The organism is Paraburkholderia sp. SARCC-3016, from assembly GCF_031119615.1.
Taxonomy (GTDB): domain Bacteria; phylum Pseudomonadota; class Gammaproteobacteria; order Burkholderiales; family Burkholderiaceae; genus Paraburkholderia.
In genome coordinates this window covers 1-56046 of record NZ_JAVHZD010000038.1, presented here as the reverse complement: position 1 = coordinate 56046, position 56046 = coordinate 1, and the positions used below count along the sequence as shown (strand labels likewise).

The 56046-nt window shown below is 64.4% G+C and carries 56 protein-coding genes, 1 tRNA gene and 1 pseudogene (1 of these 58 only partly in view); 35 read left to right on the top strand and 23 right to left on the bottom strand.

Annotated elements, in window-relative coordinates; translation table 11 throughout:
- The 4 genes from msbA to QYH69_RS30275 form a co-directional block, all read left to right on the top strand.
- On the top strand, positions 1-499 hold the 3' portion of the coding sequence (gene msbA / locus QYH69_RS30290; protein ID WP_308835354.1) for a lipid A export permease/ATP-binding protein MsbA. It extends 1295 nt beyond the left edge of the window; the window shows 499 of its 1794 coding nt (coding positions 1296-1794); its start codon lies beyond the left edge, outside the window; the stop codon is at positions 497-499.
- Positions 500-501: 2 nt separating this feature from the next.
- The gene (locus tag QYH69_RS30285; RefSeq protein ID WP_308835365.1) at positions 502-1584 is read left to right on the top strand and encodes a glycosyltransferase family 4 protein; all 1083 of its coding nucleotides are present in this window, start codon (positions 502-504) and stop codon (positions 1582-1584) included.
- A 467-nt stretch (positions 1585-2051) separates the two neighbouring features.
- Positions 2052-3182 (top strand): glycosyltransferase family 9 protein, encoded by a 1131-nt coding sequence (locus tag QYH69_RS30280; protein ID WP_308835353.1) that lies wholly within the window; start codon positions 2052-2054, stop codon positions 3180-3182.
- The gene (locus QYH69_RS30275) at positions 3179-4480 is read left to right on the top strand and encodes an O-antigen ligase family protein (protein ID WP_308835352.1); all 1302 of its coding nucleotides are present in this window, start codon (positions 3179-3181) and stop codon (positions 4478-4480) included. The genes QYH69_RS30280 and QYH69_RS30275 overlap by 4 nt, the downstream gene beginning before the upstream one ends.
- Before the next feature lie 138 nt (positions 4481-4618).
- On the opposite strand, the gene QYH69_RS30270 is transcribed toward QYH69_RS30275, so the two are convergent.
- The 3 genes from QYH69_RS30270 to QYH69_RS30260 all read right to left on the bottom strand — a co-directional run bounded on the left by QYH69_RS30270 (position 4619) and on the right by QYH69_RS30260 (position 5568).
- Positions 4619-4972, bottom strand: a complete 354-nt coding sequence (locus QYH69_RS30270) for a hypothetical protein (RefSeq protein WP_308835351.1) — start codon at positions 4970-4972, stop codon at positions 4619-4621.
- Positions 4973-5026: 54 nt separating this feature from the next.
- A complete protein-coding gene (locus tag QYH69_RS30265) occupies positions 5027-5197 on the bottom strand; it encodes a hypothetical protein (protein WP_308835350.1) in 171 nt (56 codons plus the stop codon).
- A 155-nt stretch (positions 5198-5352) separates the two neighbouring features.
- The gene (locus tag QYH69_RS30260) at positions 5353-5568 is read right to left on the bottom strand and encodes a hypothetical protein (protein WP_308835349.1); all 216 of its coding nucleotides are present in this window, start codon (positions 5566-5568) and stop codon (positions 5353-5355) included.
- A gap of 187 nt (positions 5569-5755) precedes the next feature.
- Here QYH69_RS30260 and QYH69_RS30255 point away from each other — a divergent pair, with 187 nt between their 5' ends.
- Both QYH69_RS30255 and QYH69_RS30250 read left to right on the top strand, forming a co-directional pair.
- The gene (locus QYH69_RS30255) at positions 5756-6055 is read left to right on the top strand and encodes a BrnT family toxin (RefSeq protein WP_308835348.1); all 300 of its coding nucleotides are present in this window, start codon (positions 5756-5758) and stop codon (positions 6053-6055) included.
- Positions 6015-6299: a BrnA antitoxin family protein gene (locus tag QYH69_RS30250; protein ID WP_308835347.1), complete on the top strand. Its 285-nt coding sequence runs from the start codon at positions 6015-6017 to the stop codon at positions 6297-6299. Before QYH69_RS30255 ends, QYH69_RS30250 begins: the two co-directional genes overlap by 41 nt.
- A gap of 72 nt (positions 6300-6371) precedes the next feature.
- Here QYH69_RS30250 and rng read toward each other — a convergent pair whose 3' ends face one another.
- The 9 genes from rng to upp form a co-directional block, all read right to left on the bottom strand.
- Positions 6372-7853, bottom strand: a complete 1482-nt coding sequence (rng, locus tag QYH69_RS30245; protein WP_075157645.1) for a ribonuclease G — start codon at positions 7851-7853, stop codon at positions 6372-6374.
- Positions 7854-7862: 9 nt separating this feature from the next.
- The gene (locus QYH69_RS30240; RefSeq protein ID WP_308835346.1) at positions 7863-8492 is read right to left on the bottom strand and encodes a Maf family protein; all 630 of its coding nucleotides are present in this window, start codon (positions 8490-8492) and stop codon (positions 7863-7865) included.
- Between the two features lie 135 nt (positions 8493-8627).
- Entirely contained in the window at positions 8628-9098 is a 471-nt protein-coding gene (rlmH, locus tag QYH69_RS30235) for a 23S rRNA (pseudouridine(1915)-N(3))-methyltransferase RlmH (protein ID WP_308835345.1), read from the bottom strand.
- Positions 9099-9152: 54 nt separating this feature from the next.
- Positions 9153-9602, bottom strand: a complete 450-nt coding sequence (gene rsfS / locus QYH69_RS30230; protein WP_308835344.1) for a ribosome silencing factor — start codon at positions 9600-9602, stop codon at positions 9153-9155.
- A gap of 2 nt (positions 9603-9604) precedes the next feature.
- Positions 9605-10429: a nicotinate-nucleotide adenylyltransferase gene (locus tag QYH69_RS30225; RefSeq protein ID WP_374992522.1), complete on the bottom strand. Its 825-nt coding sequence runs from the start codon at positions 10427-10429 to the stop codon at positions 9605-9607.
- Complete coding sequence (gene hemF / locus QYH69_RS30220; protein WP_308835342.1) at positions 10420-11343, bottom strand: oxygen-dependent coproporphyrinogen oxidase; 924 nt, start codon at positions 11341-11343, stop codon at positions 10420-10422. The genes QYH69_RS30225 and hemF overlap by 10 nt, the downstream gene beginning before the upstream one ends.
- Before the next feature lie 328 nt (positions 11344-11671).
- Positions 11672-12946, bottom strand: a complete 1275-nt coding sequence (gene purD / locus QYH69_RS30215) for a phosphoribosylamine--glycine ligase (RefSeq protein WP_308835341.1) — start codon at positions 12944-12946, stop codon at positions 11672-11674.
- A 193-nt stretch (positions 12947-13139) separates the two neighbouring features.
- Positions 13140-13868 carry a YebC/PmpR family DNA-binding transcriptional regulator gene (locus QYH69_RS30210; RefSeq protein WP_308835340.1) on the bottom strand — a complete coding sequence of 243 codons (729 nt, stop codon included), beginning with the start codon at positions 13866-13868 and terminating at the stop codon, positions 13140-13142.
- A gap of 435 nt (positions 13869-14303) precedes the next feature.
- On the bottom strand, positions 14304-14954 hold the full coding sequence (gene upp / locus QYH69_RS30205; RefSeq protein WP_308835339.1) for a uracil phosphoribosyltransferase: 651 nt from the start codon (positions 14952-14954) through the stop codon (positions 14304-14306).
- A 361-nt stretch (positions 14955-15315) separates the two neighbouring features.
- On the opposite strand from upp, the gene QYH69_RS30200 reads away from it, so the two are divergent.
- The 16 genes from QYH69_RS30200 to QYH69_RS30125 all read left to right on the top strand — a co-directional run bounded on the left by QYH69_RS30200 (position 15316) and on the right by QYH69_RS30125 (position 32522).
- Positions 15316-16107 (top strand): SDR family oxidoreductase, encoded by a 792-nt coding sequence (locus QYH69_RS30200; protein ID WP_308835338.1) that lies wholly within the window; start codon positions 15316-15318, stop codon positions 16105-16107.
- A gap of 106 nt (positions 16108-16213) precedes the next feature.
- Positions 16214-16603 (top strand): methylglyoxal synthase, encoded by a 390-nt coding sequence (locus QYH69_RS30195; RefSeq protein ID WP_308835337.1) that lies wholly within the window; start codon positions 16214-16216, stop codon positions 16601-16603.
- Positions 16604-16633: 30 nt separating this feature from the next.
- The gene (locus QYH69_RS30190; RefSeq protein ID WP_308835336.1) at positions 16634-17608 is read left to right on the top strand and encodes a quinone oxidoreductase; all 975 of its coding nucleotides are present in this window, start codon (positions 16634-16636) and stop codon (positions 17606-17608) included.
- Positions 17609-17892: 284 nt separating this feature from the next.
- The gene (locus QYH69_RS30185) at positions 17893-18006 is read left to right on the top strand and encodes a potassium ABC transporter ATPase (RefSeq protein WP_075157633.1); all 114 of its coding nucleotides are present in this window, start codon (positions 17893-17895) and stop codon (positions 18004-18006) included.
- The gene (gene kdpF / locus QYH69_RS30180) at positions 18003-18095 is read left to right on the top strand and encodes a K(+)-transporting ATPase subunit F (RefSeq protein WP_075157632.1); all 93 of its coding nucleotides are present in this window, start codon (positions 18003-18005) and stop codon (positions 18093-18095) included. The genes QYH69_RS30185 and kdpF overlap by 4 nt, the downstream gene beginning before the upstream one ends.
- The gene (gene kdpA, locus QYH69_RS30175; RefSeq protein WP_308835335.1) at positions 18092-19897 is read left to right on the top strand and encodes a potassium-transporting ATPase subunit KdpA; all 1806 of its coding nucleotides are present in this window, start codon (positions 18092-18094) and stop codon (positions 19895-19897) included. Before kdpF ends, kdpA begins: the two co-directional genes overlap by 4 nt.
- Before the next feature lie 36 nt (positions 19898-19933).
- On the top strand, positions 19934-22018 hold the full coding sequence (gene kdpB / locus QYH69_RS30170; RefSeq protein WP_308835334.1) for a potassium-transporting ATPase subunit KdpB: 2085 nt from the start codon (positions 19934-19936) through the stop codon (positions 22016-22018).
- A gap of 30 nt (positions 22019-22048) precedes the next feature.
- On the top strand, positions 22049-22627 hold the full coding sequence (gene kdpC, locus QYH69_RS30165; RefSeq protein WP_308835333.1) for a potassium-transporting ATPase subunit KdpC: 579 nt from the start codon (positions 22049-22051) through the stop codon (positions 22625-22627).
- Positions 22628-22821: 194 nt separating this feature from the next.
- Positions 22822-25845 carry a DUF4118 domain-containing protein gene (locus QYH69_RS30160; protein WP_308835332.1) on the top strand — a complete coding sequence of 1008 codons (3024 nt, stop codon included), beginning with the start codon at positions 22822-22824 and terminating at the stop codon, positions 25843-25845.
- Positions 25838-26536 carry a two-component system response regulator KdpE gene (gene kdpE / locus QYH69_RS30155; RefSeq protein ID WP_075157628.1) on the top strand — a complete coding sequence of 233 codons (699 nt, stop codon included), beginning with the start codon at positions 25838-25840 and terminating at the stop codon, positions 26534-26536. Before QYH69_RS30160 ends, kdpE begins: the two co-directional genes overlap by 8 nt.
- 145 nt (positions 26537-26681) lie before the next feature.
- A complete protein-coding gene (gene sugE, locus QYH69_RS30150) occupies positions 26682-27002 on the top strand; it encodes a quaternary ammonium compound efflux SMR transporter SugE (protein ID WP_075157627.1) in 321 nt (106 codons plus the stop codon).
- A 366-nt stretch (positions 27003-27368) separates the two neighbouring features.
- Entirely contained in the window at positions 27369-27980 is a 612-nt protein-coding gene (locus tag QYH69_RS30145; RefSeq protein ID WP_308835331.1) for a DUF4126 domain-containing protein, read from the top strand.
- Positions 27981-28081: 101 nt separating this feature from the next.
- The gene (locus QYH69_RS30140) at positions 28082-30571 is read left to right on the top strand and encodes an FtsX-like permease family protein (protein WP_308835364.1); all 2490 of its coding nucleotides are present in this window, start codon (positions 28082-28084) and stop codon (positions 30569-30571) included.
- A gap of 44 nt (positions 30572-30615) precedes the next feature.
- The gene (locus QYH69_RS30135; RefSeq protein WP_308835330.1) at positions 30616-31026 is read left to right on the top strand and encodes a group II truncated hemoglobin; all 411 of its coding nucleotides are present in this window, start codon (positions 30616-30618) and stop codon (positions 31024-31026) included.
- A gap of 129 nt (positions 31027-31155) precedes the next feature.
- Positions 31156-31887, top strand: coding sequence for an alanyl-tRNA editing protein (locus tag QYH69_RS30130; RefSeq protein ID WP_308835329.1), 732 nt, complete (start codon positions 31156-31158; stop codon positions 31885-31887).
- Positions 31884-32522 (top strand): DUF924 family protein, encoded by a 639-nt coding sequence (locus QYH69_RS30125; RefSeq protein WP_308835328.1) that lies wholly within the window; start codon positions 31884-31886, stop codon positions 32520-32522. Before QYH69_RS30130 ends, QYH69_RS30125 begins: the two co-directional genes overlap by 4 nt.
- Positions 32523-32624: 102 nt before the next feature.
- Here the strand turns inward: QYH69_RS30125 and QYH69_RS30120 are convergent, their stop codons facing one another.
- From QYH69_RS30120 to QYH69_RS30075, 10 genes and pseudogenes are all read right to left on the bottom strand, one after another.
- A complete protein-coding gene (locus QYH69_RS30120) occupies positions 32625-33371 on the bottom strand; it encodes an SDR family oxidoreductase (protein ID WP_308835327.1) in 747 nt (248 codons plus the stop codon).
- Positions 33372-33426: 55 nt separating this feature from the next.
- Positions 33427-34011, bottom strand: a complete 585-nt coding sequence (locus tag QYH69_RS30115) for a TIGR00730 family Rossman fold protein (protein WP_308835326.1) — start codon at positions 34009-34011, stop codon at positions 33427-33429.
- A gap of 151 nt (positions 34012-34162) precedes the next feature.
- Positions 34163-34858 (bottom strand): annotated as a pseudogene (locus QYH69_RS30110) (TetR/AcrR family transcriptional regulator); the annotation flags it as partial.
- 279 nt (positions 34859-35137) lie between these two features.
- Positions 35138-35935, bottom strand: a complete 798-nt coding sequence (locus QYH69_RS30105) for a diacylglycerol kinase (RefSeq protein ID WP_308835325.1) — start codon at positions 35933-35935, stop codon at positions 35138-35140.
- A gap of 34 nt (positions 35936-35969) precedes the next feature.
- Positions 35970-37004 (bottom strand): glycosyltransferase family 1 protein, encoded by a 1035-nt coding sequence (locus QYH69_RS30100; protein WP_308835324.1) that lies wholly within the window; start codon positions 37002-37004, stop codon positions 35970-35972.
- 117 nt (positions 37005-37121) lie between these two features.
- A complete protein-coding gene (locus QYH69_RS30095; RefSeq protein WP_308835323.1) occupies positions 37122-38063 on the bottom strand; it encodes a UDP-2,3-diacylglucosamine diphosphatase in 942 nt (313 codons plus the stop codon).
- A gap of 295 nt (positions 38064-38358) precedes the next feature.
- The gene (locus QYH69_RS30090) at positions 38359-38976 is read right to left on the bottom strand and encodes an RDD family protein (RefSeq protein WP_308835322.1); all 618 of its coding nucleotides are present in this window, start codon (positions 38974-38976) and stop codon (positions 38359-38361) included.
- A 189-nt stretch (positions 38977-39165) separates the two neighbouring features.
- On the bottom strand, positions 39166-39987 hold the full coding sequence (locus QYH69_RS30085; protein ID WP_308835321.1) for a DUF3106 domain-containing protein: 822 nt from the start codon (positions 39985-39987) through the stop codon (positions 39166-39168).
- An 18-nt stretch (positions 39988-40005) separates the two neighbouring features.
- The gene (locus tag QYH69_RS30080; RefSeq protein ID WP_308835320.1) at positions 40006-40431 is read right to left on the bottom strand and encodes a DUF3619 family protein; all 426 of its coding nucleotides are present in this window, start codon (positions 40429-40431) and stop codon (positions 40006-40008) included.
- The gene (locus tag QYH69_RS30075) at positions 40428-40991 is read right to left on the bottom strand and encodes an RNA polymerase sigma factor (RefSeq protein WP_308835319.1); all 564 of its coding nucleotides are present in this window, start codon (positions 40989-40991) and stop codon (positions 40428-40430) included. The genes QYH69_RS30080 and QYH69_RS30075 overlap by 4 nt, the downstream gene beginning before the upstream one ends.
- A 474-nt stretch (positions 40992-41465) precedes the next feature.
- Here QYH69_RS30075 and QYH69_RS30070 point away from each other — a divergent pair, with 474 nt between their 5' ends.
- The 6 genes from QYH69_RS30070 to QYH69_RS30045 all read left to right on the top strand — a co-directional run bounded on the left by QYH69_RS30070 (position 41466) and on the right by QYH69_RS30045 (position 48730).
- A complete protein-coding gene (locus tag QYH69_RS30070; protein WP_308835318.1) occupies positions 41466-43229 on the top strand; it encodes an acetolactate synthase 3 catalytic subunit in 1764 nt (587 codons plus the stop codon).
- 124 nt (positions 43230-43353) lie between these two features.
- Positions 43354-43845 (top strand): acetolactate synthase small subunit, encoded by a 492-nt coding sequence (ilvN, locus tag QYH69_RS30065; RefSeq protein ID WP_075157614.1) that lies wholly within the window; start codon positions 43354-43356, stop codon positions 43843-43845.
- 96 nt (positions 43846-43941) lie between these two features.
- Positions 43942-44958 (top strand): ketol-acid reductoisomerase, encoded by a 1017-nt coding sequence (gene ilvC / locus QYH69_RS30060; protein WP_308835317.1) that lies wholly within the window; start codon positions 43942-43944, stop codon positions 44956-44958.
- 169 nt (positions 44959-45127) lie between these two features.
- Positions 45128-45766 (top strand): phosphatidylserine decarboxylase, encoded by a 639-nt coding sequence (locus QYH69_RS30055; protein ID WP_308835316.1) that lies wholly within the window; start codon positions 45128-45130, stop codon positions 45764-45766.
- 20 nt (positions 45767-45786) lie between these two features.
- Positions 45787-46668: a CDP-diacylglycerol--serine O-phosphatidyltransferase gene (gene pssA, locus QYH69_RS30050; RefSeq protein ID WP_308835315.1), complete on the top strand. Its 882-nt coding sequence runs from the start codon at positions 45787-45789 to the stop codon at positions 46666-46668.
- 517 nt (positions 46669-47185) lie between these two features.
- Complete coding sequence (locus QYH69_RS30045; RefSeq protein ID WP_308835314.1) at positions 47186-48730, top strand: 2-isopropylmalate synthase; 1545 nt, start codon at positions 47186-47188, stop codon at positions 48728-48730.
- A 96-nt stretch (positions 48731-48826) separates the two neighbouring features.
- On the opposite strand, the gene QYH69_RS30040 is transcribed toward QYH69_RS30045, so the two are convergent.
- On the bottom strand, positions 48827-49372 hold the full coding sequence (locus QYH69_RS30040; protein WP_308835313.1) for a hypothetical protein: 546 nt from the start codon (positions 49370-49372) through the stop codon (positions 48827-48829).
- A 335-nt stretch (positions 49373-49707) separates the two neighbouring features.
- On the opposite strand from QYH69_RS30040, the gene rpsO reads away from it, so the two are divergent.
- From rpsO to QYH69_RS30005, 7 genes are all read left to right on the top strand, one after another.
- Positions 49708-49977, top strand: coding sequence for a 30S ribosomal protein S15 (gene rpsO / locus QYH69_RS30035; protein WP_075157608.1), 270 nt, complete (start codon positions 49708-49710; stop codon positions 49975-49977).
- A 374-nt stretch (positions 49978-50351) separates the two neighbouring features.
- Positions 50352-52493: a polyribonucleotide nucleotidyltransferase gene (gene pnp / locus QYH69_RS30030; RefSeq protein WP_308835312.1), complete on the top strand. Its 2142-nt coding sequence runs from the start codon at positions 50352-50354 to the stop codon at positions 52491-52493.
- 130 nt (positions 52494-52623) lie between these two features.
- Positions 52624-53640: an NAD(P)H-quinone oxidoreductase gene (locus tag QYH69_RS30025; RefSeq protein WP_308835311.1), complete on the top strand. Its 1017-nt coding sequence runs from the start codon at positions 52624-52626 to the stop codon at positions 53638-53640.
- Positions 53641-53951: 311 nt separating this feature from the next.
- Entirely contained in the window at positions 53952-54731 is a 780-nt protein-coding gene (gene tpiA / locus QYH69_RS30020; protein WP_308835310.1) for a triose-phosphate isomerase, read from the top strand.
- An 81-nt stretch (positions 54732-54812) separates the two neighbouring features.
- On the top strand, positions 54813-55271 hold the full coding sequence (secG, locus tag QYH69_RS30015) for a preprotein translocase subunit SecG (protein WP_308835309.1): 459 nt from the start codon (positions 54813-54815) through the stop codon (positions 55269-55271).
- Between the two features lie 112 nt (positions 55272-55383).
- Positions 55384-55468: transfer RNA gene (locus QYH69_RS30010), tRNA-Leu, on the top strand.
- Between the two features lie 177 nt (positions 55469-55645).
- Positions 55646-55972 (top strand): NADH-quinone oxidoreductase subunit A, encoded by a 327-nt coding sequence (locus tag QYH69_RS30005; protein WP_308835308.1) that lies wholly within the window; start codon positions 55646-55648, stop codon positions 55970-55972.
- Positions 55973-56046: the final 74 nt, after the last annotated feature.

Below are 56046 nucleotides of genomic sequence, written 5' to 3'. Positions count from 1 at the left end.
GATCGCGATGGTGAGCCAGGACGTCGTGCTGTTCAACGACTCGATCGCGAGCAACGTCGCCTATGGGCAGACGCCCGATCGCGACCGCGTCGTATCGGCGCTGCGTGCGGCGAACCTGTGGGATACCGTGGAGGCGATGGCGAACGGCATCGATACGCTGGTCGGCGATAACGGCATGATGCTGTCGGGCGGACAGCGGCAGCGCCTTGCGATCGCGCGCGCGATTTACAAGGATGCGCCGATCCTGATTCTCGACGAAGCGACCTCGGCGCTCGATTCCGAGTCGGAGCGCCATGTGCAGGCGGCGCTCGAAACGCTGATGAAAGGCCGCACGACGCTCGTCATCGCACACCGGCTCTCGACGATCGAGCGCGCCGACCGCATTCTCGTGATGGAAGCGGGGCGCATCGTCGAGCGCGGCACGCACCGCGAACTGCTGATGCATAACGGGCTCTATGCGCATCTGCATCGGATCCAGTTCCAGCAGAACGCCGCGTGACCGTGAAGATCGGCATCTCCAGTAACGCGCTGAAACACAGCGGCGGTCTCGAGCGCTATGCGATGGATCTCGTGCGCGGTTTCGTTGCGGCCGGCGTGACGCCGGAGTTTTTTGCGCGGCGCTTCGACGCGTCGTTGCCGGAAGCCGCGATGGTGCACGCGCATCGGATCAACGTGTCTTTTCTGCCGGGCAAGTGGCGCGACGGCTGGTTTTCGCGTCGTTTGCGCGCGGCGCGGCGCAACGCCGGCGTCGACGTGCTGATCGGCGTCAATCGTGTCGATTCGTCGGAAATCGCGATTTGCGGCGGCACGCACCTGGGCTTTCTGCGCGCGACGGGCCGGCGGCACAAAGGCTCCGACGTCCGGCAGATTGCGCTCGAACGCAGCCAGTACGAGCATGCGAAACTGATCGTCGCGCACTCGCAGCTGATGCGCGACGAACTGCGCGAACTCTACGGCATTGCCGATGCGAAGATCGAAGTGCTGTATCCGCCCGTCGACGACGCGCGCTTTTCTCCGGTCGGCGCCGACGAGCGCGCGGCTCTGCGCAAGCGGTTCGGTTTTGCCGATCACGAGATCGTGCTGCTGTTTCCGTCGAGCAGCCACGACCGCAAGGGCTTGCCGCTGATCGAGGCCGCATTGCGCGAGCTCGATGCGCCTTTCGTGCTGGCCGTTGCCGGACGTCCGCCCGAGCGCGTCGATGCGCGTGTGCGCCATCTCGGCTACGCGAAAAATATCGAAGACTGCTATCGCGCCGCGGACTTCGCGATTCTCGCGTCGAAGTACGAGCCGTTCGGCCTCGTCGGCATCGAATCGGTGATGTGCGGCACGCCGGTGGTTTTTCCGACCACGCTCGGCTGCTGCACGGCGATTGCGCCGCACGCGAAGCATACGTTCGAACCCGGCAACGCGGCCGACTTGCGCGCGACGCTCGAGCGTATTGCGCGGCAACGTGCGGAAGCGGGTGGCGCGACTTCGGCTTCGGCGGCGGACGTCGCGCGCGGCGGCGTGCTTTACGACACGCGCATCGCAAGCCATGTCGAGGCGCTGCTGCGCGCCGCGACGCGCATCGCCGAGCGCCGTTGATTTTTGACGCTCGCGGTCGCTTGCCGTCGCTTGCGGTCGCTTTCCACCGATTTCCGCCGCGTCGTGCTCCGGGCCGGACAGCGCTCGCGCACGTCTGGAGGCCCGCTCAAGTCGTGGCTCGAGCAGGGTGCATGTTATGATCGGGCGTTCGTGTTTTGGCCTTTTTCCGGTCTGTCGTTCGGGCGAATTCCATGTTATTTCCGGTATTTCGCCTGTTTCGTCAGGCACATTTCGTCAGGCGCCATTTCACCTGGCTTGAATCGCTATGTGGTCGCACTGACGGACCGGCCGAACATCGAAGCCTGCTGTAAATGTGTGCCGACTTTTTGGGATATACCCGGTTCGCGTGGCGCGTGAAGCGGCCGTTCAGATTGAAACCGCTGAAGAAGTAAGCAGGGGAATGCGGCTTCTTGCCGGATAACGGCGTACAGCAAGATGACAGGCGGGATGAACTCGCCGATACCCCGATGAGTCGACTAGCTGGACGTATTCGAATTTTTGCACGCGCGCTACCGCGGCTCCTTGCGAAGCCGCTGCGCCGCAAGCCGTTGCATCCGCAACGGATTCTGATCGCACACCATCTGTTGCTCGGCGATACGCTGCTGCTGGCGCCGCTGCTCGCGAAGCTGCGCGCGCAGTATCGCGACGCGCAGATCGTGCTCGCGTGCCCGAAGGCAATCGCACCGCTCTATGCGGGCCGGCCGTTCGGCGTGACCGCGTTGCCGTTCGATCCGCGCGATCTGGCGAGCGTGCTCGGCGTGCTGCGTTCGGGCCCGTACGACCTCGGCATCGTAGCCGGAGACAACCGGCATAGCTGGCTCGCGCTTGCCGCCGGGTGCCGGTGGATCGTCGCGCATGCGCATGACGTGCCCGCGTGGAAAAACTGGCCCGTCGACGAAGCTGTGCCCTATCCGGACGTACCGGCCGCATGGGCGGACCTGACGGCCGACCTCGTGCCCGGCGACGAACCGCGCCCCTATCATCCTGCCGATTGGCCGGCGCCGTCCCATGTCGAACTTCCTGATGCGGATCAGCTCGCGCGGCCTTACGTCGTACTGCATCCGGGCGCGAGCACCGCGGTCAAGCGCTGGCCCGACGCGCGCTGGCTCGAGGTCGCACGGTTCGTCGAAGCGCGCGGCTATATGCCGGTATGGAGCGGCGGCCCCGGCGAAGTCGAATTGATCCGCGCGATCGACCCCGACCCGCATCATCCGAATCTTGCCGGCCGGCTCGGGCTCGGCGAATTGTGGCATCTGTTTGCCGGCGCGAAAGCGATCGTCTGCCCCGATACCGGCGTCGCGCATCTGGGACGCCTCGTCGGCGTGCCGACCATCGCGCTCTTCGGTCCCGGCAATGCGTCGATTCACGGCGCGGGCCGATACTGGCGCAATGTGCCGTTTGTCGCGGTCACGATCGCCGAGATGCCGTGCCGCGACGAGCCTTTTATTTTCCGCCGCAGGGTCGAGTGGGTGCGGCGCTGCGACCGCAATGCGACGACCTGTGTCGCGTGGCGCGGCGACCACGCGGACTGCATGGGCCGGCTGTCCGTCGCCGCGGTGTGCGATGCGCTGCAAAACGTTCTGGTGAAGGTGCAATGAGCCTGATCGCGGCGCGCCTCGAGCGCGCACTCTGGGTCGCGTGCCCGGTGCTCCTGTTCGTTCTGATGTTCGCGCATATGACGGCGATCGTGTACATCGCGCTGGCCTTGCTGGCGATCGGCACGCTTGCCGCCGCATGGTCCGCGTTCCGCGCGCGTGGCGCGCGCGGTTTGAAATGGCCGCTCGCACTGCCGATCGCCGCATGGGCGGCGTGGACGCTTGCGTCGATCGGCTGGTCGTTTGCGCCGTCGGTGAGCCTGCACGCGTGGTTCGACGAAGTGTTCTATCCGCTCGTCGCATTCTGGGCGTTCTGGGTGCTCGGCAAAAAGAGCGCGCACCCCGAGCGGTTCGTGTGCATCGCGTGGCTCGCCTGTGCGGTGCTCGTGCTGACGAGCGTCGTCTACTGGGGCCGTTTACAGCCGCCGACGGCCGACACCTTTCTGTTGCACTACTACGCGCGCGTCGGCCACACGAGCACGCTCGCGATCTTCGCGCTCACGCTGTTCGCCGGCACGCTGCTGACGCGGCCGCGCTGGCGGGCGGTGGGGGCGCTCGGCATCGTGCTGTGCCTGTTCATCGGTCTTGCGACCTTGAACCGTTTCTTCTGGCCGGCGGTTGCGGTGACGCTCGTGATCGCGTTCTATCCGCTCTATCGCCGGCATCTGGTGCTGGCCGCCGTGTCGATCGTGATCGTCGCGGTCGCGGGGCTCGGCACGCTCGAACTCAGTTCGCGCCTGCGAATCGGCGAGGCGATGGTGCAGGCGCCGCGCGGTGCGCTCACGGTCGACGGCCACGCGCTCTATCTGCCGCGCGCGCTATCGGGCATCGACGATACGATGGCCGGCGACACGCGCCCGCGCCTGTGGGCGTTTTATTCGTCGGCGGCAAAGTCGCACGAGTGGCTCGGCATCGGTTTCGGCAAGCCGCTGCCAGGTCTCGCGTATCACAGCGTGATGCCCGCTGCGCTGTTGAAGCTCGAGCCCGTTGCGCTCACGCATGCGCACAACCTGTTTCTCAATACGTGGCTGCAAACCGGCCTGATCGGGCTTGCGCTGCAGATCGTGCTGTTCGCGGCGTTGATTGCGCGTTTCTGGCAGTTGCGGCGCGTGAACTTGTGGATAGCCATGGCGGGCGTCGCGCTTGTCGTCGGCATGATTACCAAGAACATAACCGACGATTTCATGTGGCAAACGACCATGCTCGCATTCTGGTCGTTCGCGGGCCTGATGCTCGGCTGCGGCGAGCGGCAGCGCGGCGAGCGCGGGCAGATGCCGCAGACATGGCGCGATACCGGCTGACCGGTCGCCGGCGCGATCGCGCAGGCTGCAGGATACCGAGGCCCGTGCGGATATTTTCGACCGGCTTTGCAAGACGAAACGGCACGCAAGGTGTAGGCGTGCACGGGCCTCGGCTATACGCTCGCGCGCACATCAATCTCACGCGCCGCTTGTCACAAGCGACAAGACCGAAAGATCAGGATGCGTGCCGTCGATAATGCTGCGGCCGACGTTGAGCGCTTCGGCGAATGCGTCTTGCGCCGTGGCGAACGCGTCGTCGCCGTCCGCATGAAACGGCACCGTGTGGCCGGGCAGCGCGACCGTAGCGCCCGGGTGGCAAACGTAGCCGATGTACGTGTAGCGCGCAGGCTCGCGTGCATCGGCCGACGCAAAGCCCGCGCCATTCGAGCGGTCGGTGCTGTGTTTGGGACGCGTCGACACGTGGATCTCGAATCCTTCGTAGCCGACCGCTTCATGATCGACCGTTTGCGAGCTGACGTTATCGTCGGACATGGTGGCCTCGCTACAAACGCGATATTGCACAGCGGGTGCTGCCAGCGAGCGTCCTCAATGCCGATGCCGCATCCGTTCCCACAAATGGCGGCGATCGAAGCGCCCTTCGGTGCGGTCGGCTGTCTTGCCGCGATGGGTATGGCGTCTGAACTGGTGAGTCAGAAGAATCGCCGCGAAAGCGATGAACACCACTGCTATCACGACGCTTACCATCGATTCAGCCATGGCAGCCTCCGTTTTGATCCCAGTCACATACAAAGTCTAGGCGACGCAGGCAATCCGCACGGCGTGCGGGCGGCGGCGCTAATCTTCCGAAAATGTAACGGCTTGTAACGTCTACACGGAGCACGACGAAATTGCGCGGTGCGGCAACGCTTCGTTTAGCGTTTCGGGCGGCGCTCGTCCGCGAGCAGCGCCTCGAGGCCGAATAGCCAAGCGATGCCAAGGGTGAGCAGTCCGACGGGAGTCGGTCCCGGTTCGGCATCGGATTCACAGGCGGGCGCGGGAGCCGGCCCAGCGAACGACCCGAAGCATTGCCCGAAACCCGGTGCTTCGGCGGTGGACTCTTCGATGATTTCGATGCGGTCGGCGTGCATGGCGGTGGTCCGGGTGCTGTGAGGTAAGTGGATTCAGCAAACGCCGTGCCATCTCGCTGAACGCCCCGTCTGACACGGGTTACGCGGTAACCGAGAGTTCATCCTATGCCACCTGGCCGAGGCGAAGCGCGCTTTCACCCTAGCTACAATCGAAGCTTGCAATTCGCCAATTATGGTAGCTACAATAATGCAGATGCACGTTACTTACGACTCGTTGAAGAACGAGAGCAATCTCGCCAAACATGGCGTCGATTTGTCGTCTGCCTCGTATCTCGACTGGTCTGAAGTGATGGCTTGTGTCGATACGCGCCGCGATTACCGCGAAGTTCGGGAAATCGGCTACGGCGTCATTGGCGAGCGTCTGTTCTGTGTCGTCTTCACGCAGCGAGACGACACGATGCATATCATCAGTCTGCGCAAGGCGAACCAGCGAGAGGTCAGAAATTATGTCGAGCAAATCGAAGATCGTCATGCCGACTTCGGATGAAGACGAGGCAATCAATCGCGCAATCGCGGCGGACCCCGACACCTTCGAAGTCCCCGCCGAGGCATTCAGGCAGATGAAGCCGCTCGGCTCGCGCGGCCGGCCGCGGCTCGAGTCGCCGAAAGTGCTCGTCTCGATCCGCTATGACGCGGATATCATCGAACGCTTCCGTGCGACCGGCGAGGGCTGGCAAACGCGCATGAACGACGCGTTGCGCGATTGGCTGCGCGTGCATCAGCCGTTGTGAGTCAGTCGGTGAAGCCTGATGCCAGGCGGAGTGAGAAGTAGCAGGAAGCGGTGCAAAAAGCGATCTCCCGCCCTACATCAGCACGATGTCGTACTGTTCCTGGCTCAGATTCGATTCCACCTGCAGCGACACCGGCTTGCCTATGAAGTCGATCAGCATCGCGAGGTGCTGCGATTCCTCTTCGAGAAACAGGTCGATCACCTGCTGCGATGCGACCACGCGAAACTCGCGCGGATTGAATTGACGCGACTCGCGCAGAATCTCGCGCAGCACGTCGTAGCAAACGGTGCGCGCGGTCTTGACCTGCCCCTTGCCCTGGCATACGGGGCAGGGCTCGCACAGCACGTGCGCGAGCGATTCGCGCGTGCGTTTGCGCGTCATTTCCACCAATCCCAACTGCGAGAAGCCGTTCACGGTCACGCGCGTGCGATCTCGCGCGAGCGCCTTTTTCAGTTCGGACAGCACCTGGTCGCGATGTTCGACGTTCTCCATATCGATGAAATCGATGATGATCACGCCGCCCAGATTGCGCAGCCGCAGTTGCCGCGCGATCGTGTGCGCGGCTTCGAGGTTGGTCTTGAAGATCGTATCGTCGAAGTTGCGGGCACCGACGTAGCCGCCGGTATTCACGTCGATCGTCGTCATCGCCTCGGTCTGGTCGATCACGAGATAGCCGCCCGATTTCAGATCGACGCGCCGCGATAACGCGCGCTGAATTTCGGTCTCGATGTTGTACAGATCGAAAAGCGGCCGCTCGCCGGAGTAGTGATGCAGCTTTGCGAGCACCGCGGGCGTAAATTCTGTCGCGAACTCGGAAAGCATCTGAAACGTCTCGCGCGAGTCGACCTGAATGCGTGACGTATCGTCGTTGACGAAATCGCGCAGTACGCGCTGCGCGAGATTCAGATCCTGATACAGCAGGCTCGTCGCCGGCAAGCGCTGCGATTGCGACTGAATCGTCGCCCACGTTTTGCGCAAATAAGCGACGTCGGCGGCGAGTTCTTCGCTCGTTGCATCTTCGGCGATCGTGCGCACGATATAGCCGCCTTTTTCATCGACCGGCAGCACCGACGTGAGCCGCGCGCGGATCGCTTCACGCTCGGCTTCGCTCTCGATCTTCTGCGAAATGCCGATATGCGGTTCCTGCGGCAAATAAACGAGCGTGCGCCCGGCGATACTGACTTGCGTAGACAGCCGCGCGCCCTTCGTGCCGATCGGATCCTTGACCACTTGCACCATCAGCGTCTGACCTTCGAAAACGATCTTTTCGATCGGCTGATGCGGCACGTTCTGCGGCATTTCGCCTGGAGCGCGCCCCGCGATGCGCGGATGCCAGATGTCGGCCACGTGCAGAAACGCGGCGCGCTCGAGACCGATATCGATGAACGCGGATTGCATGCCCGGCAGCACGCGCACGACCTTGCCGAGATACACATTGCCGACCCGCCCGCGCGACAGCGTGCGTTCGACGTGAAGCTCCTGTACGGCACCTTGCTGGACCAACGCGACACGCGTCTCCTGCGGCGTGACGTTGATCAGGATCTCTTCGTTCATGGTGTTGTTCTAGAAGTCGATGCGCGCCGCGCGCAGTAGCGCAGCGGTCTCATAAAGCGGCAAACCCATGATACCCGAATAGGACCCGTCGATATGTTCGATGAACTCGGCGGCGCGCCCCTGCACACCGTACGCGCCGGCCTTGCCGAGCGGTTCGCCGCTTGCCGCATAGCGCGTGAGCGCATCGTGCGTCACCGGCGCGAAACGCACGCGCGAGCTCGAGAGTACGGCGGGCAACTGCGCGCCGGCCGCATCGACGACGGCTACCGCGGTCAGCACTTCGTGGGCGCGGCCGGCAAGGCGCGTGAGCATCCGGACCGCATCGCCGGCGTCGTGCGGCTTGCCGAGGATCGCATCGTCGATCGTGACCGTTGTGTCCGCAACGAGAATCGGCGCGCTGGCGTGGCCGCTCGCTTCGAGGCGCTTGCGCGCGGCGCGCGCCTTCTCCACGCAAACGCGCATCACGTAATCGTGGGCGCGTTCGCCGGGCAGTTCGGCTTCGAGCGCTTCGGCGTCCTCGTCCGGGCGCGGCAGCAGGAGTTCGAAACGCACGCCGAGTTGCTGCAGCAACTCCTGTCTGCGCGGGCTTTGCGAAGCGAGATAAACAAACGGATAGAGGCCGTTGGACGACGTTGGCATGAATGAATCCTGGCAAATGGGTTCGGGCGAGTTCAGGCAAGCGCAAGCGGGCGCAACAGGACGCAAGCGCGTTAAAGCGTGTTCAAGCGGCTTCAGATGTGGCAACCTGGCGCGTTGCCCACCCGCCTCGCACGTTCACGCCCGATGGTACGGATGATTCTGCGTGATCGTCCACGCACGATAAAGCTGTTCGGCGAGCAGCACGCGCACCATCGCATGCGGCAGCGTGAGGCTCGACAGCCGTAGCAGCAGGTCCGCGCGCGCCTTGAGCGCGGGATCGAGGCCGTCCGCGCCGCCGATCAGAAACGCGACGTCGCGGCCGTCCTGCTGCCAGCCGGGCAGGGCGCCGGCAAGCTGCATCGTGGTCCAGTCCTTGCCGCGTTCGTCGAGCGCGACGATGCGTGCGTTTTTCGGCAGCGCCGCTTCGATGCGCTGCCGCTCAGCGGCCATCACGCTGTCGGCGGGACGTCCGGACGAGCGTTGCTGCGGTTTGAGTTCGCGCAGTTCGATGCGCAGTTCGGGCGGCATCCGCTTCGCGTATTCGTCGAAGCCGCTGGCGATCCAGTCGGGCATCTTGTGGCCGACGGCCAGGATATGCAATTTCATTGGAAACGGGCGTGGCGCCGCGCGTCACCGGCGCGCGCGAGCCATGCGATGCGCCTAGCGGCGCCGCGCCGGCGCGCGACGTGCCGGGGCCGGGCGCGCGACGGCCTCAGCTTCTTCGTCTTCATCGTCGGCGACGCGCGCACCGCCGAACGGGCTCGAGTTGGCCAGCTTTACGCGCACGGGCTTGTCGCCCCAGATTTCTTCGAGGTTGTAGTACTGGCGCAGCGCCGGTTGCAGAATATGGACGACCGCATCGCCGCAGTCGACGAGCACCCATTCGCCGATGTCCTCGCCTTCGGTGCTGACGATATCGCCGCCGGCCTCCTTCACCTTCTCGCGCACGCTGGACGCGAGCGCTTTCGTCTGCCGGTTCGACGTGCCGCTCGCGATGATCACGCGGTCGAACAGCTCGGTCAGGTGGCTGGTGTTGAACACCTTGATGTCTTGTGCCTTGACGTCCTCGAGCGCGTCGACGATCGTGCGTTGCAGCTTGCGTATATCCATTTTTACGATTGGTAAAGGTGATGTTGAACAATATAGTCCCACACCGGGGCGGGCACCTCGCTTTCCGGGCCGGTGTCGGTGTGGTCTGCCGCGCCGCGGGCCGTGCCGTGGCCGCTCGCGCGACGGGCCGCCGTGTTTGCGGCGTCGTTCGCTAACCGTTCGCGTTCGTCGAGCTGACGCCTCAACTGCGCGCGGATATCGGTTGCCGAAATGTCGGACGCAAGTGTCGTATCGATCAGCAGGCGGCCTGCCGGGGTTGCGCGCAGCACCTCGGCACTGGCCGAACGCGCGGCGATCGTCGCGGCGACGGTTGGCGACGCCGCGGACCGGTCGAAGCCCGGCCGCGTCGCCGCGCAGATGTGCGCGTAGTCGAACAGGCGTTGCCAGTCGTGCCATGTATCGAGGCGCACGAGCTGGTCCGCGCCGATCAGCAGCGACAGCGACGCGTCCGCGCCTTCCCGTTCGCGCCAGCGCCGCAACGTGTCGACCGTATAGGTCGGGCCATCGTGCTCGATCTCGTCGGTCGCGACCGTGACCGACACGCCCGGCAGGTTCAGCGCGCCGGCGGCGGCGCGCGTCATCGCGAGCCGATGCGGCGCGCCGGACACGCCGGCTTTCTGCCACGGCTGCCCCGCGGGCAGCAGGATCAGGTCGGTCAGTTGCAGCACGTCGGAAAAGCGGCGGGCGAGCGCGAGATGACCGTTGTGGATCGGGTCGAACGTGCCGCCGAGCACGCCGACGCGGCGCGCAAGAGGCTTGCCCGCCGTGGCTGACCTATGCGGCTGTGGCGCCGTCGCCAACGGCGCGCCTGTCTCGTTCAGACCCATTCGCGCGGTACGAGGAAGTCGGTGTAGAGGCGCGCTTCCGGCGTACCGGGTTCCGGTTGCCAGTCGTAGCGCCAGTTTGCGGCCGGCGGCATCGACATCAGGATCGACTCGGTGCGTCCGCCGCTTTGCAGCCCGAACAGTGTGCCACGGTCGAACACGAGATTGAATTCGACGTAGCGCCCGCGCCGGTACGCCTGAAACGCGCGCTGCGCCTCGCCGTAAGTCTGGTTGCGGCGCTTTTCGACAATCGGCAGATACGCGTCGAGAAACGCGTCGCCTACGCTTTTCGTCATCGCGAACGACTGTTCGAAGCCTGGCTCCGCATAGTCGTCGAAGAAAATGCCGCCGATGCCGCGCGCTTCGTTACGATGCTTGAGGAAGAAGTAGTCGTCGCACCAGCGCTTGAAGCGCGGGTACAGGTCCGCGCCGAACGGCTGCAGCGCGTCGCGGCACGTGCGGTGAAAATGCTGCGCGTCTTCTTCGTAGCCGTAAAAGGGCGTGAGATCCATGCCGCCGCCGAACCAGAACACCGGCGGCTCGCCGTCCTTCGTCGCGACGAGCATCCGCACGTTCATATGCACGGTCGGGCAGTACGGATTGTGCGGGTGCAGCACGAGCGAAACGCCTGCCGCTTCGAAGCCGCGGCCTGCCAGTTGCGGGCGCAGTGCGCTGGCCGACGCGGGCAGCGCGTCGCCGGCGACGTCGGAAAAGCCAATGCCCGCGCGCTCGAAAAAGCGCCCGCCTTCGAGAATGCGCGTGCAGCCTCCGCCGCGCAGTTTGCCGCCGGGGGCGCGCTGCCAGGTGTCGGTCGCGAACGGAACGCCGTCGAATGCGCCGAGCGTATCGGCAATGCGGGTTTGCAGACCCTGCAGCCAGTTGCGCACGGCCGCCGCGTCGAAAGTCGAATCTGTCATCGGTCTGTGGGGGCCGCGCGTGATGCCGGTTCGCGCGGCGGATTGTTCGTCAAAAGGAAAGCCGGGGACGCGCCCGATAAAACCGGCCGCGTCGGCAGGCAACGCGCCGTATTCTGTCATGCGTATGCCGACGATAAACGGTAAATGCCGGTTTCGCAGGAGCCGCGGCGCTCAACGGCGCGCCGGCGCGCTTGTCGGAATCCGTTCATCGCACGAATGAGCGAAGTTTAGCGCCGGCGGGGCGGTCGGGCACCCGAGAGTGGGGACGCCGCCTCTGGACAGGCAATCGGACCGACCGCCGATGTCCTGCGGTGTTCTGCCTTGCCTGCTAATGCTTGCGATTGACCGCGCGATAACCGATGTCGCGCCGGTACTGCATCCCGTCGAACGAAATCTGGTTGATCGTCTCGTACGCAACCGACTGCGCGCTGCGTACCGAGTCGGCGAGCCCGACGACGCACAAAACACGTCCGCCCGACGTCGAGAGCTTGCCGTTCGCGAGCGTCGTGCCCGCGTGGAACGTCACCGCATCGGCGGTTTCGGCCGGAACGCCGTTGATCCGGTCGCCCTTGCGCGGCGTGTCCGGATAGTTGTGCGCGGCGAGTACGACGCCAAGCGCCGTGCGGCGGTCCCATTCGAGCTCGACGGTGTCGAGCGTGCCGGCAATGGCCTGCTCGACGACTTTCGAAAAATCGCCCTTGAGGCGCGCCATGATCGGCTGGGTCTCCGGGTCGCCCATCCGGCAGTTGAATTCGAGCGTCCGCGGATTGCCCTGCGCATCGATCATCAGGCCCGCATACAGGAAGCCGGTAAAGCGGATGCCTTCCTTTTCCATGCCGCGCACGGTCGGCAGGATGATTTCGCGCATCACGCGCGCATGCAGTTGCGGCGTGACGATCGGCGCGGGCGAGTAGGCGCCCATGCCGCCCGTGTTCGGGCCTGCGTCGCCGTCCAGCAGACGCTTGTGGTCCTGACTCGAGGCAAGCGGCAGCACGTGCTTGCCGTCGACCATCACGATAAAGCTCGCTTCTTCGCCGGCGAGGAATTCCTCGATGACGACGCGCGCGCCGGCGTCGCCGAGCTTATTGTCCGACAGCATCATGTCGACGGCCGCGTGCGCCTCGTCGAGCGTCTGGGCGACCACGACGCCCTTGCCCGCGGCGAGCCCGTCGGCCTTGATCACGATCGGCGCGCCTTTCGCGTCGATATACGCGTGCGCGGCAGCCGTGTCGGCGAAGGTTTCGTATTCAGCGGTCGGAATCGCGTGGCGCTTCATGAACGCCTTCGCGAAATCCTTCGAGCTTTCGAGCTGTGCGGCCTCGCGCGACGGTCCAAAAATCTTGAGCCCGCGCGAACGGAACAGGTTGACGATGCCGGCGGCGAGCGGCTGTTCCGGCCCGACTAACGTGAAGGCGATCTGTTCCTTCTCCGCGAAGTCGGCGAGCGCGTTCAGATCGACGATGTCGATGTTGCGCAGACGCTCATCCTGCGCAGTGCCGCCATTGCCCGGCGCGACATAGACGAGCTGGACCCGCGGCGACTGCGCGAGCTTCCACGCGAGCGCATGTTCGCGACCGCCGGATCCGACGACGAGTAACTTCATGAAATTCCCCGAATGCTATCAACCATGAACGGCTGGCCAGGCTGCTGGAGCGGGCTGCTGGTGCGCCGCCGGCCGTGAATACCTGCAAGATTCGCATAACTCGCATCGAACGCCTGTGACGAAGCCAACACAAATCGCGAAACCGATGCCAGACCGCCGCCTGGTATGGAACGGCGGTGCGGCCGTCAACGCGTCACTCTTCGACGATCGCTGCGTTTGTGTACACCTCTTGCACGTCGTCGAGATTCTCGAGCGCATCGAGGAGCTTCTGCATTTTCACCGCGTCGTCGCCGGCGAACTCGACTTCCGTCTGCGGCTTCATCGTGACTTCGGCGAGTTCGGCCTTGAAGCCGGCCGCTTCGAGCGCGGCCTTGACCTTCGGGAAGTCGTTCGGCGGACACAGCACTTCGATACTGCCGTCTTCGTTCGTCACGACGTCGTCGGCGCCCGCTTCGAGCGCTGCTTCCATCAGCTTGTCTTCGGCTGTACCGGGCGCAAACAGGAACTGGCCGACGTGATCGAACATGAACGACACCGAGCCGTCCGTGCCCATATTGCCGCCGAACTTCGAAAACGCGTGCCGCACCTCGGCGACCGTGCGCGTGCGGTTGTCGGTCATCGTATCGACAATGATCGCCGCGCCGCCGATGCCGTAGCCTTCGTAGCGGATTTCCTCGTAGTTCGCGCCGTCGACGCCGCCGGTGCCGCGCTGGATCGCGCGGTTGATGTTGTCCTTCGGCATGTTCGCGTCGTACGCCTTGTCGACCGCGAGCCGCAGACGCGGGTTCGAGTCGATCTCTCCGCCGCCCATGCGCGCGGCGACCTGAATTTCCTTGATAAGCCGCGTCCACACCTTGCCCTTCTTGGCATCGGCCGCTGCTTTCTTATGCTTGATGTTGGCCCATTTCGAATGACCCGCCATACTTTTCTCCAGCGCGCGCGCCAGCGGGGCGCACGCATGTGCAATTTGTCGTCGCGTGATTGTGTGCAATGTGGGCGCGTTTCGCGAGACGCGCCTCGGTCCAAGCTCAGCTGCGCGGACCCTTGATGGACCTGTTTTGCCGGATGCCACTCAGTGTCGCCCGGTGTCCGCCCGGTGTCCTCTCAGTGCCCGGCGTGCCGTACGCTGCCTACGTGAGAGCGCGACGTGCGGGCGGCGATGTGCGGGGCAGTTCAGGCAGGGCGAGCCGCTCCATGCGCGGACTGCGATTTTATCATGGCGCCGATGCGCGGCGGATGCGTGGCGCGTACGCGGCATTGCGCGAGAACCGCCGGAACGCGCCTCGCGCGGGCCGAATCGCGTGACGCCCGCGCGGGCGCCCGAGGCTGCACAGGTGCGGGCAGGTGCGCTCGGGCGCTAGTTCTTCGTGCCGAACAGCCGGTCGCCGGCATCGCCGAGGCCCGGGATGATATAAGCGTGCTCGTCCAGATGCGAATCGAGCGACGCGACAAAGAGCTTCACATCGGGATGCGCGCCGTGGAAGACCTTGACCCCTTCGGGCGCCGCGACGAGCGCAAGAAATGAAATGTTCTCGCCGGCCACGCCGCGGCGCTTGAGCACATCGACCGCATGAACGGCCGAGTAGCCGGTTGCGACCATCGGGTCGCACAGAATAAAGATGCGGTCTTCGAGATCGGGCAGCCGCACGAGGTACTCGACCGGCCGATGGTCGACGTCGCGATAGACGCCGATATGGCCGACTCGCGCCGACGGAATCAGCTCCATGAGCCCGTCGGACATGCCCACGCCCGCGCGCAGCACGGGGACGATCGCGAGCTTTTTGCCGGCGATGACCGGCGCATCGACCTCGACGAGCGGCGTGGTGACGCGGCGCGTGGTCATCGGCAGGTTGCGCGTGATCTCGTAGCCCATCAGCAAGGTGATTTCGCGCAGCAACTCGCGGAATGTGCGCGTCGACGTATCGCGGTCGCGCATATGGGTGAGTTTGTGCTGGATCAGCGGGTGGTCGAGGATAAACAGATTGGGAAAACGGCTGTCCTGTGTCATGGCGCGGCGCGAGGCGAAGGGATGGGAGACGGACCGTCGGACCGGTGCGCCACTCGTGCAAGTTTACCGAAAGTATTGGCAGAAGAAACACGAGATTTCCAGGACGGCCATTCGGCGAACCCATTTGGCAAACCCTTCAATGCGATTGACCGGATAAGTCGGCGTCGGCAGCGTCGCGTCGATTCTTCTAGAATCGGGGACATTTGCGGGCGCTTGCCGTCGGGATGTCCGGTGCGCATAACGGGCAACGCCCATCGACGACAGAGACGCGACGGGCAAACGCCAAAGCAAACGCCCAAGCAAACGCCCAAGCAAACGCGACAGGCAAACGCGACAGCGACATTCAACGAGGAGGCATCTTATGGATCTGGGAATTGCAGGGCGCACCGCGCTGGTTTGCGCGGCGAGCAAGGGGCTTGGCCGCGGTTGCGCCGAGGCGCTGGCAGCCGAAGGCGTGCATATCGTGATCCTCGCGCGCACCGCTGATACGCTCGAGAAGACGGCCGAAGAAATTCGCGCGACCGTTGCCGCAAAAAGCGGTGCAACCGTCAAGACCATCGCGTGCGACATCACGACGCCCGAGGGCCGCGCGGCCGCGCTCGCCGCGTGTCCGCAGCCCGATATTCTCGTGACCAACGCCGGCGGTCCGCCGCCCGGCGACTTTCGCAGCTTCACGCACGACGACTGGATCAGCGCGCTCGAAGCGAACATGCTCACGCCGATCGAGCTGATTCGCGCGACGATCGACGGCATGATCTCGCGCGGTTTCGGGCGCGTAGTCAACATTACGAGTTCGTCGGTGAAGGCGCCGATCGATACCCTGGGTCTTTCCAATGGCGCGCGTTCGGGCCTGACCGGGTTCGTGGCCGGCGTCGCGCGCAAGGTCGCGCCGCACGGCGTGACGATCAACAATCTGCTGCCCGGCGCCTTCGATACCGATCGCATTGCGGCCACGATGGCTGCGCAGATGAAGGCGCAAAACATCACCATGGAAGAAGCGCGCACGCGGCGCGTGGCCGGCATTCCGGCGCGCCGTTTCGGCACATCGGACGAATTCGGCCGTACCTGCGCATTTTTGTGCAGCGTGCACGCGGGCTATATCACGGGGCAGAATCTGCTGATCGACGGCGGCGCTTATCCGGGCACTTATTGAACGGGCAACTTCCGGAACGGGCAACCTCCGGCAGACCTGCAACGGGCGCAACGCACGCGCAACGACAACCATACTCGAGCAACAGGCATCAGGGGGGAACCGATAGATGACGGCACGCATCGCGCTGATCGCGCACGACCATAAAAAAGACGACATCGTCAAACTCGCCGGCGAATATGTGGATACGCTGAAGCGCTGCGATCTGCTTGCGACCGGTACGACGGGGGCGCGCGTGACGGCGGCGCACGGACTCGAAGTCGAACGGATGCTGTCCGGCCCTAACGGCGGCGACCTGCAGATCGGCGCGCAACTCGCCGAAGGCCGCGTCGACATGGTGATTTTTCTGCGCGACCCGATGACGCCGCAGCCGCACGAGCCCGATATCAACGCGCTCGTGCGCGCATGCGATGTCCATAACGTGCCGTGCGCGACGAATATCTCGACCGCACGGATGATTCTCGATGTACTGGCGCTGCGCATGACGCAGCACATCTGAACGAGCTGGACGCACTGGAGAACGGCAACGATGGTCAAGGCGATACGATTCGACAAGACGGGCGGCCCCGACGTGATGAAGTGGGTCGACGTCGACGTGGGCGACCCGGGTGCGGGTGAAATCCGCATCAGGCAGCATGCGGTCGGCCTCAACTACATCGACGTGTATTTTCGCAACGGCCTGTATCCGTTGCCGCTGCCGGGCGGGCTCGGCATGGAGGCCGCCGGCGAAGTCGTCGCGGTCGGCGAAGGCGTCACGCAGTTCAAGGAGGGCGACCGCGTCGCATACGCGGAGCGACCGCCGGGCGCGTATGCGCAGGAGCGCGTGATGCCGGCCGCGAAGGTCGTGAAGATTCCCGATGCGATCGGCTACGACGAAGCGGCGTCGGTCATGCTGCAAGGTCTGACCGCGCAATACCTGCTGCGCCGCACGTATCGCGTGAAGGCCGGCGATACGATCCTGATCCAGGCGGCCGCGGGCGGCGTCGGCCTGCTGGTCTGCCAGTGGGCGAAGGCGCTCGGCGTGACCGTGATCGGCACGGTCGGCTCGGACGAAAAGGCGGAGCTCGCGAAGGCGCACGGCTGCGACCACCCGATCGTCTACACGCGCGAAAACTTCACGAAGCGCGTGCGCGAGCTGACGAATGGCGCCGGCGTGCCGGTCGTCTACGACTCGATCGGCAAGGACACGTATATCGCGTCGCTCGACTGCCTCGCGCCGCTCGGCATGTTCGTCTCGTTCGGCAGTTCGTCGGGTCCGTTGCCGCCGATCGATTCACAGGAACTCGCAAGCCGCGGCTCGCTGTTTTTCACGCGGCCGACGCTCTTTTCCTATATCGGCAAGCGCAGCGACCTCGAAACGATGTCGGCCGAACTGTTCGACATGCTCGTATCGGGCAGGGTGAAAACGAGCGTGAACCAGCGCTACGCGCTCGCCGATGTCGCCAAGGCGCATGAAGACCTCGAAGCGCGTCGCACGACGGGCTCGACGATACTCGTGCCCTGATCGAGGAAACCGGATCGACGCGCGTGGCGCCGTGTTAAAGGTTCCTTAGCGGATCCTTGCTTTTTACCGCGCGTACGAGTCGCCGCTGCGCCTCGCACAGCCCTATGCCGCGGGGCTCCGGGGCTTTCGCAGCGCTCGTCGCATCACTTTCAAAGCCGTTCCATGTCGCCGTGGAACGGCTTTTTGTTTACGCCATTTTTATATCGCTCCAGCGATCTTTGACCAGGCCTTTATCCGAATCGGCATAACGTTCCGCATCCATAGCCAACAATGGGGAACATGAGATGGATGTGCTGTATGTCGGGGGCCTCGTGGTCATCACGGTGCTCACCTTCGGGCTCGTCGCCGGCTGCTCGAAGCTGATGCAATTCCGGCGGGGACAGGGAGCGCGCTCATGAACTGGATCCTCTGGCTATCGGGCGCCGCGACGGCGTTCCTCTTCGTTTATCTGGTTTATGCGCTGCTGCGCGCGGAGGACATTGAATGAACGCCAACAATGTCTTGCAGACGACGATCTATATCGTCGTCCTGCTCGCGCTATCCGTGCCGGTCGCGGGCTACATCACGCGTGTCATGGACGGCTCGTCGCGTGTCGTGCGCTGGTTCGGCCCGCTCGAAAAGCTGTTGTATCGCATCGCGGGCGTCGATGCGTCGGCCGAGATGGGCTGGAAGCAATACACGATCGTGACGCTCGCCTTCAACGTGCTCGGCCTCGTGGCCCTGTATCTGATCCTGCGCGTGCAAGGCTTCTTGCCGGGCAATCCGCAAGCGCTTGGCGCGATGACGCCCGACGGCGCATTCGATACCGCGATCAGCTTCGTCACGAACACGAACTGGCAGGACTACTCGGGGGAGCAGACGGTCAGCTATCTGACGCAGATGCTCGGCTTCACCGTGCAGAACTTCCTGTCGGCGGCCACCGGCATCGTCGTCGTGATCGCGCTGATCCGCGGCTTCGCGCGCCATTCGGCCAAAACCATCGGCAACTTCTGGGTCGATATCACGCGCGTGACGCTGTACGTGCTGATCCCGATGTCGGTCGTCATTGCCGTGGTCCTCATGAGCCAGGGGGTGATCCAGAACTTCAAGGCCTACGAAGATGTGCCTACGCTGCAGACCACTACGTATTCAGCGCCGAAGGTCGACGCGCAAGGCAACCCGGTCAAGGACGCGAAGGGCAATCCGGTGATGGTCGATACGCCGGTCGCGAAGCAGACGATCGCGATGGGCCCGGTCGCCTCGCAGGAAGCGATCAAGATGCTCGGCACGAACGGCGGCGGTTTCTTCAACGCGAACTCCGCGCATCCATTCGAGAACCCGACACCGTTCGCGAACTTCGTCCAGATGATCTCGATGCTGCTCATTCCGGCGGCGCTGTGTCTCGTGTTCGGCCGGATGGTCGCCGATAAGCGCCAGGGCGTCGCGCTGCTCGCCTTCATGACGATCGCGTTCGCCGTATGCGTTGCGGTCGAGATCGGTTCCGAGCAGGTCGGCAATCCGGCGTTCACCGCGTTGCACGTCGATCAGACCGCGAGCGCGCTGCAGTCCGGCGGCAACATGGAAGGCAAGGAAACGCGCTTCGGCATCGCGCAGTCGGGCATCTTCGCGGTCGCGACCACGGCGGCTTCGTGCGGCGCGGTCAATAACGCGCACGACTCGCTTACTCCGCTGGGCGGCCTCGTCCCGATGCTGTTGATCCAGCTCGGCGAAGTGGTGTTCGGCGGCGTGGGTTCCGGTCTCTATGGTGCGCTCGCGTTCGCGCTGCTGGCGGTGTTCGTCGCAGGCCTGATGATCGGCCGCACGCCCGAATACGTCGGCAAGAAGATCGAAGCGTACGAAATGAAGATGGTGTCGATCGTGATCCTGCTGACGCCGTTGCTCGTGCTGGTCGGCGCGTCGGTCGGCGTGCTCACGGATGCGGGCAAGGCCGGCATCCTGAACCCGGGCCCGCACGGCTTCTCGGAGATCCTCTACGCGTTCAGCTCGGCCGCGAACAACAACGGCAGTGCATTCGGCGGCCTGACGGTGAGCACGCCGTTCTACAACGTGGCGCTCGGTATCTGCATGTGGTTCGGCCGCTTCGGCTCGCTGATCGCGGTGCTCGCGATCGCCGGCTCGCTCGCGGAGAAGAAGCGCCTTGGCGTCACGGGCGGCACGCTGCCGACGCACGGTTCGCTCTTCGTCGCGCTGCTGCTCGGCACCGTGCTGCTGGTCGGCGCGCTGACCTACGTACCGGCGCTCGCGCTCGGTCCCGGCGTCGAGCAGCTGATGATGGTTCTCGGCCATTGATGGCGGGGCCTGCAGACAGAATTATTCGAGGAAGAAATGACTGAACATTCCGCAACCCGGTCCATGTTCGACCCGGCGCTGATCCGCCCGGCGATCGTGGACTCCTTCAAGAAACTGACGCCGCGCACGCAGTTCCGCAATCCGGTCATGTTCTGCGTGTACGTCGGCAGCATCCTGACCACGATCCTGTGGATCGCTGCGCTCGCGGGCGAGGCCGAGGCGCCGGCCGGTTTCATTCTCGCCGTCGCGCTGTGGCTGTGGTTCACAGTGCTCTTCGCGAACTTCGCGGAGGCGCTCGCCGAAGGCCGTTCGAAGGCGCAGGCGGCGTCGCTGCGCAGCGCGAAGAAAGACGTGATGGCCAAGAAGCTCAACGAGCCGCATCCGAAGGCGCCGATCCGCATCACGACGGCAACCGATCTGCGCAAGGGCGACGTCGTGCTCGTCGAAACGGGCGACACGATTCCGGCCGACGGCGAAGTGATCGAGGGCGTCGCGTCGGTCGACGAATCGGCGATCACCGGTGAATCCGCGCCGGTGATCCGCGAATCGGGCGGCGACTTCTCGTCGGTGACGGGCGGCACGCGCGTGCTGTCCGACTGGATCGTCGTGCGTGTCACGGCGAATCCGGGCGAAGCGTTCCTCGACCGCATGATCGCGATGGTCGAAGGCGCGAAGCGTCAGAAAACGCCGAACGAAATCGCGCTGACCATTCTGCTCGTCGCGCTGAGCATCGTGCTGCTGCTTGCCACGGCCACGCTGCTGCCGTTCTCGATGTTCGCGGTCGAAGCGGTCAAGGCCGGCCACGTCGTGACGATCACCGTGCTCGTCGCGCTGCTCGTCTGCCTGATTCCGACGACGATCGGCGGCCTGCTGTCCGCGATCGGCGTGGCCGGCATGAGCCGCATGATGCAGGCGAACGTGATCGCCACCTCCGGCCGCGCGGTCGAAGCGGCCGGCGACGTGGACGTGCTGCTGCTCGACAAGACCGGCACGATCACGCTCGGCAACCGCCAGGCGTCGGCCTTCGTGCCGGCGCCCGGTGTCGCCGAAGACGCGTTCGCCGATGCCGCGCAGCTCGCATCGCTCGCCGACGAAACGCCGGAAGGCCGCAGCATCGTCGTGCTCGCGAAGCAGCGCTTCAATATTCGCCAGCGCGATATGGCGGCGCTGCATCCGACTTTCATCGCATTCAGCGCGCAAACGCGCATGAGCGGCGTCGACCTCGCGGACCGCGAAATCCGCAAGGGCGCTTCCGATGCGGTGAAGGCTTATGTCGAAGCGCGCGGCGGCCGTTTCCCGGCCGAAGTGAACCACGTCGTCACCGAAGTCGCGCGGCGCGGCAGCACGCCGCTCGTGGTGGCCGAGAAGGGCGAGCATGGGGCGCGCGTGCTCGGCGTGATCGAGCTCAAGGACGTCGTGAAGGGCGGCATCAAGGAGCGTTTCGCCGAACTGCGCAAGATGGGCATCAAGACCGTGATGGTGACCGGCGACAACCGGCTGACCGCCGCGGCGATCGCGGCCGAAGCGGGCGTCGACGACTTCCTCGCGGAAGCGACGCCGGAAGCGAAGCTCGCGACGATCCGCGCGCACCAGGCCGAAGGCCGCCTCGTCGCGATGACCGGCGACGGCACCAACGACGCACCGGCGCTCGCGCAGGCCGACGTCGCGGTCGCGATGAACACCGGTACGCAGGCGGCGAAGGAAGCGGGCAACATGGTCGATCTCGATTCGAATCCGACGAAGCTCATCGAGATCGTCGAGATCGGCAAGCAGATGCTGATGACGCGCGGTTCGCTGACCACGTTCTCGATCGCCAACGACGTCGCGAAGTACTTCGCGATCATTCCGGCGGCATTCGCGTCGACGTATCCGCAACTGCGCGTGCTCGACGTCATGCACCTGGCCACGCCGGCGTCGGCCATTCTGTCGGCGGTGATCTTCAACGCGATCATCATCGTGATGCTGATTCCGCTCGCGCTGAAAGGCGTCAGGTACCGGCCGATCGGCGCCGCCTCGCTGTTGCGCCGCAATCTGCTCGTGTACGGCCTCGGCGGCATCATCCTGCCGTTCCCGTGCATCAAGCTGATCGACATGGTGATTGCCGCATGCGGCTGGGCCTGATGCGCGCGATGTTCAATTGAGGAAACCATCATGAAATCCATGTTTCGTCCACTGATCGTGCTGTTCGTCGTGCTCACTGCGATCACCGGTCTCGCGTATCCCGCCGTGATGACCGGCATCGGTCAGGCTGTCTTCAACCACGAGGCGAACGGCAGCCTGATCGGGCAGAACGGCAAGGTGGTCGGCTCCGCGCTGATCGGCCAGCAGTTCGACGCGCCGAAGTATTTCTGGGGGCGCCTGTCGGCCACGAGCCCGAACCCGTACAACGCGAGCGGTTCGAGCGCGTCGAACCTCGGTCCGCTGAATTCGTCGCTGACCGATAACGTGAAGGGCCGCCTCGATGCGTTGAAGGCCGCCGGCACCGATATGTCGGAGCCCGTGCCCGTCGATCTCGTGACGTCGTCGGGCAGCGGTCTCGACCCCGAGATCACGCCGGCCGCGGCCGCGTACCAGGTCGCGCGGGTCGCCAAGGCGCGTAATCTGCAGCCGTCCGACGTGCAGGCGCTCGTCGAGCGGTACACGTCGGGCCGCCAGTTCGGCATCTTCGGCGAGTCCCGCGTGAACGTGCTCGAGCTCAATCTCGCGCTCGACGCGATGCAGCACGGCTGATTCGCGCAACTGCCGGGAGACCGGGGGCGGCGCTCATGCGGGCGCCGCCCCGATCGTTTTTGTGGCGCGGCGTGGTTCGCTCCGTCCTGGCGTATGCGTGGCGTCTGTTTGCTGCTTTGCACCCGGCATGTCACCATGAGCGATTGACGTTTGCATGGTGGCGTCGACTGTCCGATTGACGAGCCCCTTCAAGCATGAACCGACCTGATCCCGACGAGTTGCTCGGCAAACTGCAGCGCGAAGAAGAACGACGCCAGCGCGGCAAGCTGAAGGTATTCTTCGGCGCGTCCGCCGGCGTCGGCAAGACCTATGCGATGTTGCAGGCCGCGCGGCGGCGCAGGGAAGAAGGCGTCGATGTCGTGGTCGGCATTGCCGAAACGCATGGCCGCTCCGAAACGGCCGCGCTGCTCGACGGACTCGACGTGTTGCCGCTTGCGCGCATCGCGTATCGCGGACGGCAACTCGCCGAATTCGATCTCGACGCGGCTCTCGAACGCAAGCCGCAACTGATTCTCGTCGACGAACTCGCGCATTCGAACGTGACCGGCGCGCGGCATGCGAAGCGCTGGCAGGACGTCTACGAGCTGCTCGACGCGGGCATCGACGTCTATACGACGGTCAATGTCCAGCACCTTGAAAGCCTCAACGACGTGGTCGGACAGATCACCGGCATTCGCGTCTGGGAGACCGTGCCCGATCGCGTGTTCGACCGCGCCGACGAAGTGACGCTTGTCGATCTGCCCGCCGAAGAACTGCTCGACCGGATGCGCGACGGCAAGGTCTATCTGCCGCAGCAGGCCGAGCGCGCGGTGCGCAACTTCTTTCGCAAGGGCAATCTGATTGCGCTACGCGAGCTGGCGCTGCGGCGCACGGCCGATCGTGTCGATGCGCAGATGCGCGAGTACCGTGCGGACCGCTCGATCCAGCCGATCTGGCAGGCGCGCGAGCGGCTGCTCGTCTGCGTGGGCCCGGGGCCCGAGGCGCCGATGCTGGTGCGCGCGGCCGCGCGTCTCGCGGCTGCGCTGAAGGCCGACTGGATCGCCGTGTACGTCGAAACGCCGAAGCTGCAGCGGCTCTCCGACGAACGCCGCGAACGCACGCTCAATGCGCTGCGGCTCGCGGCCGAACTCGGCGCGGAAACCGCGACGCTCGCGGGCGCCGACGCGATCGGCACGCTCGTCGGCTATGCGCGCGTGCGCAATGTATCGAAGCTCGTGGCGGGCGGCTCGTCGCGCAGCGGCTTGCGGCGCTGGCTGCAGCGGCCGTTCGCCGAACGCCTCGCCGAGCGCGCCGACGATCTCGACCTGACGCTGATCCGCGCGATGACCGAACGCGGCAACGCACGCGATCGCGGACAGGACGCCGACGCGAGCGCATGGCGCGAGGCGTTGCGCACCGCGCGCGAACGGCGCTCGCCGCGCAGCGCCTATGCGTGGGCCGCGGCGATCTGCGCGGCGATCACGTGCATCGCGAGCCTGCTGATCGGGCATATCGATCTCGCGAACCTCGTCATGCTGTACCTGCTCGGCGTGATTTTCGCCGCGGTCCGGCTCGGGCGCGGGCCGGGCGTGGTGCTGTCGTTTCTGAGCGTCGCCGCGTTCGACTTCTTCTTCGTGCCGCCGCGCATGTCGTTGTCGGTAACCGACACGCAATACCTGCTGACTTTCTTCGGCATGCTGCTCACGTCGCTCGTGATCAGCCATCTGACGTCGAGCCTGCGCCGCGAGGCGAGCGTCGCGCAGCGGCGCGAACAGCGCACGGGCGCGATGTACGCGATGGCGCGCGAACTCGCGGCGGCGCTGACGACCGAGCAGATCATCGGCATCGGCAGCCGCCACGTGAGCGAGGTGTTCCGCGCGCGTGTCGCGATCTTGCTGCCGGACAGCGCGGACCGGGTCCGCCAGAAGGTCGACGACCCGGACCAGCAGATCATGCTGGACGGCGCGGCGCTCGATATCGACGTCGGCCAGTGGGTGTACGACCAGCAGAAGCCGGCCGGACACGGCACCGATACGCTGCCGGCCGCGCTTGCGCTCTATCTGCCGCTGAAAGCGCCGATGCGCACGCGCGGCGTGCTCGCGGTGAAGATGCAGGACGAACGCGAGCTCGACGTGCCCGAGCAGCAGCGCATGCTCGAGGCCTTTGGCGCGCAGATCGCGCTCGCGCTCGAGCGCGTGCATTACGTTGAAATCGCGCGCGATGCGCTCGTCAACATGGAATCGGAGCGGCTGCGCAACTCGCTGCTGTCGGCGATCTCGCACGATTTGCGCACGCCGCTCACGACGATCGTCGGCTTTTCGTCGATGCTCGCGCAGGCGCGCGCCGCGCAGAATGCGGCCGAAGGCGCCGCCGCGCAGGCGACATCCGAAGACGCACTCGAAGAAGCGACGCACGCGCAGGCGCAGGCGATCGACGACCTCGTCGATGCGATCCATGAAGAGTCGATGCGCATGGCCGGCATCGTGACGAATCTGCTCGATATGGCGCGGCTGCAGGCGGGCGGGCTGCAATTGAACCGGCAATGGTCGCTGCTCGAGGAGACGGTCGGCGCGGCGCTGCGCACATGCCGGCGCGTGCTCGAGCGGCATCCGGTGCAGGTCCGGCTGCCCGCCGATCTGCCGCTGCTGCAGCTCGACGCGGTGCTGATGGAGCGGCTGTTTGCGAATCTCTTCGAAAACGCGGCGAAGTACACGCCGGCCGATACGCCTCTCGTGATAGGCGCGCAGCAGATCGAGCAGGACGGCAAGCCGTTCGTGCGCGTCACGATCGACGATTCCGGGCCGGGCCTGCCGAGCGGCATGGAGTCGCGTATCTTCGAAAAATTCACGCGCGGCGAGAAGGAGTCGGCGAAGCCCGGCATCGGCCTCGGGCTCGCGATCTGCCGTGCGATCGTCGACGCGCATGACGGGAAGATCGGTGCAGCCAATCGGGTTGCGCCGGACGGGCATATCGAAGGCGCGCGCTTCTGGTTCACGCTGCCGGTCGAGACCCCGCCGCCGGTGCCGGAGGCGCTCGAAGACGAGTCCGAAGAAGAAAGCGGCGCCCGTGATGACGGCCGCGCGGCCGAGGACGGCGACGTGCCGCGTGGCGAACCGTCGGGCCGCGAGCCGCCGGATGGCGGCCGCTCGCCCGCTGCGACGGCGACGACAGCGGCGACGACAACGGCGACGACAACGACGACGACAACGACAACATTAGCGAAACCTGGCCATGAGTGACCCGAGTATCACGGTCGTACTGATCGAAGACGAAAAACAGATTCGCCGCTTCGTGCGCGCGTCGCTGGAAGGCGAGGGCATCGTCGTGCACGACGCGCAGACCGGCAAGCAGGGGCTTGTCGAAGCGGCGACGCGCAAGCCCGACCTCGTGATCGTCGACCTCGGCCTGCCCGATACCGACGGCCTCGATGTGATCCGCGAGTTGCGCGGCTGGAGCGATCTGCCGGTGATCGTGCTGTCCGCGCGCACGCAGGAAAGCGAGAAGGTGGCCGCGCTCGACGCGGGCGCCGACGACTATCTGACCAAGCCGTTCGGCGTCTCGGAACTGCTCGCGCGGATTCGCGCGCACCTGCGCCGGCGCAATCATGCGGGCGCGAGCGACTCGCCTCAGGCGCATTTCGGCGCGGTGACGGTCGACCTCGCGCTGCGCCAGGTGTGGCGCGACGGCGAACTCGTGCATCTGACGCCTATCGAGTACCGGCTGCTCGCGACGCTCGTGCGCCATGCGGGCCGCGTGCTTACGCACCGGCAGCTGCTGCGCGACGTCTGGGGGCCGTCGCACGTCGAAAGCCACCACTATCTGCGCATTTACATGGCGCACCTGCGGCAGAAGCTCGAGCGCGACCCGGCGCAGCCCGAGCATATCCTGACCGAAACCGGCGTCGGGTATCGGCTGGTCGGCGTGGCTTGAGGCCGGCGTGCGGCGCACTATATCGATTGGCAGATGTGAACGGGTTTCATCAGATGCCGTTTGATATAATTACGATGTCGTAAGGACGGCCTTACGCGTTCGGAATCAACGGGGACGACCCCAGTTACCGTGTGGGAGCGTCCTGATGTCGTGGTTTCTTCTGTTTATTGCGGGCCTGCTCGAAGTTGCCTGGGCGGCCGGCCTCAAATCTTCCGATGGCTTCACGCGGTTGTGGCCGTCGGTGTTCACCGTCGTCACCGCGCTCGGCAGCTTCGTGCTGCTCGCGCTCGCGATGCGCCAGTTGCCGCTTGGCACCGCGTACGCCGTGTGGACCGGCATCGGCGCGGTCGGCGCGTTCGTGTTCGGCATCGTGATGATGGGCGAGGCGGTAACGCTACCGCGTATCGCCAGCGCGCTGTTAATCGTCGTCGGGTTGATCGGGCTCAAGCTGTCTTCAGGTCATTGAGCGATCATTTAGCGGTCTGCAAGCGACCGCTGAGCGTCGACGAGGCGCTCAGCGATTACGGATCGAGCACGCCACGCGGGCAACCCGGTTGCCCGCGCAACTAATCCGGTTCGGCCCTGCTGGCACCGCAAGAGCGTGAATCTGCCGCGCATCGTCCGCTTTTCGCCACAGCAGTTCTGCCTTTCAATCGGCGGATTCCGAAACGACGTGGCTATAATGAACCCAATTCCAACCTGAACTCGTACCGTGCGGCATGGCGCTGCGCGGACTCGGCGGCAATGGCTGGGCGGAGCGCACGGGCGTGCTTCGCACCGCAGGCCGCGAGGAGCACGAGGCGTGCACCGTGCGCGTCTCTGGAGGCGCGCCATGCTTGAACCCCTTTCGCTTGCAGCGGGCCTGTCATGGGGCAGCGGACTGCGCCTCTATCTGACCGTGCTGATCGCGGGCCTGCTCGCGCGCTTCGGCGTGATCCATCTTCCCGACACGCTCTCCGCGCTCAGTTCGTCATGGGTGATCGGCGTCGCCGCGGCGCTGACGGTTGCCGAATTCCTCGCCGACAAGGTTCCCGCGTTCGATTCGCTGTGGGATGCCATCCATACGTTTATCCGCATTCCGGCCGGCGCCGTGCTCGCGGCCGGTGCGCTCGGCCATGCCGATCCGGCGTTGCTGACGGTGGCCGCGCTCGCGGGCGGCACGCTCGCCGGCACCGCGCATCTGACGAAGGCCGGTACGCGCGCACTGATCAATCTGTCGCCTGAGCCGGTGTCGAACGTCGTCACGTCGACGGCCGAGGAAGGCATGGTGTTCGGCGGCCTGCTGCTCGCGCTGTTCGCGCCGGTCGTCTTCCTCGTGCTGCTGGTCGGTTTTCTCGTCGTCGTGAGCTGGGTGCTGCCGCGGCTGTGGCGCGGCGTGCAGGGCGGCTTCCGCGGCATGGCGACGCATATGGTGTCGCGTCTAGCGCGGAGCCGGCACGATTGAGCGCGCCGGCCCGTGAAGCAGGAACACACGTAGCGCAGCGCTCGCTGCCCGTGCCGCGCCGGCGCGTCGCGACCGGCGACCTGTTGCGCCAGGCGGCGCTGATGACGGCGCGCGACTGGCGCGCCGGCGAACTGACGATGCTGCTGCTCGCACTCGTGCTCGCGGTGGCTGCACTGACGAGCGTCGGCTTTCTCGCCGACCGGCTGCATCAGGGGCTCGAACGCGATGCGCGTCGGATGATCGCCGCCGACTTTGTCGTGCGCGCCGATCACCCGGTCAATTCGCAATTCGCGCAAGAGGCGAAGTCGCTCGGTCTGGAGACCGCGACTACGGCGATTTTCCCGAGCATGGTCAACTCGACTGCCGCGAATCCGATGTCGCGGCTTGCCGCGATCAAGGCGGTGTCGCCCGGCTATCCGTTGCGCGGCGCGCTGCGCATCGCACCGAAGCCCGGGGCGCCCGACGATGCGGCCCGCTCGATTCCGCCGCCCGGCACGGTCTGGGTCGACGAGCAACTGCTCGATGCGCTGAAGGTTCAGGTCGGCGACAGGGTGAAAGTCGGCGGTCGCGACTTCAGGATCGGCGCGGTGATCACGAAGGAGCTCGATCGCGGCTTCGCCTTCGTCAATTTCTCGCCGCGGCTCATGATGAACGATGCCGACGTGGCGTCGACCGGGCTCATTACCTACGGCAGCCGCGTCACGTACCGGCTGCTCGTCGCGGGCAGCGACGCGTCGGTCGAGACCTATGCGAAATGGGCGCACGAACACGTCGACGGCGGCAAGATGCGCGGCGTCGCGCTCGAATCGCTGCAGGACGGTCAGCCGCAGGTGCGCCAGACGCTCGATCGCGCGCGCCACTTCCTCACGCTCGTGTCGCTGCTGACCGCGTTGCTCGCGGCGGTTGCGATCGCGATGGCCGCGCATCGCTACATGCGCCGGCACCTCGACAGTTGCGCGGCGATGCGCTGCCTCGGCGTCAGCCAGCGCACGCTGCGCGCGCTCTTCACGATCGAGTTCGTCGGGCTCGGCGTCATCGGCGGACTCGTCGGCGTCGCGCTCGGCTTTGTCGGGCACTTCGTGCTGCTGCGCTGGCTCGGCAGCCTGATCGGCGTCGTGCTGCCGTATCCGGGCGCGTGGCCGGCCTTCGAAGGCATTGCGGCGGCGCTCGTGCTGCTGCTCGGTTTCGCGCTGCCGCCACTGTTGCCGTTGACGCGCGTGCCGCCGGTGCGCGTGCTGCGCCGCGAGTGGGGCGAAGCGGGCCGGACCGCCTGGGCCGCGTATGCGCTAGGCGTCGTGCTGTTCGCGGCGCTGCTCGTGCTCGCGGCCGGTGAACTGAAGCTCGGCGCGATCGTCGCGGGCGGATTTGCGGGCGGCCTGCTCGTGTTCGTCGGCGTTGCGCGCGTGGCGCTGTGGGGCGCGGCGCGCGTCGTGCGCAGCGAGCGTTTCGCGGTCGGCATCGGCTGGCGCTATGCGCTCGCGTCGCTCGAGCGGCGCGCCAATGCGAGCGCGCTGCAGATCACCGCGCTCGCGATCGGCCTGATGTGCCTGCTGCTGATCGCGATGACGCGCGACGATCTCGTCGCGGGATGGCGCAAATCGACGCCGCCCGACGCGCCGAACGAATTCATCATCGATATCCAGCCCGATCAGCGCGAGCCGGTCACGCAGTACCTTGCGCAGCACGGTTTCGCCAAGGTCGACCTGGCGCCGATGGTGCGCGGCCGGCTCACCGCGATCAACGGCGAGCCCGTGAATCCCGACGCTTACAAAAGCGAGGATGCACGGCGCCTCGTCGACCGCGAGTTCAACCTGTCGTACACGACGCAGCTGCCCGACGACAACCGGATCGAGGCCGGCCAGTGGTACGGCGCTACGGACAAACCGCAAATCTCGATCGAGCAGGGGCTCGCGAAGCTGATCGGCGTCAAGCCCGGCGACACGCTGCGCTTCGACGTGACGGGTCTGTCGATCGAGGCGCCGGTCACGAGTACGCGCAAGCTCGACTGGGGCTCGTTCAAGGTGAACTTCTTCGTGCTGATGCCGCCGGCCGCGCTGAAGGATTTCCCCGCGACGTTCATCACGAGCTTTCATGTGCCGCCCGAGCGGCGTTCGGCCATCGATGGTCTGATCGCTGCCTATCCGAACCTGACCGCGATCGACACCGGCCCGATTCTCGCGCAGGTGCAGACGGTGATGGAGCAGGTCATCGATGCGGTGCAGTTCCTGTTCCTGTTTACGCTCGTCGCGGGCGTACTCGTGCTGTACGCGGCGCTGGCGGGCACGCGCGACGAACGCATGCGAGAATCGGCGCTGCTGCGCGCGCTCGGCGCGTCGCACCGGCAGGTACGCGCGGTGCAGATCGCCGAATTTGTCGCTGTGGGCGCGCTGTCCGGCCTGATGGCCGCGCTTGGCGCGCAGGTGGTCGGTTCGCTGCTCGCCACGCGCGTATTCGACTTCTATCTCGAGTTCGATCCGTGGGTGCTGCCGGCCGGTATCGCCGCTGGAATCGCGTGCGCGGGGCTCGGCGGCTGGCTGAGCTTGCGGCATGTGCTGATGCGGCCGGCGCTTCAATCGCTGCGCGACGCGTGAAGCGCGGCGCACTTCTTTGTTTGCAATGACCTGGCTTTTCCCGTATGACCGACTCCAACGACACGACGATCGCCCAACCGACGGCGTTCGAACTCGTGGGCGGCGAGGCGCGCGTGCGCGAACTCGTCGACCGCTTTTACGACCTGATGGACCTCGAGCCCGATTTTGCAGGCATCCGCGCGCTGCATCCGCCGACGCTCGAAGGCTCGCGCGACAAGTTCTTCTGGTTCCTGTGCGGCTGGCTCGGCGGCCCGAGCCACTATGAGGACCGCTTCGGCCATCCGCGGCTGCGCGCGCGGCATCTGCCGTTCGCGATCGCGTCGAGCGAGCGCGATCAGTGGCTGCGCTGCATGGCGTGGGCGATGCAGGACGTCGGTTTGTCCGACACGCTGCGCGAACGGCTGCTGCATTCGTTCTTCGACACGGCGGACTGGATGCGTAACCGCCCTGGCTGAGCACATGTGTTCTACCCTCGACGGTAGAGCCGAGTCGGGCCTGAGGCACGCGCGATGCCGCCGGCGGCACATGCTTCGGGCACCGGACATTACGCACGAACCGAATCACGAAACCAAGGAGATTCGCCCATGGCGACGCGTGCACTTTTTCGCGAAGACGCATATCTGACGGGCTGCGAGGCGACGATCACGGCCGTCGACGAGCACGGCATCCATCTCGACCAGACTGTGTTCTATCCGCTTGGCGGCGGTCAGGCCGGCGATGCCGGCGCGCTCGTGCTCGCGGACGGCACGCGCATCGAGATCGCCGACACGCGCAAGGCGAAGTTCGAAGGCGCGACGCCCGACGACGCGGTGCACGTGCCGGCGCCGGGTCAGCAAGCACTGCTTGCCCGCCTCGCCGCGGGCGAGCGCGTACGCGCCGAAATCGACTGGGCGCGCCGTTACCGTCATATGCGGCTGCACACGGCGAGCCATCTGATGTGCGCGGTGCTGCCTTATGCGGTCGACGGCTGCAGCATCACGACCGACTACGCACGGCTCGACTTCGCGACGGTCGAGCCGATCGAGCGCGAGCATGTCGAAGCGCGGCTTGCCGAACTCGTCGGCGGCGCGCATGACGTCGCGACCGAATGGATCACCGACGACGAAATGGCCACGCGGCCCGAGCTCGTGCGCACGATGAGCGTAAAGCCGCCGATGGGGCTCGGCCGCGTGCGTCTGTTGCGTATCGAAGGCGTCGATCTGCAGCCGTGCGGCGGCACGCATGTGCGCAATACGGAAGAAATCGGCGCACTGCGCGTCGCGAAGCTCGAAAAGAAGAGTGCGCGCACGCGCCGGCTCGTGCTGGAACTCGTGTGAGCGAGCGTTCGAACCGCGCGGCGGCGTATTCGCCGCAAGCCGACTATGCGTCGCTCGATGCGCGCTCGCGCGAGGTGCTCGACTGCTGGTTCGGCGTGCCTGCTTCAGGCGAATATGGCACGGACCGCAAGTGCTGGTTCAAACGCAGCGGCGCGTTCGACGCGATGCTGCGCGAGCGTTTCGGATCACTGATCGAAGCGGCGCTCGCGCATGAACTCGACGCATGGCTTGCGACGCCGCTTGGGTCCGTCGCGCTCGTCATCGTGCTCGACCAGTTCCCGCGCAATTGCTATCGCGGTTCGGCGCGCATGTACGATGGCGATGCGCAGGCCCTGAGCATCGCGCGGCATATGATCGGAGAGGGCAGCGACGTGTTGCTGCCGACGGTCTACCATCGCGCGTTCGCGTATATCCCGTTCGAGCACGACGAAACGATGGAAGGCCAGCGCGAATGCATGCGGCTTTATCGGGAGCTGGAAGCGCAGGGACTCGACCCGTCGTACGCGCAGTCAGCCGTGCGGCACGCAAAGGTCATCGAGCGCTTCGGGCGCTTTCCGCATCGCAATGCGTTGCTGGGCCGTCAATCGACCGAAGAGGAGAGGGCGTTTCTGCGCGAGCGCGGTTCGCGGTTCTAGCGCGGTTCCAGCGCGCTCCGAACGGGTATTTCTAATGGTCGAGCGGTGCAGTGGCAAGGCGGCCGGACGCCCGACGGACGGCGGCCGCGCAAGTCCTCGCAATCACCGCCCGCCCGTCACGTCGATTATCGCGCCGGTCACATACGACGATGCGTCGCTCAACAGCCATACGATCGTCTCCGCCACTTCCTCCGCGCTGCCCGCGCGACCAAGCGGCGTCTGCGCGCCGAGCACCGCTGCGCGATCGGGCCGGCCGCCGCTCGCGTGAATCTCGGTATCGATGAGACCGGGGCGCACCGCGTTCACGCGCACGCCGTGCGGGCCGATTTCCCTTGAAAGACCGATGGTCAGCGTATCGATGGCGGCCTTCGAGCCCGCATAGTCGACATATTCGTTCGCCGCACCGAGCCGCGCGGCCGCGGACGACAGATTGACGATCGCGCCGCCATGGCCGCCGCGGTCCTTCGCCATGCGCCGCACCGCCTCGCGCGCGCACAGATAGGCGCCGTAGACATTAGTGTCGAAGATCCGCTTCATGCGCGCGGCGTCCATATCGGCGAGCGGCATGCCGGGCGCGACGATGCCGGCGTTATTGACGAAGCCGTCGAGCCGTCCGAACACGCGCATGCATTCGTCGAACATCGCGATCACCGCCGGTTCTTCGGCGACATTGCCGGGCAGCAGATGCGCGCGTCCGCCGGCGCTTTCGACGAGTGCCGCCGTTTCGCGCGCTGCCGCTTCGTTACTCGAATAGTTGATGCCCACAGACCAGCCGAGCGCGGCAGCGAGCCGCGCGGTCGCGCGGCCGATGCCGCGGCTCGCTCCGGTGATCAGAACGACTTTGGTCATGGTTGCCTCATCGGTTCAACGAAGGGAATCAAGGCTCGCGCGCACGTGAAGCGCGTCAAACCTTGTCGCGGTGCTGCGACCACTTGTCCTGCGCGAGCGGGCGGTAGTGTTGCAGCTTGCCGAGCAACGCAGCTACCTCGCTGTCGATCTGCAGCGTCTCGAAGTAGGTCTGCTGCATGAAGCCTTCGCGCACCGTGTGCTCGAGCATCGCGATCAGCGGGTCGTAGAAGCCGGCGATATTGAGTACGCCGACGGGCTTACGGTGATAACCGAGCTGCGCCCACGTGTAGACCTCGAACAGCTCTTCGAGCGTACCGGCGCCGCCCGGCAATGCGACGAACGCATCGGAGAGGTCCGCCATCATCTTCTTGCGCTCATGCATATCGGACACGACGTGCAGTTCGGTCAGGCCGTGATGGCCGATTTCCTTGTCGACGAGCAGCTCCGGAATCACGCCGATCGCGCGGCCGCCAGCCGCCATCACCGAGTCGGCGATCATGCCCATCAGGCCGACCTTGCCGCCGCCATATACGAGCGCGAGATTCGCATCGACGAGGGCACGGCCGAACGCGTGCGCCGCTTCTGCATAAATGGGGTTGGCTCCTTTCGCGGAGCCGCAATAGACACATACTGCTTTCATCAAAATGGACTTCCTGCTTCAGGATGCGTGCGATGCGCACTCAAGGTTTGACCGTACTGCGTTCGCGCGCGACTTCCGTGCCCGCTGCGGCAGCAGCGTTGACAGTACCCTTGACCGAAGCGGCAACCGGCGCAGCCGCCGCTGCCGACGGCGCCGCATCGCGCGGCGGCAGGTAGTCGTAGAACTCGCGCTTCGGCAGCTTGCCCGACACGAGATCGTCGAACAGCTGGCGCGAGCGGCCGCGCAGATACGGGGCCATTACCGACACGATCTGCACGCTGACCTGATGCAGGTCCGCGCGGATCGACTCCGGGTCATTGTACTTGCGCGGATTCATGACGAACTGATACGACAGCCAGTACGTGCCGATCACGCCGATGTTGGTCGTGATCACGCGCAGTTCGTCGGGTGTCGCGACCATCTCGCCGTCTTCGACGAGCTGCTCGCAGAACTGGCTCGCGAAACGCACCTTGTGGCTGATGATCTGCTTGAAGTGCATCTCGAGCATGCGGTTGCGCGCGAGCAGATCGTTGAGGTCGCGATACAGAAAGCGATAGCGCCACGTAAATTCCACCATGTACTGCAGATACGACCACATCTCGTCGATCGTCACGCGATGGTCGTCGGGCAGGCGCAGCCGCTTTTCGATCTCCTGCTCGAACTGGCCGAAGATGCTGTTGATGATGTCGTCTTTGTTGCGGAAGTGATAGTACAGATTGCCCGGGCTGATCTCCATCTCTTCGGCGATGGTCGTGGTCGTGACGTTCGGCTCGCCGATCTCGTTGAAGAGCTTCAAAGACAGTTCGAGTATCCGTTCGCGCGTGCGACGGGGAGGTTTGGCTTCCATGTCGTCCTGCCCTCAGATAATGACCGGGCCGACACGAAAAAGCCGCATGCGACTGCGGCGCGTCCGCCCGGTGCAGGTGTAATCGTCTGATCAGCGTTTGCTGAGATCATTTGAAGATTATAAACCGACCGTTCGAATTCCCGACCGGGCGGTCAGGGTTTTACCCGAGACGAACGTGGCGGCGAAGCGACGCATCCGGCAATGCGCCGCGAGACAAGGCAAGTGAACGCACGCGAAGGCAAGCGGCAGCGAACGGCTTCGCGGCGCGCTCGCCGATTTTCAGTGAAACAGCATGCCGATCCACCGCGCGATCAGCGGACCGACGATCAGCGCCCACGTCATCACGCACATGAAGAGCGCAACCATCACGGCCGCGCTGCCAAGATCCTTCGCGCGCCGCGACAGTTCGTGCCGCTCGAGCGAGATGCGGTCGATCGCGGCTTCGACGCTCGAATTCAGCAGTTCGACGATCAGCACGAGCAGCACCGAGCCGAGCAGCAGCACGCGCGAGACCGGATCGACGGGCACGGCGAGACCGCACGGCACGAGAATCGCCGCGAGCGTCAGTTCCTGACGAAACGCGCTTTCCTCGCGAATCGCAACGCGAAAGCCGGCAAGCGAATTCTTCATCGCATGCCATGCACGCGTGAGGCCGCGGTTGCCTTTGTACGGATTGAAAGGCAAGGGCGCGAGCGGATCGTCGGGGCCAAGCGGTTCGTGCGCGTCGGACTCGCGGCGCGTGGACGGCTCGGAATGCATCGCGGGCTTCCTCGGCGTGGTCGGACGCCCAGCATAGCGCATGCGCGCCGGGTCGGCCGCCGCGGTGCGCTCGATGCGCTCGATGCGCGCGCTCTCGTCGAAAGCGTGGGTGGCGGTTCCGTTCTGCGCAGGCTCGCGATGCGCGGCGCGTTCGTCGCGGCCGTGTTCGCGTTCGTGGATGTCGGCGTCGTGGATGTCGGCGTCGTGGATGTCGGCGTCGTGGATGTCGGCGAACGGATCGTCGCCGGCGCTGTGCGCTTCGTCATCGTGCTGCGCGCGTTGCGAAGCGCGCAGCAAATGCGGGTGTCTGGCTCGCATGGAAAGTGACCGGTTGGCTCGCGTGAGCCGCGCGTTACGCGGCGGCGCTTTCTTCGCGCGGATACGCGTTGCGCGGCAGCGGTTTCAGGTGCGCGGCGAATTGCTCGGAGGCCGCTGCCCACGAGAAACGCTCGGCCCATGCGCGCGCGTGGTTGCGGTCGATCTTCAGCGCATCGAGGCACGCTTCGCGCAGGTCCTCGTTCATCGCGCCCGCGCCGCCATCGCCGAGCACGTCGATCGGGCCCGTCACCGGATAGGCGGCGACCGGCGTGCCGCAGGCGAGCGCTTCGAGCAGCACGAGGCCGAACGTGTCGGTGCGGCTCGGGAACACGAATACGTCGGCGGCCGCATAGACTTTCGCGAGTTCGGGCTGCGACAACACGCCGAGATAATTGACTTCGGGATAGCGCGATTTCAGTTCGGCGAGCGCGGGGCCTTCACCGGCGACCCATTTCGAACCGGGCAGATCGATCTTCAGAAACGCCTCGACGTTCTTCTCGACGGCGACGCGCCCGACGTACAGAAAGATCGGCCGCGCGGTATTGAGCACCTTCGAGTCCATCTGATGAAAGATGTCGAGATCGACGCCGCGCGTCCACAGCACGACGTTCGTGAAGCCGAATTTTTCAAGGTCCGATTTCACGACCGGCGTCGGCGCCATCACCGCGAGCGATGCCTTGTGGAACCAGTGCAGGAAGCGATACGTCCACGCGAGCGGAACGCCGAAGCGCGCCTGTACATACTCGGGAAAGCGCGTGTGGTAGGCGGTCGTGAATGGCAGCTTGTGTTTGATCGCATAGGCGCGCGCCGCGAGTCCGAGCGGGCCTTCGGTCGCGATATGCAGCGCGTCGGGCGCGAATTCGTCGATGCGACGGTGCAAATGGCGCTTCGGGAACAGCGACAGGCGAATCTCGGGATAGGTCGGGCACGGAATCGTTTTGAACTCGAGCGGCGTCAGCATTTCAATGCGATGGCCGAGCGCGGTCAGTTCGCGCGTCGTGTTCTTCAGCGTGCGAACCACGCCATTGACCTGCGGCTCCCATGCATCGGTGACGATCATGATCTTCATCGGTGTGGCCCTTGTCGAAAGAAGTGGGACAGACGGGTAAACGAGGGAGCCTGGCTCTCGCGCTGTGTGCCTGCGATGTCTCCCAGGGCAACGGCGCGAGAGCCGTGCTTGCCCGCACTACGCGGTCGCGCGGGCCTTCTGCGCGCTGACCGGCGGCGCGCGCATCACGGTCCAGTAGACGACCTTCAGTTCGCCTTCGTAAGTCTCGACGAGCGCGGAGAGGCTTTCGACCCAGTCGCCGTCGTTGCAGTACAGCACGCCGTCGATATCGCGAATCTCGGCCTTGTGAATATGGCCGCAGACGACGCCGTCGCAGCCGCGGCGGCGTGCTTCGTCGGTCATCACGCGCTCGAACGACGAGATGAAATTCACGGCATTTTTCACCTGATGCTTGAGGTACTGCGACAGCGACCAGTACTGGAAGCCGAGCTTGCTGCGGATGCGGTTGAACCAGCGGTTCAGCACGAGAATCAGCGTGTAGAGCGTGTCGCCGAGATAGGCGAGCCACTTCGCATGCTGGATCACACCGTCGAACAGGTCGCCGTGCACGATCCACAACCGCTGGCCCGCGAGCGTCGTGTGGAACGCTTCGCCGCGCACGTGGATATCGCCGAACGCGAGATCGCAGAACTGGCGCGCGGCTTCGTCGTGATTGCCGGGCACGTAGACCACCTGCGTGCCCTTGCGCGCCTTGCGCAGGATCTTCTGCACGACGTCGTTGTGCGCCTGCGGCCAGTACCAGCCCTTCCTCAACTGCCATCCGTCGATGATGTCGCCGACCAGATACAGGTATTCCGACTCGTTATGCCGGAGAAAATCGAGTAGGTAGGATGCCTGACAACCATTCGATCCAAGGTGAATATCCGAGAGCCAGATGGTCCGGTAGCGATGCACTTCATCGGGATTGTCATCGTGCGGGGCGTCGCTGGAGGAGGGAATGGCGGGAATCGGAGGCAGAGGAATCGCGGCGGCGGAGGGAGCGTTGGGCCCGAAGCCGACGGGGTCGACGCTCGGGCCAGTCTGGCGGAACAGGGAAGTCGCGGACGTTTTGGGGTCCATGGCTCGCGCGTCGAGTTGCAGTACCCGCATTGCACATTTGCGTCATGACGGAGCCGTGACATTCACGAGAATTTCTTTTTACGCAACCCGACGTGTGGTGCGCGCGATACAGCGGCGAGGCTCACCGTTGCGGTCACACGGATGCAATGTGCGCAGTCGCGAAACAAGCCTCGAGGCGGTGCGGCTTGCGGCACTGGCATCCGCTTGCGGACTTGCGTGCGCGTCGTGTGGGTGCCCGAGGCGCCGTGCGCCGCTGCCGCTGCCGGGCGGCACGCGGTGCGTCGCGGCCGGCGTCTCAGCGCGTGACCGAAACGATGCGCGTGCCCGCGAGCCGGTCGTGCGGAAACTGACGATCGGCAAAAAGCCGTGCGACAGCGGCCCACGCGATAAACCAGAGGCCCGCGACGGCGAGCGTGTGCGGCACCGTGAGCTCGAAGAGCGGATGCAGCGCGAGCGGCGGCAGGAACCAGAGCCACGCGAGCACGTAGCGCGCAAGCGCGCGCGGCCACGACAGCGGGGCGCCGTCTTTCGCGCGCACGACGCGCAAGCGCCACGTTTTCATCGGCAGCGTTTGTCCACCGTGCGTCCAGCACCAGACGAAATACACGCCGACGACGATGCCGATCCACGCCGCAAGCCAGTCGCGATGGACGAGCCCGTTGCGCTGCTGCGTGAGCGTGCTGAACAGATAGCCGGCGATAAACACAATGCCGAACAGGATCACGCCTTCGTAGACGAGCGTCGCAAGGCGGCGGCGGATGGTGGGGACCGGTGCGGGCGATGGCGTGTCCGCGCTTGTTTTCGGTTCCGGCGGCGCTTTCGCCGGCGTCTGCCGACTGATCGCCGGTTCCGGTTCAGGCGGCAAGTTGGCCGAAGCAAGCGCGGCGTTCGGAGCTGAAGCGGATTGTTTCATCGAATCGGGTCGGCGCGCACCAGAGGAGGATCGAGGCCAGCATCAGCCGCGAGCATCACGGAAAAGTCCCGCAGCGTGAATCAGGGAAAAGACCCAGAAAACGAAGATGCCGCGAGGCGCGCACGCACCGTGTGCGCCGTGTGCGCCGTGTGTATGCGGCCGCCGCCACCGTAGAACGTTGCGGGCCGCTCACGAGCCGTGGAACGCGGCCGGCGCATCGGCCGGCGAAACCGGCGTGGGCGTCGCCGGCACGAAGCTCGCGGCGGACGGCATGGCCGGCAGGACCGGCTGCGATGCCGCGACCGCCGTCGACGCCAGCGCGGCCGGCGCGCCGCTCGTGCCTCGTGCGCCCGACACGCCTGAAGCGCCGGGCGCGGGTTTGCCGGCTGCGCCGCTTGCCGGGTGTTCCTTGCCGTTGACGAGCCGGCTGATGTCCTTGAGCTCTCTCTTGCCGGACGGCGGCGCGCTGACGACGGTCGGCCGCCGCCTATGCTCGCTCGCCGCGAGTCGTTCCTTCTGTTCTTCCGGCAGCAGCTGATAGGCCTTCCAGGCGTTCTGCCGCGTTTCGCGCGACAGTCCTTTCGAAATCTGATAGTTCTCGCGCGCGATGCGGCGCTGCTCGGGCGTCATCCTGACCCACTCGGTCATCTGCTCGTGCAGGCGCTTTTGCGCTTCGGCCGTCATCTTCGGGTAGCGCGCCGCAATCTTCAGCCATTTGCGCTTGCGCTCGTCGCTGAACGAATCCCACTGCGTGGCGAAGGGCGCGAGCGCGATGTGCTCGGCGTTCGTGAGCCGTGCCCACGCAAGCGGGCCGTTGTTCCGCAAGCCGGGAATCTCGACCGCAAGCGCGGGCGCCGCGGGCTTCGGCGCGACAGGCGTCGCGCTGGCGGGCGTGCCGGCTGCGGCATGCACGGGCGCCGGCGGATGAAAGCGCGGATAGGTGGCGGCGAACGCAACCACGCCGGCAATCACACATCCGGAGACAACGGCAAGGCCGCGCTTGTAATTCACCCGTCGCTTCTCCCAGTCCTACCGCGCATGCGACAGATACGCGTTGAAACCGTGATCGAGGTAGGCGGAAAGCGGAAGGTCGTCGCTGAGCATCGCGGCGTCGATATCGGCCAGTTCGGCGGTGCGCTGCTGGTCCTCCCAGTACGCGATCGCCACGAGGCTGACGACGAGCGCGGCGATCGGCCATGCGAGCGCGAAGCGGCGCAGTTTCGACGCGCGGCGCGGCGCCGGGCCGGTGGCAGGCATGACGCCCGCCGGAGCCGGCACGAGCACCGGCACGAAGGCCGGCGCGCGCACGGCATCCGGCTTCTTGCGCGCGAGCGCGGTACGGCGCGCGGCGGCGAGCCGGTCGACAGCGGCGGGCGGGAGGCGGGCGGCGCTTTCGTCGAGTGCGCGCCGCACCTGCCACGCGAACTCGATTTCCTTATCGTGAGCGGGGCTCATAGCGTGATTCCTTTGGCCTTGAGCGCCTGGGCCAGCGTATGGGTGGCCCGCGAGCAGTGGGTCTTCACACTGCCTTCGGAGCAGCCCATCGCGGCGGCAGTCTCGGCGACATCCATATCTTCCCAGTAACGCATCAGAAACGCCTCCCGTTGACGTGCCGGCAACCGTTGGATTTCGTCGTCGATCAACTGCAGAATCTGCTCGCGCGCGAGGCGCTCTTCGCCGCTTTCCGCGCGGGGCGTGCCGTCCTGAACGTCGATGGTATCGAGCGGGTCGAATTCGTCGTCGTCCGAGTTGGCGAGCGACGAGAAGAGGCTCACCCACGTGTTGCGCACCTTCTGGCGACGAAAATAATCGTGCGTCGCATTCTGAAGAATACGCTGAAACAAAAGCGGAAGCTCAGGCGGAGGACGGTCGCCGTACTTCTCGGCGAGCTTGATCATGGCGTCCTGCACGATGTCGAGTGCAGCGTCGTCGTCCCGCACGGCGTAAACCGTCTGCTTGAACGCGCGCCTTTCGACGCCCGCCAGAAAATCGGCGAGTTCTTTGTCTGATGCCATCCGTGCTGAGTGGGCGAAGCGGGCGCGTGCGCTGGAATCGGTGAGAAAAAGCCGGCCGGGTATACGTGAAGCGGCGGCCGAAAAATGTCGTAAAACTCGCGGATGCTAACAAAAATCGGCGGCGGCCGCGAGAAATCGGGCAGCCTCGCGCCAGCCGCGCCGCAAACGTTTTGGGGAAAAACGTTGGAAAACAGGCAGTAAGCGCAGGGCAGGGGCGCGCGAAGCAAGCGGTTAGCGCGGCACGAATATGGAAGATGAACGTAATGCCTGATGCATCCCTGGGGCGGAAATAATTTCTTGACCGGAGCGCCGCTTAACGCTATTGTCGCTGGTTCGCAACATAAAGTGACTAGTCTCATTTGAGGCGGGCCCAAGAAGTCCGCCGGTCAAACTGGACGCGCCGCTTGAACCCGAGCCACAAGCCCGGCAGAGAGCACCCGATCAATTTTTTGCCGAAAATTCGAAAGGTGAACGATGAATATGCCCAGCGCGGAATTCTCCACGTCGGATACCACTCCCCATCCCGAAGCTGACTCGATCGGCGCCACCGTGCTCATGCGCGCCCTGGCTGACGAAGACGTCGAGTTTGTCTGGGGCTATCCTGGCGGCTCGGTACTCTACATCTACGACGAGCTCTACAAGCAGGACAAATTCCAGCACGTGCTCGTGCGTCACGAGCAGGCCGCGGTGCACGCCGCCGATGCCTATTCGCGCTCGACCGGCAAGGTCGGCGTCTGCCTCGTCACGTCGGGTCCCGGCGTCACGAACGCGGTTACCGGCATCGCCACCGCGTACATGGATTCGATCCCGATGGTGATCATCACTGGCCAGGTGCCCACTGCGGCAATCGGCCAGGATGCGTTCCAGGAATGCGATACGGTCGGCATCACGCGGCCTTGCGTAAAGCACAACTTCCTCGTGAAGGACGTGCGCGATCTCGCCGCCACCGTCAAGAAAGCGTTCTATATCGCGCGTACCGGCCGGCCCGGTCCGGTGCTGATCGACATTCCGAAGGACGTGTCGAAAGCGCCGTGCCACTACGAGCCGATCAAAACCGTCGCGTTGCGCTCGTACAACCCGGTCACGAAAGGCCACTCGGGCCAGATCCGCAAGGCGGTGTCGCTGCTGCTGACGGCGAAGCGCCCGTATATCTACACCGGCGGCGGCATCATCCTCGCCGACGCGGCGCGCGAGCTGAACCAGTTCGTCGATCTGCTCGGCTACCCGGTCACGAATACGCTGATGGGTCTCGGCGGCTATCGCGCGAGCGACAAAAAATTCGTCGGCATGCTCGGCATGCACGGCACGTACGAAGCGAATATGGCGATGCAGCACTGCGACGTGCTGATCGCAATCGGTGCGCGTTTCGACGACCGCGTGATCGGCGACCCGGCGCACTTCGCGTCGCGGCCGCGCAAAATCATCCATATCGACATCGATCCGTCGTCCATTTCGAAGCGCGTGAAGGTCGACATCCCGATCGTCGGCGACGTGAAGGAAGTGCTGAAGGAACTGATCGAACAGCTGCAGACGGCCGAGCACGGCCCGGATACCGAAGCGCTTGCCGCGTGGTGGAAGGACATCGAAGGCTGGCGTTCGAAAGACTGCCTCAAGTACGACCGCAAGAGCGAAATCATCAAGCCGCAATATGTGGTCGAGAAGCTCTGGGAACTGACCGACGGCAACGCGTTTGTCTGCTCGGACGTCGGCCAGCATCAGATGTGGGCCGCGCAGTTCTACCGCTTCAACAAGCCGCGCCGCTGGATCAACTCGGGCGGCCTCGGCACGATGGGCTTCGGCCTGCCGGCCGCGATGGGCGTGAAGATCGCGCATCCGGACGATGAAGTCGTGTGCATCACGGGCGAAGGCTCGATCCAGATGTGCATCCAGGAACTGTCGACGTGCAAGCAGTACGACACGCCGGTCAAGATCATTTCGCTGAACAACCGCTATCTGGGCATGGTGCGCCAGTGGCAGCAGATCGAATACAGCAAGCGCTATTCGCATTCGTACATGGATGCGCTGCCCGATTTCGTGAAGCTTGCCGAAGCGTACGGCCATGTCGGCATGCGCATCGAGAAGACGTCGGATGTTGAAGGCGCGCTGAAGGAAGCGCTGCGTCTGAAGGACCGCACGGTATTTCTCGACTTCCAGACCGATCCTACCGAGAACGTCTGGCCGATGGTACAGGCCGGCAAGGGCATCACGGAGATGCTGCTCGGTGCGGAAGATCTATAACGGCGCCGGCTTTTGTCACTGAGCGTTGGCTTCGCCATGCGCGCCTTCACAAAAGGCGCGAAGCAGGCGAAGCGGCGCGGCCGGTGCGGATAAATCGATACCTGGATATCTGGAAGAAGCGATCATGAGACACATTATTTCCGTGCTGCTCGAAAACGAACCGGGCGCGTTATCGCGCGTCGTCGGGCTCTTTTCGGCACGCGGCTACAACATCGAAACCTTGACGGTGGCGCCGACCGAAGACCGTTCGCTGTCGCGCATGACCATCGTGTCCATTGGCTCGGACGACGTGATCGAGCAGATCACGAAGCATCTGAACCGCCTGATCGAGGTGGTGAAAGTGGTCGACCTGACCGAGGGCGCCCACATCGAGCGCGAGCTGATGCTGATCAAGGTGCGCGCGGTCGGCAAGGAGCGTGAAGAGATGAAGCGGATGTCGGATATTTTCCGCGGCCGCATCATCGACGTCACCGAAAAGACCTACACGATCGAGCTGACGGGCGCGAGCGACAAGCTCGACGCGTTTATCGAAGGAATCGATGCGACGGCGATTCTCGAAACGGTCCGCACGGGCGGTTCGGGCATCGGGCGCGGCGAGCGTATCCTCAAGGTTTGACGACGCCATCGATCATGGCCGGGCGCGCCACCCGCGGGCCCGGCCGCGCAGTAAAACGCAACATTTGAATTCACCGTATATCGCCAAGGAACAGACATGAAAGTTTTCTACGACAAGGACGCCGACCTCTCCCTCATCAAAGGCAAGCAGGTCACGATCATCGGTTACGGCTCGCAAGGCCATGCGCACGCGCTGAACCTGAAGGACAGCGGCGTGAAGGTGACCGTCGGTCTTCGCAAGGGCGGCGCTTCGTGGAGCAAGGCTGAGAACGCGGGCCTGACCGTGAAGGAAGTGGCCGAGGCGGTGAAGGGCGCCGACGTCGTCATGATGCTGCTGCCCGACGAGCAGATCGCCGAGGTGTACAGGAGCGAAGTGCACGCCAATGCGAAGCAGGGCGCGGCGCTCGCGTTCGCACACGGCTTCAACGTGCACTACGGCCAGGTGATTCCGCGTGCGGACCTCGACGTGATCATGATCGCGCCGAAGGCGCCGGGTCACACGGTGCGCAGCACGTACACGCAAGGCGGCGGCGTGCCGCACCTCGTCGCGGTCGCGCAGGACAAGTCGGGCGCGGCGCGCGACATCGCGCTGTCGTATGCGGCGGCGAACGGCGGCGGCCGTGCCGGCATCATCGAAACGAACTTCCGCGAAGAAACCGAAACCGACCTGTTCGGCGAGCAGGCCGTGCTGTGCGGCGGCACGGTCGATCTGATCAAGGCCGGCTTCGAAACGCTGGTCGAGGCAGGCTACGCGCCGGAAATGGCGTACTTCGAGTGTCTGCACGAACTGAAGCTGATCGTCGACCTGATCTACGAAGGCGGCATCGCGAACATGAACTACTCGATCTCGAACAACGCCGAGTACGGCGAGTACGTGACGGGCCCGCGCATCATCACCGACGAAACGAAGAAGGTGATGAAGGACGTGCTGAAAGACATCCAGACGGGCGAATACGCGAAGAGCTTCATCATCGAAAACCGCGCCGGCGCGCCGACGCTGCAATCGCGCCGCCGTCTGACGGCCGAGCACCAGATCGAGCAGGTCGGTGCGAAGCTGCGCGCGATGATGCCGTGGATCGCGAAGAACAAGCTCGTCGATCAGTCGAAAAACTAAGGCCGGCGGCGCGGTTGTTTCCCCGGCGCTTTTCTCCGGGGTCATTCCGCCAGCGTATGCCATGTCGGGCGCAGTCGTCGCGCTGCGCCGTCCCTCCAAGCCGTCCAGCGTGATGAACCCTGGGCGGCTTTTGCTATCCTACGGTTTTACAAAAACACTGAAGCCATCCATGAATTACCCTCACCCGATCATCGCACGCGAAGGCTGGCCGTTTATCGGAATCGCCGTCGTTGTCGCGCTGTTGGTCCATGCCTTCCTCGGGTTCGGCATTGCGTGGCTGTTCTGGCTGCTCGTCATTTTCGTCGTTCAATTCTTTCGCGATCCGGCGAGGCCCATTCCGACGCAGCCGAACGCGGTGCTGTGTCCGGCCGACGGTCGTGTCGTCGCTGTCGAGACCGCGCATGACCCGTATGCGAAGCGCGAGGCGCTGAAGATCAGCGTGTTCATGAATGTGTTCAACGTGCATTCGCAGCGCTCGCCGGTCGATGGCGCGATCCTGAAAGTCGAATACTTTCCGGGCTCGTATCTGAATGCCGCCGTCGATAAAGCGTCGCTCGAAAACGAGCGCAATGCGATCGTCATCGAAACGGCGAGCGGGGCGACAGTGACGTCGGTGCAGATCGCCGGACTCATCGCGCGGCGCATTCTTTGCTACGTCCGTGCGGGAGAGCCGCTCACGCGAGGCCAGCGCTACGGCTTCATCCGCTTCGGTTCGCGCGTCGACGTGTATCTGCCGATGGGCAGCCGTCCGCGCGTGACGATCGGCGAGAAGGTATCGGCCTCGTCAACCATTCTGGCCGAACTATAAAGCGGCTCACGGAGACTCCGATGGCCCTGAAACCGCGTCGACCACGCAGCAGCGCCGCACCGCAACCGCGGCCGATCAGACCGTTCCGCCGCAACAAGCCGACGGGCGACCCCGTGCCGGTCGTGATCGACAGCCGGCGCGCCGCGCGTCAGCAATTCCTGCGCAAGCGCGGCATTTATCTGCTGCCGAATGCATTCACCACCGCGGCGCTCTTCTGCGGCTTCTTCGCGGTCGTGCAGGCGATGAACGTGCGTTTCGAAGTCGCGGCGATCGCGATCTTCGTCGCCATGGTGCTCGATGGAATGGACGGGCGCGTCGCGCGTATCACGCATACGCAAAGCGCGTTCGGCGAGCAGTTCGACAGCCTGTCCGACATGGTGTCGTTCGGCGTGGCGCCGGCGCTGGTCATGTACGAATGGGTGCTGAAAGACCTTGGACGCTGGGGATGGCTCGCGGCGTTCGTCTACTGCTCGGGGGCGGCGCTGCGGCTCGCGCGCTTCAACACGAATATCGGCGTCGTCGACAAGCGCTTTTTCCAGGGTATGCCGAGCCCGGCTGCCGCCGCGCTGATTGCGGGGTTCGTCTGGCTCGCCACTGACAACCGCGTGCCGCTCAAGCTCGGCTGGCTGCCGTGGGTCGCGTTCGCGCTGACGATCTACGCGGGCGTGACGATGGTGTCGAACGCGCCGTTCTATAGCGGCAAGGCGCTCGATATCCGGCATCGCGTGCCGTTCGCGGCGACGCTTCTGATTGTGATGCTGTTCGTCCTCGTGTCGTCGGATCCGCCGCTCATGCTGTTCGGCCTGTTCGTGCTGTATGGCCTGTCGGGCTATGTGTTCTGGGGGTATCAGACGCTGCGCGGCCGTGGCAATCCCGCGCGTTCTTCGCAGCGGCAGCCGTAGCCGTCGCCGTCGCTGCGATCGGCTGCGACGGCCGCAGACGACGCGATGCGTCACGCGCCCGTCATAGTCGACGGCTGCTTTTGAGCTCAGGGCGGGTGCAACGCGCTTGCCGCTCCCAAAGCAGCCGTTTCTGCTTCTTTCCCTTGTTTCTGCTTTTCAATCGCCGCGTTTGTCTGCGCCTATTGCCGCCTGCTGCACGTGCCGGCGGACCATTACGCCATATGGCGTGCGCCGTGTTGACCGTCGAACAAGCGGCTGTGGAGCGGTCGCGCCGGCCGTTATCGTGAATTGCGCGAATCGATGAATCTCGATATAGTCGCTGGCATGGCACTTTCCAAGTTCCCCTTCCTGACTCTTCAAGCTGGCGCGCTACTACGCTCGCTAGCTTCGGCGCGCCTGTCGCGCTGATCGTTTTCGCCTCCCGTCTGCCTCGTCTCCTGTTAGCGTCGCCAGCCGGTGGCGCAAACACCCGTATTCCTTTTCGATTTGAATTGACCGGATCCCCAGGAGACCTGAGATGGCAGACAAGCTGATCATTTTCGACACGACGTTGCGTGACGGCGAGCAGTCGCCCGGCGCGTCGATGACGAAGGAAGAGAAAATCCGTATCGCGAAGCAGCTCGAACGGATGAAGGTGGACGTGATCGAAGCCGGCTTTGCGGCAAGCTCGAACGGCGACTTCGATGCGATCCAGACAATTGCGTCGACAATCAAGGACAGCACCGTCTGCTCGCTCGCCCGCGCGAACGACAAAGACATTCAGCGCGCCGCCGACGCGTTGAAGCCCGCCGATCATTTCCGTATCCATACGTTTATCGCGACGTCGCCGCTGCACATGGAAAAGAAGTTGCGGATGACGCCGGAGCAGGTGTTCGAGCAGGCGAAACTCGCGGTGCGCTTCGCGCGCAAATTCACGAACGACGTCGAGTTCTCGCCCGAAGACGGCAGCCGCTCGGATATGGACTTCCTGTGCCGCGTGCTCGAAGCGGTGATCGCCGAAGGTGCGACGACGATCAATATCGCGGACACGGTCGGCTACGGCGTACCGGAGCTCTACGGCAATCTCGTGAAGACGCTGCGCGAGCGCATTCCGAACTCGGACAAGGCCGTGTTTTCCGTGCATTGCCATAACGATCTCGGCATGGCGGTCGCCAATTCGCTGGCCGGCGTGCAGATCGGCGGGGCGCGTCAGGTCGAATGCACGATCAACGGTCTCGGCGAGCGCGCGGGCAATACGTCGCTCGAAGAAATCGTCATGGCGGTGAAAACGCGCAAGGACTATTTCAGCCTCGACATCGGCCTCGATACGACGCAGATCGTTCCGACCTCGAAGCTCGTGTCGCAAATCACGGGTTTCGTCGTGCAGCCGAACAAGGCGGTGGTCGGTGCGAACGCCTTTGCGCATGCGTCGGGTATTCACCAGGACGGCGTGCTGAAGGCGCGCGATACCTACGAAATCATGCGCGCGGAAGACGTGGGCTGGACCGCGAACAAGATCGTGCTCGGCAAGCTCTCGGGCCGCAATGCGTTCAAGCAGCGTTTGCAGGAACTGGGCATTTCGCTCGACAGCGAAGCCGAACTCAACACCGCGTTCTCGCGCTTCAAGGAACTCGCCGACCGCAAAGCCGAAATTTTCGACGAGGACATCATCGCGATCGTCACCGAGGAATCGGCCGAAGCGCAGGAGAAGGAGCATTACAAGTTCGTGTCGCTCTCGCAGCGCTCGGAGACGGGCGAGCAGCCGCATGCGCGAATCGTGTTTTCGGTCGAAGGCAAGGAAGTCACGGCCGAAGCGCGCGGCAATGGTCCCGTCGACGCGACGATGAACGCGATCGAAAGCGAAGTCGGCAGCGGCGCGGAATTCCTGCTGTATTCGGTGAACGCGATTACGACCGGCACGCAGGCGCAAGGCGAGGTGACCGTGCGGTTGTCGAAGGCTGGGCGCGTGGTCAACGGCGTCGGCACCGATCCCGATATCGTCGCGGCGTCGGCGAAGGCATATATCGCGGCGCTGAACCGGCTTTACACGGGGGTGGACAAGCTCAATCCACAGCGCTCGTAAGCACTGACGCCGGCGTTATCGCGCCAGCGGTAAAAACGAAACCCCGTGTGGACTCCGAAGTCCACACGGGGTTTTTCATGTTGGCGCCGCGTGCGCTCAGAACAGGCTGCGGCGGTCCGGGTCGTGCAGCGGATCGGGCGTCTTCTGCGTGAGCCGCAGGATGCCCTGATCGTCGAAATAGAAGCTGTACAGCATGTACCAGACGTTGTCCTCGTAATACCGGTAGGTCCACACCTCGCGCTTCATCAGCGGAAAATACGAGGTTTCCTCGGGGCGGCCGAAGTTGACGAGCACGTCGGCGCGCGTCCATTTGCCGATTTCCGCGCGATAGAATTCGCTCGGCTGCAGCACCTGGCGCACGCTGACAATCTTGCCGTTCGCGTCGATGTCGGCGGCTGTCGTGTATTCGCCCATCGGCTGCGTCGGCCACATAAGCCGTTTGCCGCCGTTGGGCAGATCGTAGACTTCGCGTGGCGGCCCGAGGCGCGATAGCACCGTCGACTGGTCGGCGCCTGGCTGATAACCCTGCCACGGTTGCGCGCAGCCTGCCAGCGCGAGCGTGCCGACGCAGGCAACCAGCATGCGCCGCCCGCGCGCATACCGCGCAATCGCTGCGCAGGCTGTTGAAAGGCGATTGAACATGAATGTCTCCAGATGCGTTTTCACGATAATTTCTATCGCGGACAGGCATCATTTTGACATGTGATGCGGCGAAGATTTTCAAACCGCACAGCAATTCGGCGGGGCGAGCACGCAGCTGCAGTGTCCAGCGTGTCCGAAAGACCACGATTCGCCGGGCTTTCGGGCTGTGCTACAATACGCGCCTCGTTGCAAAACATGGCAAATGCGATGACATGGCCAATGCAGCAGGCCCATGGTTTTCGTATGCCGCGTTGTAGCGTAGAATCCAGCGGTTTCGCTGTAACCCACGGCACGGCCCTTCTTCCGTGACCGCCTGTTGAATCAAAGGAAATCAAATGACTGTTGCTGAAATCAAAAAATCCGACGTCGTCGCGCAATTCGCTCGCGGCGCTAACGACACCGGCTCCCCCGAAGTGCAGGTCGCACTGCTCACGTCGCGCATCAACGAGTTGACGGCTCACTTCAAGGCCCACACGAAAGACCATCACAGCCGCCGCGGTCTGCTGCGCATGGTGAGCCGCCGTCGCAAGCTGCTCGACTACCTGAAGGGCAAGGACGCCGATCGTTATCGTTCGCTGATCGAGAAGCTGGGTCTGCGTAAGTAAGCGGGTCGTTCTTTTCAGCAAAGTGCCTGTGTCAGTTCCGCTGATGCAGGCATTTTGTTTTTGAACGGTGCGCAAAACGGGTAGCCGTACCAATCGAAATCCGTGCGCATTCAGGCCTCGCGGGCGGTTTCTGGCAGTTCCGATCTGTCGGTTCCAATAGCAGGCAACCAATAGCAGGCAAGATCAGACAGCAATAGCAAGGCAAGAGCAATCAGCCGGGCTTCAGGGAAGAGCGCTGTGTCATTCCAGCGGTTCGCGCACGCCGCGCGGCCCTCTGGAATGGCATAACACTCCTCTTCCCCTGCGGCACCGGCTCAAGCGTAGCCGTCGCGCATTGGCGCGTACGGCTTGACGAAAAGATCAATGGAGGACAAATGTCTATGTTTAACAAGATCGTCAAAGAATTTAAGTGGGGGCAGCATACGGTTCGCCTCGAGACGGGCGAAATCGCCCGCCAGGCGAGCGGTGCCGTGCTCGTCGACGTCGAAGATACGGTCGTGCTCGCCACCGTCGTCGGTGCGAAGACCGCCAAGCCGGGCCAGGATTTCTTTCCGCTGACGGTCGACTACATCGAAAAGACCTACTCGGCAGGCAAGATTCCGGGCGGTTTCTTCCGCCGCGAAGGCCGTCCGTCCGAAGGCGAAACGCTGATCTCGCGCCTCATCGATCGTCCGCTGCGTCCGCTTTTCCCGGAAGGCTTCTATAACGAAGTCCAGGTCGTCATCCACGTGATGTCGATCAACCCGGACGTGCCGGCCGACATCCCCGCGCTGATCGGCGCATCGGCTGCGCTCGCGGTCTCGGGCTTGCCGTTCAACGGCCCGGTCGGCGCCGCGCGCGTCGCGTACATCAACAACGAATACGTGCTGAACCCGACGCGCTCGCAGATCAAGGAATCGCGTCTGGACCTCGTCGTCGCCGGTACCGAGCGTGCCGTGCTGATGGTCGAATCCGAAGCGGACCAGCTGCCTGAAGACGTGATGCTCGGCGCGGTCGTGTTCGGCCACGAGCAGATGCAAACGGCGATCGACGCGATCCACGAACTCGTGCGCGAAGGCGGCAAGCCCGAGTGGGACTGGCAGCCGGCGCCGAAGAACGAAGCACTGATCGCGCGCGTCAACGAAATCGCTTACAACGAACTGCTTGCCGCTTATCAAACGCGCGACAAGCAGGCGCGTTCGGCGAAGCTCAAGGAAGTCTACGCAGCGACGTCGGCGAAGCTCGAAGCAGAAGCGCTCGCAACGGGCGGCGTTGCGGCCGATAAGGCGACGGTCGGCAACGTCCTGTTCGACATCGAAGCGAAGATCGTCCGTTCGCAAATCCTGAACGGCGAGCCGCGCATCGACGGCCGCGACACGCGCACCGTGCGTCCGATCGAGATCCGCACGGGTGTGCTGCCGCGCACGCACGGTTCGGCGCTGTTCACGCGCGGCGAAACGCAGGCGCTCGTCGTCGCGACGCTCGGCACGAAGGGCGACGAACAGATCATCGACGCGCTCGAAGGCGAATACCGCGACCGCTTCATGCTCCACTACAACATGCCGCCGTTCGCGACCGGAGAAACCGGCCGCGTCGGGTCGCCGAAGCGCCGCGAAATCGGCCACGGCCGTCTCGCCAAGCGCGCGCTCGTCGCGTGCCTGCCGAGCGCCGACGAATTCGGCTATTCGATTCGCGTCGTGTCGGAAATCACCGAGTCGAACGGTTCGTCGTCGATGGCGTCGGTGTGCGGCGGCTGTCTCGCGCTGATGGACGCGGGCGTGCCGATGAAGGCGCACGTCGCCGGCATCGCGATGGGCCTGATCCTCGAAGGCAACAAGTTCGCGGTGTTGACCGACATCCTCGGCGACGAAGATCACCTCGGCGACATGGACTTCAAGGTGGCCGGTACCGCCGACGGCGTGACCGCGCTGCAGATGGACATCAAGATCCAGGGCATCACGAAGGAAATCATGCAGGTCGCGCTCGCCCAGGCGAAGGAAGGCCGCATGCATATCCTCGGCAAGATGACCTCGGCCGTGTCGGGCGCGAACACGCAACTGTCCGAGTTCGCTCCGCGCATGATCACGATCAAGATCAATCCGGAAAAGATCCGCGACGTGATCGGCAAGGGCGGCTCGGTGATCCGCGCGCTGACCGAGGAAACGGGCACGACGATCGACATCTCCGACGACGGCGTCGTGACGATCGCGAGCACGAGCGCGGAAGGCATGGCCGAAGCGAAGAAGCGTATCGAAAACATCACGATGGAAGTCGAAGTCGGCCAGATCTACGAAGGCACGGTGCTCAAGCTGCTCGACTTCGGCGCGATCGTGAATATCCTGCCGGGCAAGGACGGTCTGCTGCATATCTCCGAGATCGCGAACGAGCGCATCAAGGACATCAACGACTATCTGAAGGAAGGCCAGCAGGTGAAGGTCAAGGTCATCCAGACGGATGAAAAGGGCCGCGTGCGCCTGTCGGCGAAGGCGCTGCTGAACGACGGCGCCGCGACGCAACCCGAATCGACCCCGCAGTAAGCGCGGCTCGAACAGACGGCCGGCAGCGTGAATGCGCGCCGGCCGTTTTTCATGTAGGGTGGATTGCATTGCGAACCCGCAATTGTTCCCGCAGTTTTCAGCGCAATCCCCACCTTTGGAGACGACAGCGATGAAAGCGATCGAAATTACCGAGTTCGGCGCACCGGAAGTATTGAAGCTTGCCGAGCGTCCGATGCCGGAAGTGAAAGCGGGCGAAGTGCTGGTCAAGGTGGCTGCGTCCGGCGTGAACCGGCCCGATGTGTTCCAGCGCAAGGGTTCGTATGCGCCGCCGCCGGGCGCGTCCGATCTGCCGGGGCTCGAGGTGGCGGGTGAGATCGTCGGCGGCACGATCGACGCCAGGCACAATCCGTTCGGCCTCAAGATGGGCGATCGCGTATGCGGGCTGCTCGCGGGCGGCGGTTATGCGGAATTTGCCGCGGTGCCGCTCGCGCAATGTCTGCCGGTGCCGAAGGGACTGACCGACATCGAAGCGGCGTCGCTGCCGGAAACGTTCTTTACGGTCTGGAGCAACGTGTTCGACCGCGCGCAACTGGGCAAGGGCGAAGGCGGCGCGAACGAGACGTTTCTCGTGCAAGGCGGCTCGAGCGGCATCGGCGTGACGGCCATCCAGATCGCCCATGCGCTCGGCTTTCGCGTATTCGCGACCGCGGGTTCCGACGACAAATGCCGCGCGTGCGAAGCGCTCGGCGCCGAGCGCGCGATCAACTACAAGACCGAAGACTTCGTCGAAGTGGTGAAATCGCTGACGAACGATCGCGGCGTCGACGTGATTCTCGACATGGTCGCGGGCAGCTATATCGCGCGCGAACTGAAGGCGCTTGCCGATGGCGGCCGTGTCGCGATCATCGCGCTGCTGGGCGGCGCGAAGGCGGAAGTGAACCTCAGCGATGTGATGCGCCGCCGGCTCACCATCACGGGTTCGACGCTGCGTCCGCGGCCTGTCGAATTCAAGGCGAAGATCGCCGCGCAGCTCATGGAGCGTGTCTGGCCGCATCTCGAAGACGGGACGATCAAGCCGGTCGTGCATCGCGTGTTTCCCGCCCGCGAGGCCGCGCAGGCTCATGAACTGATGGAAAGCAGCACGCACGTCGGCAAGATCGTGCTGAATTGGGGCGCGGACAGCTGATCGAGACGTGAGGCACGGATGGCCGCGCGGCGGTCGTCACGCCGCCACCGCACCGGTTGTTGCGAGACGGCGCCGCAAGTTGCTGCTGTCCACTTTGTTCCCCGTTTGACCCGTCTGTGCCGCGCAAAGTAAAATCGCGTGTTTTGCGCGTGCGGCGGCGTGTGGGTTGCAGTCAGGGCCGCAAGTCGGGGCCGCAAGTCGGGGCCGCAAGTCAGGGTTGCAGCCAGACAGGCATCGTGGTTCAAGGAACCGGGGGAGCGACGAAGCGGAGCTCGCCCACCATTCATGACATCGGGGCAACGGGCAAGACGATGGCGAAACAACGGGCGAAACTGGTAGTCGGCAACTGGAAAATGCATGGCCGCCTTGCCGACAACAAGCTGCTGCTGCAGGCGGTCTCGCAAGGCGCGGGCGGCTTGCCGGATGAGGTAGGCATCGGCGTTTGCGTGCCGTGTCCGTATCTCGCGCAGGCGCAGGCGCTGCTCAATGGCAGCCGCGTGGCGTGGGGAGTGCAGGATATCTCCGCGCACGAGCAAGGTGCGTTCACCGGCGAAGTCGCGGCGGAAATGGCGGTAGAGTTCGGTGCGTCGTATGCGATCGTTGGTCACTCGGAACGGCGCGCTTACCATCTCGAGAGCGCTGAACTCGTGGCGACGAAAGCGCTGCGTGCGCTCGAAGCGGGCTTGACGCCGATTGTGTGCGTCGGAGAAACGCTCGAGCAACGCGAAGCAGGCGAAACCGAAAGCGTCATCCGCATGCAGATCGATGCCGTGCTCGCGAAGCTGTCGTCCGATCAGGTGTCGCGCATCGTGGTCGCTTACGAACCCGTCTGGGCCATCGGAACCGGCAAGACCGCGACGGCCGAACAGGCGCAAGCGGTGCATGCATTTCTGCGTGCGCGGCTTGAAGCAAAGAGCGAAGCAGCAGCGGGTGTCGCGCTGTTGTATGGCGGTAGCGTGAAACCGGAAAACGCGGAACAACTGTTTCGCCAGCAGGACATCGATGGCGGCCTGATTGGCGGTGCATCGCTGAAACATGCCGATTTCCTTGCGATCTGCGAGGCGGCGGTCGCGGCAAGTGCGGTGCGGTAGATTCGATTGTTGCGGTAATTCGATTGTTGCGCGCAGCGTGTTTTTACGTTGCGCCTTTAAATAAAGACTCGGGTGGGTGTGATGCTGTATTTGAAAACATTGATCATCGTCGTGCAGCTGTTGTCGGCGCTTGGCATTATCGGCCTCGTGCTGTTGCAGCATGGCAAGGGCGCGGACATGGGCGCGGCGTTCGGTAGCGGCGCATCGGGCAGCCTCTTTGGCGCAACCGGTTCGGCGAACTTCCTGTCGCGTTCGACGGCGGTGCTCGCCGCGATCTTCTTTGTGACGACGCTTGCGCTGACTTATCTCGGTGCGTATCACGCGAAGCCTTCGGCAGGTGTCCTTGGCACCGCGGCAACGACAGGCGCGCCTGCTGCCACATCGGCATCCGGGCCCGCATCGGCCGCTGCGCCCGCGTCGGTTTCTACAGCAACGAATGCAGTTGCTCCGGGTGCTTCAGTTGCGTCTTCAGGTGCGTCTTCAGGTGCTTCGGCTGCTGCGCCTGCATCGTCCGCGCCGGGCCAGGATGTGCCGAAATAAATTTTCGTTTAGCCTGCTTTTGTGCGTTGAACAAACTGTTTAAACCAGTTACAATTCAAGTCTTGAAGCGATTCGCGGCTTTTATAAGTTGATTTCCCGGATTGCAGACAGTGCCGACGTGGTGAAATTGGTAGACACGCTATCTTGAGGGGGTAGTGGCGAAAGCTGTGCGAGTTCGAGTCTCGCCGTCGGCACCAATGTTATCTAGACGTTATCCTAATGCCAGCCGCTTGCTTCGCTTCGGCTGGCATTTTCACTTCTAGTGAGCTGCTTGCCATACGCTTACAACAGCAAGCAGGCCGAAGTGATTCGCGTCGGGGGAGGGGTCCGCTCCCGGCATATGGTTTGTTAGAACCAACCGATTGAGGATAGTCTTGAACCTCGCAGCCTATTTCCCCGTATTGTTGTTCCTCCTCGTGGGTACCGGTTTAGGCGTAGCATTGGTCAGTATCGGCAAGATCCTCGGTCCCAGCCGGCCCGACAGCGAAAAGAACGCGCCGTACGAATGCGGCTTCGAAGCGTTCGAAGATGCGCGCATGAAGTTCGACGTGCGCTACTACCTTGTCGCCATCCTGTTCATCATTTTCGATCTTGAAACCGCGTTCCTGTTTCCGTGGGGCGTTGCGCTGCGCGATATCGGCTGGCCGGGCTTCATTTCGATGATGATTTTTCTGCTCGAATTCCTGCTGGGCTTCGCCTAAAGTCGGAGGCCAAGCGGTCTTAGGAAGACAAAACATTCTACCAACTCCTTGGCTCACAGAACGACATGGCTACG

Excerpts from the sequence above, each read along its gene's own strand:
- QYH69_RS30280 (WP_308835353.1), top strand. The coding sequence starts at position 2,052 with ATGAGTCGACTAGCTGGACGTATTCGAATTTTTGCACGCGCGCTACCG.
- QYH69_RS30275 (WP_308835352.1), top strand. The coding sequence starts at position 3,179 with ATGAGCCTGATCGCGGCGCGCCTCGAGCGCGCACTCTGGGTCGCGTGC.
- QYH69_RS30270 (WP_308835351.1), bottom strand. The coding sequence starts at position 4,972 with ATGTCCGACGATAACGTCAGCTCGCAAACGGTCGATCATGAAGCGGTC.
- QYH69_RS30265 (WP_308835350.1), bottom strand. The coding sequence starts at position 5,197 with ATGGCTGAATCGATGGTAAGCGTCGTGATAGCAGTGGTGTTCATCGCT.
- QYH69_RS30260 (WP_308835349.1), bottom strand. The coding sequence starts at position 5,568 with ATGCACGCCGACCGCATCGAAATCATCGAAGAGTCCACCGCCGAAGCA.
- QYH69_RS30255 (WP_308835348.1), top strand. The coding sequence starts at position 5,756 with ATGCAGATGCACGTTACTTACGACTCGTTGAAGAACGAGAGCAATCTC.
- QYH69_RS30250 (WP_308835347.1), top strand. The coding sequence starts at position 6,015 with ATGTCGAGCAAATCGAAGATCGTCATGCCGACTTCGGATGAAGACGAG.
- rng (WP_075157645.1), bottom strand. The coding sequence starts at position 7,853 with ATGAACGAAGAGATCCTGATCAACGTCACGCCGCAGGAGACGCGTGTC.
- QYH69_RS30240 (WP_308835346.1), bottom strand. The coding sequence starts at position 8,492 with ATGCCAACGTCGTCCAACGGCCTCTATCCGTTTGTTTATCTCGCTTCG.
- rlmH (WP_308835345.1), bottom strand. The coding sequence starts at position 9,098 with ATGAAATTGCATATCCTGGCCGTCGGCCACAAGATGCCCGACTGGATC.
- rsfS (WP_308835344.1), bottom strand. The coding sequence starts at position 9,602 with ATGGATATACGCAAGCTGCAACGCACGATCGTCGACGCGCTCGAGGAC.
- QYH69_RS30225 (WP_374992522.1), bottom strand. The coding sequence starts at position 10,429 with ATGGGTCTGAACGAGACAGGCGCGCCGTTGGCGACGGCGCCACAGCCG.
- hemF (WP_308835342.1), bottom strand. The coding sequence starts at position 11,343 with ATGACAGATTCGACTTTCGACGCGGCGGCCGTGCGCAACTGGCTGCAG.
- purD (WP_308835341.1), bottom strand. The coding sequence starts at position 12,946 with ATGAAGTTACTCGTCGTCGGATCCGGCGGTCGCGAACATGCGCTCGCG.
- QYH69_RS30210 (WP_308835340.1), bottom strand. The coding sequence starts at position 13,868 with ATGGCGGGTCATTCGAAATGGGCCAACATCAAGCATAAGAAAGCAGCG.
- upp (WP_308835339.1), bottom strand. The coding sequence starts at position 14,954 with ATGACACAGGACAGCCGTTTTCCCAATCTGTTTATCCTCGACCACCCG.
- QYH69_RS30200 (WP_308835338.1), top strand. The coding sequence starts at position 15,316 with ATGGATCTGGGAATTGCAGGGCGCACCGCGCTGGTTTGCGCGGCGAGC.
- QYH69_RS30195 (WP_308835337.1), top strand. The coding sequence starts at position 16,214 with ATGACGGCACGCATCGCGCTGATCGCGCACGACCATAAAAAAGACGAC.
- QYH69_RS30190 (WP_308835336.1), top strand. The coding sequence starts at position 16,634 with ATGGTCAAGGCGATACGATTCGACAAGACGGGCGGCCCCGACGTGATG.
- QYH69_RS30185 (WP_075157633.1), top strand. The coding sequence starts at position 17,893 with ATGGATGTGCTGTATGTCGGGGGCCTCGTGGTCATCACGGTGCTCACC.
- kdpF (WP_075157632.1), top strand. The coding sequence starts at position 18,003 with ATGAACTGGATCCTCTGGCTATCGGGCGCCGCGACGGCGTTCCTCTTC.
- kdpA (WP_308835335.1), top strand. The coding sequence starts at position 18,092 with ATGAACGCCAACAATGTCTTGCAGACGACGATCTATATCGTCGTCCTG.
- kdpB (WP_308835334.1), top strand. The coding sequence starts at position 19,934 with ATGACTGAACATTCCGCAACCCGGTCCATGTTCGACCCGGCGCTGATC.
- kdpC (WP_308835333.1), top strand. The coding sequence starts at position 22,049 with ATGAAATCCATGTTTCGTCCACTGATCGTGCTGTTCGTCGTGCTCACT.
- QYH69_RS30160 (WP_308835332.1), top strand. The coding sequence starts at position 22,822 with ATGAACCGACCTGATCCCGACGAGTTGCTCGGCAAACTGCAGCGCGAA.
- kdpE (WP_075157628.1), top strand. The coding sequence starts at position 25,838 with ATGAGTGACCCGAGTATCACGGTCGTACTGATCGAAGACGAAAAACAG.
- sugE (WP_075157627.1), top strand. The coding sequence starts at position 26,682 with ATGTCGTGGTTTCTTCTGTTTATTGCGGGCCTGCTCGAAGTTGCCTGG.
- QYH69_RS30145 (WP_308835331.1), top strand. The coding sequence starts at position 27,369 with ATGCTTGAACCCCTTTCGCTTGCAGCGGGCCTGTCATGGGGCAGCGGA.
- QYH69_RS30140 (WP_308835364.1), top strand. The coding sequence starts at position 28,082 with ATGACGGCGCGCGACTGGCGCGCCGGCGAACTGACGATGCTGCTGCTC.
- QYH69_RS30135 (WP_308835330.1), top strand. The coding sequence starts at position 30,616 with ATGACCGACTCCAACGACACGACGATCGCCCAACCGACGGCGTTCGAA.
- QYH69_RS30130 (WP_308835329.1), top strand. The coding sequence starts at position 31,156 with ATGGCGACGCGTGCACTTTTTCGCGAAGACGCATATCTGACGGGCTGC.
- QYH69_RS30120 (WP_308835327.1), bottom strand. The coding sequence starts at position 33,371 with ATGACCAAAGTCGTTCTGATCACCGGAGCGAGCCGCGGCATCGGCCGC.
- QYH69_RS30115 (WP_308835326.1), bottom strand. The coding sequence starts at position 34,011 with ATGAAAGCAGTATGTGTCTATTGCGGCTCCGCGAAAGGAGCCAACCCC.
- QYH69_RS30105 (WP_308835325.1), bottom strand. The coding sequence starts at position 35,935 with ATGCGAGCCAGACACCCGCATTTGCTGCGCGCTTCGCAACGCGCGCAG.
- QYH69_RS30100 (WP_308835324.1), bottom strand. The coding sequence starts at position 37,004 with ATGAAGATCATGATCGTCACCGATGCATGGGAGCCGCAGGTCAATGGC.
- QYH69_RS30095 (WP_308835323.1), bottom strand. The coding sequence starts at position 38,063 with ATGGACCCCAAAACGTCCGCGACTTCCCTGTTCCGCCAGACTGGCCCG.
- QYH69_RS30090 (WP_308835322.1), bottom strand. The coding sequence starts at position 38,976 with ATGAAACAATCCGCTTCAGCTCCGAACGCCGCGCTTGCTTCGGCCAAC.
- QYH69_RS30080 (WP_308835320.1), bottom strand. The coding sequence starts at position 40,431 with ATGAGCCCCGCTCACGATAAGGAAATCGAGTTCGCGTGGCAGGTGCGG.
- QYH69_RS30075 (WP_308835319.1), bottom strand. The coding sequence starts at position 40,991 with ATGGCATCAGACAAAGAACTCGCCGATTTTCTGGCGGGCGTCGAAAGG.
- QYH69_RS30070 (WP_308835318.1), top strand. The coding sequence starts at position 41,466 with ATGAATATGCCCAGCGCGGAATTCTCCACGTCGGATACCACTCCCCAT.
- ilvN (WP_075157614.1), top strand. The coding sequence starts at position 43,354 with ATGAGACACATTATTTCCGTGCTGCTCGAAAACGAACCGGGCGCGTTA.
- ilvC (WP_308835317.1), top strand. The coding sequence starts at position 43,942 with ATGAAAGTTTTCTACGACAAGGACGCCGACCTCTCCCTCATCAAAGGC.
- QYH69_RS30055 (WP_308835316.1), top strand. The coding sequence starts at position 45,128 with ATGAATTACCCTCACCCGATCATCGCACGCGAAGGCTGGCCGTTTATC.
- pssA (WP_308835315.1), top strand. The coding sequence starts at position 45,787 with ATGGCCCTGAAACCGCGTCGACCACGCAGCAGCGCCGCACCGCAACCG.
- QYH69_RS30045 (WP_308835314.1), top strand. The coding sequence starts at position 47,186 with ATGGCAGACAAGCTGATCATTTTCGACACGACGTTGCGTGACGGCGAG.
- QYH69_RS30040 (WP_308835313.1), bottom strand. The coding sequence starts at position 49,372 with ATGTTCAATCGCCTTTCAACAGCCTGCGCAGCGATTGCGCGGTATGCG.
- rpsO (WP_075157608.1), top strand. The coding sequence starts at position 49,708 with ATGACTGTTGCTGAAATCAAAAAATCCGACGTCGTCGCGCAATTCGCT.
- pnp (WP_308835312.1), top strand. The coding sequence starts at position 50,352 with ATGTCTATGTTTAACAAGATCGTCAAAGAATTTAAGTGGGGGCAGCAT.
- QYH69_RS30025 (WP_308835311.1), top strand. The coding sequence starts at position 52,624 with ATGAAAGCGATCGAAATTACCGAGTTCGGCGCACCGGAAGTATTGAAG.
- tpiA (WP_308835310.1), top strand. The coding sequence starts at position 53,952 with ATGGCGAAACAACGGGCGAAACTGGTAGTCGGCAACTGGAAAATGCAT.
- secG (WP_308835309.1), top strand. The coding sequence starts at position 54,813 with ATGCTGTATTTGAAAACATTGATCATCGTCGTGCAGCTGTTGTCGGCG.